The 57,671-nt window shown below is 37.3% G+C and carries 56 protein-coding genes and 1 riboswitch (1 of these 57 running past the window's edge); of the genes, 23 read left to right on the forward strand and 33 right to left on the reverse strand.

Features of this window, described 5'->3' with window-relative positions; all coding sequences use genetic code 11:
* Nucleotides 1–387 precede the first annotated feature (387 nt).
* On the forward strand, nucleotides 388–1,128 hold the full coding sequence (locus ABS917_RS13645; RefSeq protein ID WP_350479499.1) for an alpha/beta fold hydrolase: 741 nt from the start codon (nucleotides 388–390) through the stop codon (nucleotides 1,126–1,128).
* 37 nt (nucleotides 1,129–1,165) lie between these two features.
* On the opposite strand, the gene ABS917_RS13650 is transcribed toward ABS917_RS13645, so the two are convergent.
* Nucleotides 1,166–1,987 (reverse strand): TetR/AcrR family transcriptional regulator, encoded by an 822-nt coding sequence (locus ABS917_RS13650; RefSeq protein WP_350479500.1) that lies wholly within the window; start codon nucleotides 1,985–1,987, stop codon nucleotides 1,166–1,168.
* 93 nt (nucleotides 1,988–2,080) lie between these two features.
* Here ABS917_RS13650 and ABS917_RS13655 point away from each other — a divergent pair, with 93 nt between their 5' ends.
* The 6 genes from ABS917_RS13655 to ABS917_RS13680 all read left to right on the forward strand — a co-directional run bounded on the left by ABS917_RS13655 (nucleotide 2,081) and on the right by ABS917_RS13680 (nucleotide 10,612).
* Nucleotides 2,081–5,167 (forward strand): efflux RND transporter permease subunit, encoded by a 3,087-nt coding sequence (locus ABS917_RS13655; RefSeq protein WP_350479501.1) that lies wholly within the window; start codon nucleotides 2,081–2,083, stop codon nucleotides 5,165–5,167.
* 100 nt (nucleotides 5,168–5,267) lie between these two features.
* Nucleotides 5,268–6,446 (forward strand): M14 family zinc carboxypeptidase, encoded by a 1,179-nt coding sequence (locus tag ABS917_RS13660; protein ID WP_350479502.1) that lies wholly within the window; start codon nucleotides 5,268–5,270, stop codon nucleotides 6,444–6,446.
* A gap of 388 nt (nucleotides 6,447–6,834) precedes the next feature.
* On the forward strand, nucleotides 6,835–7,788 hold the full coding sequence (locus ABS917_RS13665; RefSeq protein ID WP_350479503.1) for a cation diffusion facilitator family transporter: 954 nt from the start codon (nucleotides 6,835–6,837) through the stop codon (nucleotides 7,786–7,788).
* A 42-nt stretch (nucleotides 7,789–7,830) separates the two neighbouring features.
* The gene (locus ABS917_RS13670; protein ID WP_079528762.1) at nucleotides 7,831–8,142 is read left to right on the forward strand and encodes an ArsR/SmtB family transcription factor; all 312 of its coding nucleotides are present in this window, start codon (nucleotides 7,831–7,833) and stop codon (nucleotides 8,140–8,142) included.
* Between the two features lie 409 nt (nucleotides 8,143–8,551).
* Entirely contained in the window at nucleotides 8,552–10,072 is a 1,521-nt protein-coding gene (locus tag ABS917_RS13675) for a succinyl-CoA:acetate CoA-transferase ScpC (RefSeq protein WP_350479504.1), read from the forward strand.
* Nucleotides 10,073–10,102: 30 nt separating this feature from the next.
* A complete protein-coding gene (locus tag ABS917_RS13680) occupies nucleotides 10,103–10,612 on the forward strand; it encodes a YfiT family bacillithiol transferase (RefSeq protein WP_350479505.1) in 510 nt (169 codons plus the stop codon).
* Nucleotides 10,613–10,670: 58 nt separating this feature from the next.
* Here the strand turns inward: ABS917_RS13680 and ABS917_RS13685 are convergent, their stop codons facing one another.
* Nucleotides 10,671–11,096, reverse strand: coding sequence for a GNAT family N-acetyltransferase (locus ABS917_RS13685; RefSeq protein WP_350479506.1), 426 nt, complete (start codon nucleotides 11,094–11,096; stop codon nucleotides 10,671–10,673).
* 30 nt (nucleotides 11,097–11,126) lie between these two features.
* The gene (gene aac(6') / locus ABS917_RS13690; protein WP_350479507.1) at nucleotides 11,127–11,561 is read right to left on the reverse strand and encodes an aminoglycoside 6'-N-acetyltransferase; all 435 of its coding nucleotides are present in this window, start codon (nucleotides 11,559–11,561) and stop codon (nucleotides 11,127–11,129) included.
* A 196-nt stretch (nucleotides 11,562–11,757) separates the two neighbouring features.
* Here aac(6') and ABS917_RS13695 point away from each other — a divergent pair, with 196 nt between their 5' ends.
* Nucleotides 11,758–12,129, forward strand: a complete 372-nt coding sequence (locus ABS917_RS13695) for a VOC family protein (protein ID WP_350479508.1) — start codon at nucleotides 11,758–11,760, stop codon at nucleotides 12,127–12,129.
* 132 nt (nucleotides 12,130–12,261) lie between these two features.
* Here the strand turns inward: ABS917_RS13695 and ABS917_RS13700 are convergent, their stop codons facing one another.
* Nucleotides 12,262–13,503 (reverse strand): erythromycin esterase family protein, encoded by a 1,242-nt coding sequence (locus ABS917_RS13700; RefSeq protein ID WP_350479509.1) that lies wholly within the window; start codon nucleotides 13,501–13,503, stop codon nucleotides 12,262–12,264.
* Nucleotides 13,504–13,847: 344 nt separating this feature from the next.
* On the opposite strand from ABS917_RS13700, the gene ABS917_RS13705 reads away from it, so the two are divergent.
* Nucleotides 13,848–14,411, forward strand: coding sequence for a glutathione peroxidase (locus tag ABS917_RS13705; RefSeq protein WP_350479510.1), 564 nt, complete (start codon nucleotides 13,848–13,850; stop codon nucleotides 14,409–14,411).
* A 47-nt stretch (nucleotides 14,412–14,458) separates the two neighbouring features.
* Here ABS917_RS13705 and ku read toward each other — a convergent pair whose 3' ends face one another.
* Complete coding sequence (gene ku, locus ABS917_RS13710) at nucleotides 14,459–15,283, reverse strand: non-homologous end joining protein Ku (RefSeq protein WP_350479511.1); 825 nt, start codon at nucleotides 15,281–15,283, stop codon at nucleotides 14,459–14,461.
* Nucleotides 15,284–15,386: 103 nt separating this feature from the next.
* On the opposite strand from ku, the gene ABS917_RS13715 reads away from it, so the two are divergent.
* A complete protein-coding gene (locus ABS917_RS13715) occupies nucleotides 15,387–17,228 on the forward strand; it encodes a DNA ligase D (protein WP_350479512.1) in 1,842 nt (613 codons plus the stop codon).
* 63 nt (nucleotides 17,229–17,291) lie between these two features.
* Here the strand turns inward: ABS917_RS13715 and ABS917_RS13720 are convergent, their stop codons facing one another.
* From ABS917_RS13720 to ABS917_RS13740, 5 genes are all read right to left on the reverse strand, one after another.
* The gene (locus ABS917_RS13720; protein ID WP_350479513.1) at nucleotides 17,292–17,447 is read right to left on the reverse strand and encodes a uroporphyrinogen-III decarboxylase; all 156 of its coding nucleotides are present in this window, start codon (nucleotides 17,445–17,447) and stop codon (nucleotides 17,292–17,294) included.
* A 116-nt stretch (nucleotides 17,448–17,563) separates the two neighbouring features.
* On the reverse strand, nucleotides 17,564–17,737 hold the full coding sequence (locus ABS917_RS13725) for a hypothetical protein (RefSeq protein ID WP_251688012.1): 174 nt from the start codon (nucleotides 17,735–17,737) through the stop codon (nucleotides 17,564–17,566).
* Nucleotides 17,738–17,952: 215 nt separating this feature from the next.
* A complete protein-coding gene (locus tag ABS917_RS13730) occupies nucleotides 17,953–18,846 on the reverse strand; it encodes an AraC family transcriptional regulator (RefSeq protein ID WP_350479514.1) in 894 nt (297 codons plus the stop codon).
* A gap of 449 nt (nucleotides 18,847–19,295) precedes the next feature.
* A complete protein-coding gene (locus ABS917_RS13735; RefSeq protein WP_350479515.1) occupies nucleotides 19,296–19,451 on the reverse strand; it encodes an aspartyl-phosphate phosphatase Spo0E family protein in 156 nt (51 codons plus the stop codon).
* A gap of 172 nt (nucleotides 19,452–19,623) precedes the next feature.
* Nucleotides 19,624–19,899, reverse strand: coding sequence for a hydrolase (locus ABS917_RS13740; RefSeq protein WP_350479516.1), 276 nt, complete (start codon nucleotides 19,897–19,899; stop codon nucleotides 19,624–19,626).
* Nucleotides 19,900–20,475: 576 nt separating this feature from the next.
* Between ABS917_RS13740 and ABS917_RS13745 the strand changes: the two genes are divergently transcribed.
* From ABS917_RS13745 to metA, 4 genes are all read left to right on the forward strand, one after another.
* Entirely contained in the window at nucleotides 20,476–20,901 is a 426-nt protein-coding gene (locus ABS917_RS13745; protein WP_350479517.1) for an acyl-CoA thioesterase, read from the forward strand.
* 121 nt (nucleotides 20,902–21,022) lie between these two features.
* Nucleotides 21,023–24,769: an AAA domain-containing protein gene (locus ABS917_RS13750; protein WP_350479518.1), complete on the forward strand. Its 3,747-nt coding sequence runs from the start codon at nucleotides 21,023–21,025 to the stop codon at nucleotides 24,767–24,769.
* 15 nt (nucleotides 24,770–24,784) lie between these two features.
* Nucleotides 24,785–25,537 (forward strand): nucleoside-diphosphate sugar epimerase, encoded by a 753-nt coding sequence (locus tag ABS917_RS13755; protein WP_350479519.1) that lies wholly within the window; start codon nucleotides 24,785–24,787, stop codon nucleotides 25,535–25,537.
* 63 nt (nucleotides 25,538–25,600) lie between these two features.
* Nucleotides 25,601–25,708: riboswitch (SAM riboswitch) on the forward strand.
* Nucleotides 25,709–25,864: 156 nt separating this feature from the next.
* Nucleotides 25,865–26,806 carry a homoserine O-acetyltransferase MetA gene (gene metA / locus ABS917_RS13760; protein ID WP_350479520.1) on the forward strand — a complete coding sequence of 314 codons (942 nt, stop codon included), beginning with the start codon at nucleotides 25,865–25,867 and terminating at the stop codon, nucleotides 26,804–26,806.
* Nucleotides 26,807–26,855: 49 nt separating this feature from the next.
* Here metA and ABS917_RS13765 read toward each other — a convergent pair whose 3' ends face one another.
* The 4 genes from ABS917_RS13765 to plsY form a co-directional block, all read right to left on the reverse strand.
* Nucleotides 26,856–27,626 carry an ABC transporter ATP-binding protein gene (locus ABS917_RS13765; RefSeq protein WP_350479521.1) on the reverse strand — a complete coding sequence of 257 codons (771 nt, stop codon included), beginning with the start codon at nucleotides 27,624–27,626 and terminating at the stop codon, nucleotides 26,856–26,858.
* 128 nt (nucleotides 27,627–27,754) lie between these two features.
* Nucleotides 27,755–28,381 (reverse strand): YczE/YyaS/YitT family protein, encoded by a 627-nt coding sequence (locus tag ABS917_RS13770; protein WP_350479618.1) that lies wholly within the window; start codon nucleotides 28,379–28,381, stop codon nucleotides 27,755–27,757.
* Between the two features lie 146 nt (nucleotides 28,382–28,527).
* Entirely contained in the window at nucleotides 28,528–28,818 is a 291-nt protein-coding gene (locus ABS917_RS13775; protein ID WP_350479522.1) for a HesB/YadR/YfhF family protein, read from the reverse strand.
* 110 nt (nucleotides 28,819–28,928) lie between these two features.
* Nucleotides 28,929–29,531 (reverse strand): glycerol-3-phosphate 1-O-acyltransferase PlsY, encoded by a 603-nt coding sequence (plsY, locus tag ABS917_RS13780; RefSeq protein WP_350479523.1) that lies wholly within the window; start codon nucleotides 29,529–29,531, stop codon nucleotides 28,929–28,931.
* Between the two features lie 304 nt (nucleotides 29,532–29,835).
* Here plsY and parE point away from each other — a divergent pair, with 304 nt between their 5' ends.
* Together parE and parC are read left to right on the forward strand one after the other, a co-directional pair.
* A complete protein-coding gene (gene parE, locus ABS917_RS13785; RefSeq protein ID WP_350479524.1) occupies nucleotides 29,836–31,809 on the forward strand; it encodes a DNA topoisomerase IV subunit B in 1,974 nt (657 codons plus the stop codon).
* A complete protein-coding gene (gene parC / locus ABS917_RS13790) occupies nucleotides 31,809–34,238 on the forward strand; it encodes a DNA topoisomerase IV subunit A (protein ID WP_350479525.1) in 2,430 nt (809 codons plus the stop codon). The genes parE and parC overlap by 1 nt, the downstream gene beginning before the upstream one ends.
* Before the next feature lie 222 nt (nucleotides 34,239–34,460).
* Here the strand turns inward: parC and ABS917_RS13795 are convergent, their stop codons facing one another.
* From ABS917_RS13795 to ABS917_RS13820, 6 genes are all read right to left on the reverse strand, one after another.
* Nucleotides 34,461–34,601 carry a hypothetical protein gene (locus tag ABS917_RS13795; protein WP_176142089.1) on the reverse strand — a complete coding sequence of 47 codons (141 nt, stop codon included), beginning with the start codon at nucleotides 34,599–34,601 and terminating at the stop codon, nucleotides 34,461–34,463.
* A gap of 113 nt (nucleotides 34,602–34,714) precedes the next feature.
* Complete coding sequence (locus tag ABS917_RS13800; RefSeq protein ID WP_350479526.1) at nucleotides 34,715–35,137, reverse strand: hypothetical protein; 423 nt, start codon at nucleotides 35,135–35,137, stop codon at nucleotides 34,715–34,717.
* 126 nt (nucleotides 35,138–35,263) lie between these two features.
* Nucleotides 35,264–36,808, reverse strand: a complete 1,545-nt coding sequence (locus tag ABS917_RS13805; protein WP_350479527.1) for a solute symporter family protein — start codon at nucleotides 36,806–36,808, stop codon at nucleotides 35,264–35,266.
* Nucleotides 36,805–37,131, reverse strand: a complete 327-nt coding sequence (locus ABS917_RS13810) for a DUF485 domain-containing protein (protein ID WP_350479528.1) — start codon at nucleotides 37,129–37,131, stop codon at nucleotides 36,805–36,807. Before ABS917_RS13810 ends, ABS917_RS13805 begins: the two co-directional genes overlap by 4 nt.
* Nucleotides 37,132–37,623: 492 nt before the next feature.
* On the reverse strand, nucleotides 37,624–39,174 hold the full coding sequence (locus ABS917_RS13815) for a solute symporter family protein (protein WP_350479529.1): 1,551 nt from the start codon (nucleotides 39,172–39,174) through the stop codon (nucleotides 37,624–37,626).
* Nucleotides 39,175–39,176: 2 nt separating this feature from the next.
* On the reverse strand, nucleotides 39,177–39,515 hold the full coding sequence (locus ABS917_RS13820; protein WP_079526722.1) for a DUF485 domain-containing protein: 339 nt from the start codon (nucleotides 39,513–39,515) through the stop codon (nucleotides 39,177–39,179).
* 544 nt (nucleotides 39,516–40,059) lie between these two features.
* On the opposite strand from ABS917_RS13820, the gene ABS917_RS13825 reads away from it, so the two are divergent.
* The 3 genes from ABS917_RS13825 to ABS917_RS13835 all read left to right on the forward strand — a co-directional run bounded on the left by ABS917_RS13825 (nucleotide 40,060) and on the right by ABS917_RS13835 (nucleotide 43,218).
* A complete protein-coding gene (locus ABS917_RS13825) occupies nucleotides 40,060–40,599 on the forward strand; it encodes a GNAT family N-acetyltransferase (protein ID WP_350479530.1) in 540 nt (179 codons plus the stop codon).
* Nucleotides 40,600–40,617: 18 nt separating this feature from the next.
* Nucleotides 40,618–42,135, forward strand: coding sequence for a transglutaminase domain-containing protein (locus tag ABS917_RS13830; protein ID WP_350479531.1), 1,518 nt, complete (start codon nucleotides 40,618–40,620; stop codon nucleotides 42,133–42,135).
* A 528-nt stretch (nucleotides 42,136–42,663) separates the two neighbouring features.
* Nucleotides 42,664–43,218 carry a TVP38/TMEM64 family protein gene (locus tag ABS917_RS13835; RefSeq protein ID WP_350479532.1) on the forward strand — a complete coding sequence of 185 codons (555 nt, stop codon included), beginning with the start codon at nucleotides 42,664–42,666 and terminating at the stop codon, nucleotides 43,216–43,218.
* A 274-nt stretch (nucleotides 43,219–43,492) separates the two neighbouring features.
* Here the strand turns inward: ABS917_RS13835 and spoIIP are convergent, their stop codons facing one another.
* The 9 genes from spoIIP to ABS917_RS13880 form a co-directional block, all read right to left on the reverse strand.
* Nucleotides 43,493–44,509: a stage II sporulation protein P gene (gene spoIIP / locus ABS917_RS13840; protein ID WP_350479533.1), complete on the reverse strand. Its 1,017-nt coding sequence runs from the start codon at nucleotides 44,507–44,509 to the stop codon at nucleotides 43,493–43,495.
* Nucleotides 44,510–44,631: 122 nt separating this feature from the next.
* Nucleotides 44,632–46,152, reverse strand: coding sequence for a multicopper oxidase family protein (locus tag ABS917_RS13845; protein ID WP_350479534.1), 1,521 nt, complete (start codon nucleotides 46,150–46,152; stop codon nucleotides 44,632–44,634).
* Between the two features lie 254 nt (nucleotides 46,153–46,406).
* Entirely contained in the window at nucleotides 46,407–46,718 is a 312-nt protein-coding gene (locus ABS917_RS13850) for a hypothetical protein (RefSeq protein WP_350479535.1), read from the reverse strand.
* A 378-nt stretch (nucleotides 46,719–47,096) separates the two neighbouring features.
* The gene (locus ABS917_RS13855; RefSeq protein ID WP_350479536.1) at nucleotides 47,097–47,831 is read right to left on the reverse strand and encodes an urease accessory protein UreH domain-containing protein; all 735 of its coding nucleotides are present in this window, start codon (nucleotides 47,829–47,831) and stop codon (nucleotides 47,097–47,099) included.
* Nucleotides 47,832–47,969: 138 nt separating this feature from the next.
* Nucleotides 47,970–48,506, reverse strand: a complete 537-nt coding sequence (locus tag ABS917_RS13860) for a CueP family metal-binding protein (protein WP_350479537.1) — start codon at nucleotides 48,504–48,506, stop codon at nucleotides 47,970–47,972.
* A 30-nt stretch (nucleotides 48,507–48,536) separates the two neighbouring features.
* On the reverse strand, nucleotides 48,537–49,217 hold the full coding sequence (locus ABS917_RS13865; RefSeq protein ID WP_350479538.1) for a response regulator transcription factor: 681 nt from the start codon (nucleotides 49,215–49,217) through the stop codon (nucleotides 48,537–48,539).
* Between the two features lie 15 nt (nucleotides 49,218–49,232).
* The gene (locus tag ABS917_RS13870; protein ID WP_350479539.1) at nucleotides 49,233–50,594 is read right to left on the reverse strand and encodes a sensor histidine kinase; all 1,362 of its coding nucleotides are present in this window, start codon (nucleotides 50,592–50,594) and stop codon (nucleotides 49,233–49,235) included.
* Nucleotides 50,595–51,075: 481 nt separating this feature from the next.
* Nucleotides 51,076–51,840 carry a VOC family protein gene (locus ABS917_RS13875; RefSeq protein ID WP_350479540.1) on the reverse strand — a complete coding sequence of 255 codons (765 nt, stop codon included), beginning with the start codon at nucleotides 51,838–51,840 and terminating at the stop codon, nucleotides 51,076–51,078.
* Nucleotides 51,841–52,235: 395 nt separating this feature from the next.
* A complete protein-coding gene (locus tag ABS917_RS13880; protein WP_350479619.1) occupies nucleotides 52,236–52,826 on the reverse strand; it encodes a YitT family protein in 591 nt (196 codons plus the stop codon).
* Between the two features lie 435 nt (nucleotides 52,827–53,261).
* On the opposite strand from ABS917_RS13880, the gene ABS917_RS13885 reads away from it, so the two are divergent.
* The gene (locus tag ABS917_RS13885) at nucleotides 53,262–53,654 is read left to right on the forward strand and encodes a hypothetical protein (RefSeq protein ID WP_350479541.1); all 393 of its coding nucleotides are present in this window, start codon (nucleotides 53,262–53,264) and stop codon (nucleotides 53,652–53,654) included.
* A 427-nt stretch (nucleotides 53,655–54,081) separates the two neighbouring features.
* Entirely contained in the window at nucleotides 54,082–54,591 is a 510-nt protein-coding gene (locus ABS917_RS13890) for an Ltp family lipoprotein (RefSeq protein WP_350479542.1), read from the forward strand.
* A gap of 40 nt (nucleotides 54,592–54,631) precedes the next feature.
* On the opposite strand, the gene ABS917_RS13895 is transcribed toward ABS917_RS13890, so the two are convergent.
* The gene (locus tag ABS917_RS13895; RefSeq protein ID WP_350479543.1) at nucleotides 54,632–55,276 is read right to left on the reverse strand and encodes an alpha/beta hydrolase; all 645 of its coding nucleotides are present in this window, start codon (nucleotides 55,274–55,276) and stop codon (nucleotides 54,632–54,634) included.
* A gap of 21 nt (nucleotides 55,277–55,297) precedes the next feature.
* Entirely contained in the window at nucleotides 55,298–56,098 is an 801-nt protein-coding gene (locus tag ABS917_RS13900) for a PP2C family serine/threonine-protein phosphatase (RefSeq protein ID WP_350479544.1), read from the reverse strand.
* 101 nt (nucleotides 56,099–56,199) lie between these two features.
* Here ABS917_RS13900 and ABS917_RS13905 point away from each other — a divergent pair, with 101 nt between their 5' ends.
* Together ABS917_RS13905 and ABS917_RS13910 are read left to right on the forward strand one after the other, a co-directional pair.
* Nucleotides 56,200–56,325 (forward strand): hypothetical protein, encoded by a 126-nt coding sequence (locus ABS917_RS13905; RefSeq protein ID WP_350479545.1) that lies wholly within the window; start codon nucleotides 56,200–56,202, stop codon nucleotides 56,323–56,325.
* Between the two features lie 40 nt (nucleotides 56,326–56,365).
* Nucleotides 56,366–56,620, forward strand: coding sequence for a hypothetical protein (locus ABS917_RS13910; protein ID WP_350479546.1), 255 nt, complete (start codon nucleotides 56,366–56,368; stop codon nucleotides 56,618–56,620).
* Between the two features lie 61 nt (nucleotides 56,621–56,681).
* On the opposite strand, the gene ABS917_RS13915 is transcribed toward ABS917_RS13910, so the two are convergent.
* Nucleotides 56,682–57,221, reverse strand: a complete 540-nt coding sequence (locus ABS917_RS13915; protein ID WP_350479547.1) for an ATP-dependent exonuclease — start codon at nucleotides 57,219–57,221, stop codon at nucleotides 56,682–56,684.
* 143 nt (nucleotides 57,222–57,364) lie between these two features.
* Nucleotides 57,365–57,671, reverse strand: the 3' portion of a protein-coding gene (locus ABS917_RS13920; protein ID WP_350479548.1) for an rRNA methyltransferase. The gene runs 68 nt beyond the window's last position; only the last 307 of its 375 coding nucleotides appear in the window; its start codon lies beyond the right edge, outside the window — the gene reads right to left on this strand; the stop codon is at nucleotides 57,365–57,367.

The following is a 57,671-nucleotide window of genomic DNA, read 5'->3' on the forward strand; positions in this document are numbered from 1 at the left end:
TCCTGTTTCATTAGTGAGTCCAATGCAACGCTATATATTTCTCCCAAATTTTCCTTTGGCTCTATGCCAGTATTACAAGCAGAAAGTAATCCCACTAGTAAAAAAAGCAAATAGTAATACTTTATCTTCAAATTTATCCATCCCCATTTAAATTCGACATTTTAATTGTTAAAAACAATCGCTAATGTGCTATATTTCGATAATAGATTATGAATTCCTTTAAATAACTTTTCCAAATCGAAGTTTGGGCACTTTTTAAAATATCCGTTACACTAAAACCCCCGTTATTGGGAACCTTTGTATCTTCAGTTTAAAATGGCTGTTTTTGTTTATTATTATAGAAATACGGAAAAGGATAAGAGATGAAATAAGGGGAGGACTGGTTAGATGTTAAATTATACTCGAAATGGTTCAGGAGAAGTTGTTGTATTAATACATGGATTTTTAGGGAGTACAGCAATATTTGAAAAAATTATGGAACCATTAACAAAACAATTTGACGTAATTGCAATCGATTTGCCCGGCCACGGTAAAAGTGAAATGCCGGAAGGGGAATATACAGTATATCGTTATGCCGAAGATATTATCGATGTATTAGTAACAGAAAAAGTTGAGAAGGCTTATTGGGTTGGGCATTCGATGGGTGGCTATATTACATTGGCCGCAATCGAGAAACAATATTCTAAGATCGAAAAGGCTGTCTTACTGTATTCCTCCGACTCATCGGACACACCAGAAGCAATCGATAAAAGAACGAAGCAGCAGGTAGAGATTCAGGAACATGGAACAGGTTCCTTTGTTGATGGAATTATTCATAATTTCCTGGCACCTGATGCAAAAACGGAAGATGTACTTTTTGCAAAAGAAGTTGCCTATGAAGCAAAAGAAGAAGGGCTCGTTGCAGCGCTTGGTGCAATGAAGTCACGTCCAAACCAACGTGATCTGGTAGATACGTTACCTTTACCAATCCTTGTAATCGAAGGGGAACAAGACAAAGCGGTTACACCGATTACTACATCGAATCCGAATGTGGAAAAAGTAAAAACAAATACAGGGCATCTCGGGATGATAGAAGATGCTCAAACCGTAGCAAGAAAAATTATTCGTTTCCTGAACAGCGATAACTAAAAAGAGAGGGATCCATATTTATTGGGTCCCTCTTTTTTTAACTGTACTGTTTTTTTAAATATAATGTAATCCAATTAAAGCATTCGTTTTTCTCTAAATTGGCGACAAGACCAATAATAATCGCATTTCTTGGATTTTCGCTTTTCAGTTCTGCTATTAATAGCTGGATGGAATCGATTTCTAAACTGTTTGTAGTCTGTTGTTGAAGAGACAGCAGATCCTCCGTAATATGATCAATTGAATAATTTTCGATCCGTTTGTAAAACTGGGAAGGATGTTGCAGCAGTGCGATTTTGCTTTTAGTCGCTAATAAAGTCGTCTTTTCAACGAGTGATTCAGCAAATTTCCCCGAATCAAAGGGCTGGCATGAACCGAAAATATACTGCATATACGATTGAACCATCCCGTTTATAATAACAACTAAATCATATTGTCTTCCTTCAATTTGGTCGCCAAATACTTCGAATAACAGCTTCTCCAAATTTTTATTGGATAGCTCTACATAATAATGAATTCTTTCAATTAATGCTTTATTGATTGCAGAAACATTTTCCTTCATCAAAATATCCGCAAATCCCGCATATTGTGATAATACTTTCATTGTCTGAACAAAGTAGATATGGAGCTTTTCTGAAGGGGTTTGTCCTTCACTGACTGCTTGGTCAACTTCACGTATTATATTGTTCATAAAATGTTCAATTATAGAAAAAACGAGCTCATCTTTCGATTTGAACGATAAATAAAATGCACCTTTGGAAATGCCGCAATGGTCGGTAATTTGCTGTACTGACGTAGCTTCGATCCCTTTTTCAGCAAATAAATGAAGTGCAGAATCAATTATCAATTGTTTTCTTGTCATAATAATTTAAAGCTCCTTTCAATTGACACGTGACCGACTAGTCATTATTATAGAATGGTGGTTACATATAGTCAAGAAAGGTAAGGTGGAACCGTGAAAGGCCTAGTTAATTTCGTATTAAAAAATAAGCTTGCCGTATGGTTACTAACAATCATTATCGTGTTTTCCGGTATTTATTCATCCACACGTATGAAAATGGAATCGATTCCAGACATTTCGATCCCGTTCTTAATCGTTATGGGGGTTTATCCTGGTGCAACACCAGAGCAAGTAATGGATGATCTTTCAATTCCTTATGAAAAGGCAGTTGAAAGTTTAGAAGATGTAAAGGCTGTATATTCTACATCTTCTTCAAATGTTTCACAAGTTCAAGTGGAATATGAATATGGCGTGGATATGGATGAAAAGAAACGTCAATTAGAAGCTGCTTTAGATAATATTGAGCTTCCAGAAGGTGCACAAGAGCCTTCAATTATGGCGATCAGCATGAACATGATGCCTGTCATTGCATTATCAGTAAGTAGTTCGGAAGAAGATATTGTTGAACTGACGTCAACAGTAGAGAAAACAATTCTGCCGAAACTAAACAAAATTGACGGTGTTGCATCTGCGACAGTTACAGGTCAACATCTTGAAGAAGTAGCCTTTACTTATGATGAAGAAAAAATGGCACAACTAGGTTTAACGGAAGACTCTGTTAAGCAAATGATTCAGGCTAGCGACCTTGCAGTCTCGTTAGGATTATACGAGTTTGAAGATGGCGAACAAGCTGTTGCAATTGACGGCAAGTTTAAAACAGAAGAACAGTTAAAAGAAATGCTGATTCCTGTTACACCTTCTGAAACAAACCCGGTTCCTTTCGTGAAACTGGGGGATATTGCTGAAATCGAAAAAGTAGGTAAAGTGCAATCCGTATCTCGAACTAATGGTAAAGATGCGATTGCCATTCAAATCGTAAAAGGTCAGGATGCGAATACGGTTACTGTTGCCAATGCAGTAAAAGATTTAATCGAAGAAGAGCAGAAAGCAATTTCAGGTCTTAAAATCGATATTTCTTTAGACCAAGGGAAACCAATTGAAGATTCTGTCTTTACTATGGTTGAAAAAGCGGTCTTTGGTGGTTTAATCGCAGTATTAATTATCCTATTATTCCTGCGAGACTTTAAATCAACAATCATTTCGATCATTTCAATTCCGGTGTCAGTATTCATGGCATTAATGGCATTGCACTGGTTGGATATCACGCTGAATATCATGACGCTTGGAGCGATTACAGTTGCAATCGGACGGGTAATTGACGACTCGATCGTAGTAGTAGAAAATATTTATCGTCGTATGCACTTGAGAGAAGAGAAATTACAAGGCCGTGCGTTAATTCGTGAAGCAACAATTGAAATGTTCAAGCCGATCATGTCTTCAACATTAGTAACAATTGCGGTGTTCGCACCACTTGTATTTGTAGGCGGTATGGTTGGGGAATTATTCGTACCATTCGCATTAACAATGTCATTTGCATTAATCGCATCATTAATCGTAGCGATTACAATTGTACCAGCACTTTCACACACATTATTCCGTAAGAAAATTTACGGTGAAAAGTCTGAAAGTCAGCATAAAGAAGTAGGTAAGCTTGCAGTAGCATACCGTAATTTCTTGGAGAAAACATTAAACCATAAATGGATTTCATCGATTATTGCGGTTGTTCTATTAGTCGGTTCACTAGCGTTAACACCATTAATCGGCTTTAGTTTCATGGGCTCTCAAGAAGAGAAAGTGATGTATTTAACATACACACCAGGTACTGGCGAATTGATGGATGAAACACTGGAAAACATTGAAGAAGTAGAGAAAGAATTAATGAAGCGTAAAGACATCGATATTTTACAATTATCGGTGAACACTGAACCTTCTACTGATGCTGCTGCAATGATGACTGGCGGCGGTGCAGGCGGTGGTTTAATCTATGCGATTTTCGATCCGGATATGGAAGATTTCCCGAAAGCTAAAAAAGAAGTAGAAGACTATATCTTTAACATTGGTCAATCAGGCGAGTGGAAAACTCAGAACTTCGCGATGGGTATGTCTTCAAATGAAGTGAGCTACACACTTTACAGTGAAGATTTAGATAAGCTAAACGAAGCTGTTGCTCAAGTAGAAGACGTTCTAGTTGATGTTAAAGGACTTGATGAAATTGAGTCTAATGCTTCTGCTCCATATGTAGAAAATGTAATCAAAGTAGATCAGGAAAATGTATTACAATACGGTCTGACTACTGCTCAAATTTTAATGGCTTTACAAACAAATTCAGCTAAAGAAGTGCTGACAACTGTCGAGAGTGACGGCGCTGATATTAATGTAGTTGTTCAGCGTGAAGCAAAATCTGCGGCAGCGGATATTGATGAATTATTGGAAACACCGATTCAAACGGCAACAGGTCAGACAATGACAATTGGTGACATTGTAGAGCTTGAAGAAGGTACGACTTTAAATTCACTATCTCGTCAAAAAGGCGAATACTTTGCGACAGTATCTGCAACGATTACGGATAAGGATATTTCAAAAGCAACATCTGCAGCAGATGAAAAAATTGCTGATTTAGACTTACCTAAAGGCGTTACAACTGGTGTAGGTGGTGTTGCGGCAGATATGGCTGAAACATTTACTCAACTAGGTGTTGCGATGATTGCAGCAATTGCAATTGTTTACTTTATCCTAGTAGTAACATTCGGTGAAGGTTTAGCTCCATTTGCGATTTTATTCTCATTACCATTTACTGTAATCGGTTCATGGATTGGATTATTCGCAACAGGTCTTACAATTTCGGTTTCAGTTATGATGGGATTACTGATGTTAATCGGTATCGTAGTCACAAACGCAATCGTACTTGTTGACCGTATTATCCGTATGGAACATGAGGGTATGAACATGCGTGAAGCAATACTGGAAGCCGGAGCAACTCGTTTACGTCCGATCTTAATGACGGCGATCGCAACAATTGGTGCAATGTTACCAATGGCATTCGGTGGAGCTGGCGGCGGTCTGATTTCTCAAGACCTGGCAGTAACAGTAATTGGTGGTTTATTATCATCAACATTATTAACATTAATCATCGTACCGATTGTTTATGAAGTATTATCAAAAATGCTGAAGAAAAATCGTAAGGATGTAAAAGACAATTAATACGAGCAGCCTGTAAGAAGTCATTTCTTGCAGGCTGTTTTTTAATGTAAAGTGATGGGTATAGAAGATAAGTTTTGATATACATAAAAGGAGGCATGAGATGAAGAAATTATTGTTGTTAAGTCTGATAGTTGCAGCGATTTTCAGTATCAATGCGAATTCTGCCGAAGCGGCTTCAGATACGATCGAACTTGGCAAATACCCTGTGCAAGTAGTTGCGAAGAAAAATACGGAACTGAAAGATGAACAGGGCATGGTCATAAAAACTGTAGTAAAAGGAGACAAGCTATTACTGCGGGCGATAAAAGGAAAGTCGGGTATTATCAAATATTCTTCCCAATCCGCTTTTATCCCTTTAACTGATGTTCATTATATCCAGCTGGTCGATGGTGCAAAAACAATCACATATGACGAAGTGGCAGCAAAGCTAAAGCTTGTTTCAGCAATGTATCCGTCACTGGCGAAATTGCAGGAAATCGGAAAATCGGTTGAGGGACGACCTTTATTTTCCTTAAAAGTTGGAACCGGGCAAAAAGAAATATTAATGGATGCGTCTTTTCACGGACGTGAACATATGACGACAAATGTTTTGGTGGAAATGATTGATACGTATGTTAAGGCTTATGTAAACGGAACGAAAATCGAAAAATACGATGTAAAGAAAATATTAAGTGAAGTGAGCATCATATTTGTGCCAATAGTGAATCCGGATGGGGTAACACTTGCACAAGGTGGCAAAGTAAAAACATCGATGACAAAACTGAAAGCGATGAACAATAACAGTACTAATTTCAATCGTTGGAAAGCAAACATGAACGGTGTCGATCTGAATCGTCAATTTAATGTGAATTGGCATTTAATTAAAATGACAAAGCCTTCATTCAAAGAATATAAAGGGAAAGCGCCAAATACAGAACCGGAAGCGCTCGCAATCAAACGACTGATCGATCGCGGAAATCATTTAGCGTATGTCTCTTATCATTCTTCCGGTCAGATTATTTATTGGAGCCAAACGAAAACAAAATTCAGCCGAACAAAAAAGTTTGTTAAAGGGATATCAAACATTACCGGTTATAAGTTGATGCCTGTAACCCCAAAAAATGAACCGATTGCAGCTTCTGAAGATTACTTTATAAAAGTAAAAGACCGCCCTGCAATGACGGTCGAAATCGCACCATTTGCAGGTGAAGCATCAGTTCCTTTAAAACGTTGGAATAATGTTTGGAAGCAAAATAAAACAGTCGGACTGTATGTAGCCAATGAAGCGCGAAATTGGTGAGAAAAATGGTGAACCGCAATTGCGGATTCCCAGTTTTAGTTTTCTTATTGAGTCGGTGCTTTTCATAACAGTGGAAGTGCTATAGGAAGTATTGTTCTATAGCCACAATGTCAAAAACAGTTATAGCATCGAACTATTTGGTTTTTAGCCATCGTCTTCTTTTTAGTTTGGGTACGATATCTGACTGAGAAAACGGAAATAGCTGAAAAAATTGAAGTCCAATAATTCATTCGATAAGTGTTCAGGGCGAAAGCTGAACACTTTTTTCTAATAATAAGAATCGTAGCTGTTATAAGCGGGCGTATGTAATTGACAATTTTCTGAAATCATAATATATTATTATATGAGTATGTGTTCATATATAAAAAGAAAAATGGGGGCGTTATAATTGGGAGAGCACCATCATCACCATCATTCACATAGTACGAACAAGAAAGTTCTTTTTATATCCTTTTTAATGATTACCGGTTTTATGGTTGTAGAAGCGATAGGCGGAGTGCTGACGAACAGTCTTGCGCTGCTGTCTGACGCAGGACATATGTTAAGCGACGCGGTTTCACTTGGAATTGCATTAATGGCCATTATTTTTGCGCAAAAAGTAGCCAATGCCAGTAAAACATTTGGCTACAAACGTATTGAAATATTAGCAGCCACACTGAATGGCCTGACATTAATCATCATCGCGCTGTTTATTTTTTACGAAGCAATTGGACGTTTTATGGATCCACCTGAAGTTGCTTCAACCGGAATGCTCATCATCAGCAGTATCGGATTGGCGGTAAATATTTTAGTGGCTTGGATTATGATGCGCGGTGCCGATACGAAGGATAATTTAAATATGAGAGGCGCGTATCTGCACGTGATCAGTGATATGATCGGTTCAATCGGTGCCATTGTTGCCGCTTTACTTATCCTGTTCTTTGAATGGGGATGGGCAGATCCATTGGCCAGTGTTTTTGTAGCTGCACTAGTGCTTCGAAGCGGATATCATTTAACGAAAGCTTCATTGCATATCTTAATGGAAGGCACACCACAGGATGTAACTGTCGATCAAATCATTCAGACGATTGAAAAATATGATGAAATAAAAGCGCTTCATGATCTGCACATCTGGACTATTACGAGCGGGTTAAATGCCTTGTCTTGCCACGTTGTTGTAAATGACGACTTAACGATAAAGGAAAGCGAGCAACTGTTAGATAAAGTCGAACATGACTTGCTTCATCAAAATATTCATCATGTAACGATTCAAGTAGAGACAAATACGCATCAGCATGATCATTCGGTTTATTGTACAGCAAAGCAAGATGTAAGCCATCAGCATCACCACCACCATCATTAATCAATTACGCCTAGCGTATAGGAGAAAAGAGTGTTTAATCGTATGACAATGGAAAAAAGAACCCAACATGAATTGGATGAAGAAACATTGTTTGTCGTTTCGCAAACGTTCAAGGCGTTAAGCGATCCAACACGAATCCGTATTTTAAACATGTTATGCTGTGAAGAACATTCGGTAAATGACATTGCGGAAAAGCTCGATTTAAATCAGTCGGCAGTTTCCCATCAATTACGTTTTTTGAAGAACTTGCGTTTAGTAAAGTTTAGGCGTGAAGGGACGACATTGTACTATACAAGCGCAGATGACCATGTTATCAACTTGCTGCATCAGGCAATTGATCATGCCCATCATTAAGTAAATAAAGTAACCAACAACACGTAAAAGTCTTATTTAAAGAACTTTTGCGTGTTTTTCATTGGATTACATATTTCAACTGGTAATGAAATATTACCGCGAGAATGGGAACTTCGAGCGTAATACAAAGTGTAAAAGGTGCAGAATCATTGTTTTGTCAATAGATTAATGTTGCGGAAAATTAGGTTTTTAAGTGAAAGATACCTCCCTAAATCTGTTTTTTTATTTACTATAGTTTTTTTCTATTAAAATTATAGGAAGTATCTAATGGACGAAAGACGAATCTCTCATTACAATGTAGATAAGGCGATTAAAAAATAAAGTGTAACGGATTTTTTAATTGGCTATATGGATTTACAGAAATTCATCGTAACATCGAACTAAAAATACTATTTTGGGGTGATTGTTAATGGGAAAAGATTTAAGTCAATTCATTAGAAATGAAGCGTTTTTAAACAAAGTTGTATCAGCGGAGGAAGCCGCGTCTTGGATTGAGGACGGCATGAATCTGGGTATGAGTGGTTTTACGCTTTTCGGAGAGCCAAAAGAATTTCCGCTTGCACTTTCTAAACGAGGAGAGCAGGAAAATTTCAAAGTAAACCTTTATACAGGTGCATCATTAGGGCCAACTGCTGACCAATCAATGGCAGAAGCAGGAATCCTCAACTTACGTGTGCCTTATCAAGGAAATGCGATTCTGCGCGGTAAAATCAATAACGGAGAAATTTTCTATATTGATCAGCATTTATCACATACAGCAGAAGAAGTTCGTAAAGGTTCACTTGGTAAAATTGACTATGCAATCATTGAAGCAGCAGCAATTACAGAAGATGGTCTAGTCATTCCAACAGGTTCAGTAGGGAACTCACCGATCTTTGTAGAAAAAGCTGAAAATGTCATTATCGAAATTAATACGACTGCCCCAAAAGCATATGAAGGGCTCCATGATATTTATGTACAGAAAGCACAAGGCGAGCGTAAAGAGATCCCTATTTATAATACTGGGGACCGAATTGGGGAAATCGGAATTAAAGTAGACCCTGCGAAAGTAAAAGGAATTGTTTTATCGGAGCAGCCGGATATTCCGTCACCATTATTCGAGCCAAACGAAGAAACACAGAAGATAGCCGATAATTTATTAGCATTCCTGGCAAATGAAGTTGAAGTCGGGAATTTACCGGAATCTTTAGCACCGCTTCAATCAGGCGTGGGCTCGGTAGCAAATGCCGTATTAAACGGAATGCAAAAATCTCAATTTAAAGATCTTGAAGTATTCTCGGAAGTACTGCAAGATGGTGTGTTTGACCTGATCGATGCGGGTATTGTTAAATTTGCTGCAGGTACGGCATTCTCACTATCTAAAAAGCGTGTGGATTCACTAGCGGAAGACTTAGCAAAGTACAAGGATAAAATCATGTTCCGCCCACAGGAAATTTCGAATAACCCGGAAGTAATTCGTCGCTTAGGCGTTATTTCTTTTAACACAGCGATTGAAGTAGACATTTACGGTAATGTCAATTCAACACATGTAAACGGCACGAAAATTATGAACGGTATCGGCGGTTCCGGGGACTTTGCCCGTAATGCGCGCATTACAATTTTCGTAACATCTTCATTAGCGAAAAACGGGGCTATTTCAACAATCGTTCCATTCGTTTCACATATCGACCATACAGAACACGATGTAGATGTAATCGTAACTGAGCAAGGCTATGCGGACCTTCGTGGACTTCCGCCAGTGAAGCGTGCTGAGAAATTGATTGAAATCGCACATCCGAAATATAAAGAACAGTTACGTGCTTATTTCGAAGAGGCAAAAGAAAAAGTAGGCGGCCAAACACCGCATATCCTCGAAAAAGCATTCTCATTCCATAACAATTTAAAAGAGAATGGGACAATGTTGTTTGAAGACGACAAAATTAAACACTAACTGATAAACAGACAAAGGTGGCGTTTTAACATGGATGTAAAGTTTCCTATTGGTCCATTGCAAGTACCTGAACAGGTGACACTTGCCGATGTAAAGGAATGGTTACAACAAACGGAATCATTTACGACACGTTTAAGAGAAGTTGTCGATTCATTAAATGAAGAGCAGTTAAACAAAACTTACCGCGAAGGTGCATGGACAGTTCGTCAGCTTGTTCATCATATTGCTGATTCACAACTGAACATGTATCAGCGACTGAAGCTGGCACTAACGGACGACAACCCTACAGTGCCTGGATTTAATCAAGAAGAGTGGGCAGTACTGCCAGACAATGACTTACCTGTAGAAAGCTCGATTAAAATGCTTGAAGGTATTAATGAGCGAATCGTTTCTTTAGGTCAACATTTAACTGAAGACCAGCTAAAGCGACAATTTACCCATGAAACAAACGGGCCGGTCACAATTGCTGCAAAAGTTGCAAAATTGGCATGGCATGAGGAGCATCATTTTGCTCATATTAAAATTGCCCTATCAAATTAATCTGATTTTTAACGAATTGGCTTACCCGATTAGGTAAGCCATTTTTTTATGAAACGTACTATTTTATCTCCTTATATAAAAAGACGAGTCGTTCAATTTCTTCAAAGCCATTATTTTTATAAAATTGTTCTGCCGGTATATTGCGGTTTGTGAGCAGTGTCATGGATTCTACGGATTTATCTTTCAGCTGGATTTCTAAATAATTCAGCATCGCTTTACCAATCCCCTTATTTTGCAATGACTGATCGACGCACATTTCATGGATGAAATATTCATCGCCACTATACCATTTCCGCTGCACGCCCATTATAAAGCCAAGCAGTTCGCCTTTTTCTATAGCGATCACGCCCAGAAAGTTTGGGGTATTATAGTAATCGGATAAATACTGGTTTGCACTTTCATTGTTCCAGTCGTCATTCCAAGGCTCGGCATTAAATACTTTTATAAATGCTGCTGTGCATGTTGCTAAATCAGTTGCTTCCATTCTTTTAAACTCCACAATCATTCACTTCCATTATAGTTTCTTTGTAAAGCATATAACGCGATTTGCCTCTGTAAAGCCTAGTTTAAGATGAACGTTTAAACTATCTACATTAGACAATTCACAGTCGCTTGCAAACTCTGTACATCCTTTTGCTTTAGCCCACTGTTCACAAGCTTGCACTAAAAGTTGTGCGAAATGCTGTCTACGGTAGGAATCTACGACATATAGGCCTTCCAAATAACCAACCGGGCTGGAATGTGTACCTTCCACATAATCAAAGCGAAGCTGACATTGTGCAAATCCAATCACTTTTTCATCATCAAATGCTAAGAAAACAGTACTGTTTGAATTAGTAATAACGTCCTCCATGTTCTGTACGAATTCATGTAAATCATTGCCTGGCCAAAGAAGTAAAGCAAGTTGAGCAGCTGCTGATGCTTGGTTCAGTGTCGCCTCGTTAATCATAATTTCCTCCTGTTATTTAAAGATAAGTATGTTTACTATTATAGAATAAAATGGAAGGGAATAGTGATTATATAACGAATAGTCAAAAGTTATTGTTCTGATGAAGGATCAGTTAATTCACTAATTGGAAGGGAAAAGGCATGTAGAAAGGGAATTCTTTTATACAGCTGATTAAAAATAAAGGAGAGATATTACTTTGAGTAATTCATTTATTGAACAAGTACATTATATTCGAATTCCTGTAAAGCATTTAGAATTGTCTGCACATTGGTATAGAGATGTATTAGGGTTTCAATTACTAAACAATACTCAGGAAAGAGCAATTTTAAAAATAAATGAAGGACCGTTCTTACTGATCTTAGTTCCTACTGCAGATGAAACATTTGCACATTTTACAATCGATAATAAACAAGAATTCAGCATAGGCTTTACCAGTCCTGAACTGTTAAAATTTCATCAACACTTAATGGATCATCAAGTTAAGGTAGAAGAGATAAAGGAAGATAATGGTCATGTCTTTTTTCACTTTTATGATCCAAATGGTAATAAACTTCAAGTTCACTGGTGATTTTTATAAACATATTACCTAAAAACATTACGCAATTAATATACAGGTAGAAGATAACCCTTGCTAAAATTTTCACTGCAGATTTGAGACTATACATAAAAAAGAAAGCCATACGATAAACGTAGGCTTAATTTATAATGGCTTTAATGAATTTGTCTGTTCAATGTAAATAAAGGCATCATATCTTGAACCGACGTTGGACGGAACATAATTCCCATAAGCTTCATATTCGGGGTGATAGACAACACCGATTGCACGATGGCCAATCCGGTCATTGAACAATTCCCGATTTTCATCAGTGAAAATCAATACTTTATCTTGCCCGCCAGCTGCATGGAGCTGTCCTTCCCATGTGTTGAGTTTGGAAGAGGGAACTGGGATTACTTGGAGAGGATCTCCCCAGCTGTCAGCAGCGATGACAGTTCCTTCATATGTTCCGAATCCGATGGCATAGGTATTGTTCTTTCCATACTGTTCACGGACAAGCTGGCCGACGTTGATCATTTGATCTTCTTTCATACTTGTAGCGGATGCATCCCCGATATGCGTATTATGTTCCCAAATAATGATTTTTGCATCTTCACCGTGGTATTTCAATAATTCGTTGATCGCTTCCACCATATGTGAATCTCGTGTATTCCAGGAGATGGCATCCTGCATCATTTCCCGGTAATATGTTTCCGCATTTTTGGCTACAAGCGCATTCATCATGACATTTAAATCTTCTTCTTGTTTATTCGAGAAATGTTCCTTATTATTTCGTAACGACCTCAGCAAATCCGTTACTTCACGGACACATTCATCCGTAAATTGAGCAGTTGATAGAGCATAGTGCTCAGGCATTCTGTTGTAAGGCTCAAAGCAGGAAAAAGCTTTCTTTGCATGTTCAAAATCGGCTTTATACTTAGGATTTTCGGATAAAAAGTGTATCACTTCATCCATCGATTCAAAGAGACTATATAAATCAATACCATAAAACCCGACCTTAGTGCTCAAAGTATTATTTTTATCCTTTAGCCACTCTACAAATTGTTCTACTTCTTCATTTGCCCACATCCATTGCGGCCACCGATTAAAAGATTCCTTTAAGATTGCAGCTGCATTTGCATTAACCTCTTCATAACCTTTAACGTAGCGGTTCACTGCCTGTGCAGACGGCCAGTCTCCTTCTACCGCGATAATATTAAATCCTTTTTGATTGATCAGCATTTTCGTTAACTCGGCACGGACTGTATAAAACTCCGAAGTACCATGCGAAGCTTCCCCGATCATCACAATTTTGGCATTTCCAATCGACTCGACAATTTTATTTAAACTTTGTTCATTACAGGGAAGTGCATGCTCTTTTATTGCAGCTACCAGTTTTCTTGGCAAGTTTATTCACTCCTTTCATACATCATTATCTTTCCCGCGCTATTTATATGAATACCCTGATGCGTGTAATTTACTCAAAAGCAAATATGAAAAACAATACAAATTACTTTTAAAATTATTATGTATAACCATTAAATAAGTGGTGATACTATTAGCGATGGTCGGTTAGCCATCGAATGATTTGGCGCATGATTCCTCGTGAATCTGATGCGCCTTTAATTTTGCCCATTTTTATTTAAAGGGAAAATCTCTATTTTTTAAATCTTTCGGGTTAGTAATTTTGTACTTATGCGAAATTTATAATATGATAGTTTTATACTAAACGCTGTAGGGAGATTGACTTAATGAGCATTTATAATTATTTAGTGAAAAAAATAAACGGTGAGATCCTTTCGATGGAAACTTATCGAAATCAAGTAATGCTGATTGTGAATACGGCAAGCAGTTGCGGTTTTACTTTCCAATATGAAGACATGCAAAAATTATATGAACGCTATGCAGAAAAAGGGTTCACAGTTCTTTCTTTTCCATGCAACCAATTTGGCGAACAGAATCCGGAAGACGGGGAAACGTCTGCAAGACAATGCAAGCTACAGTTCGGTGTTACATATCCAGTGTTTGATAAAATCGATGTGAATGGCAAGGAAACACATCCGCTTTTCAATTATTTAAAACACGAAGTTGATTGTCCGGAATTCGTTCGGGAGACAATGCAACAAAAACATTTATACAATAGAATTCAAACAAACTATCCGGATTACTTAATCGGGCGCAATATTCGATGGAATTTCACGAAGTTCCTAGTAGACGGCAGTGGCCGCGTCATCCAGCGTTTTGAACCGGATGATTCATTCCTTGATATCGAGAAGGCGATTGAAGAGTTATTGGTAACGGCAGATGTAAAATAATTCGAATACATTTTAAGCCCATTTCTTCGTTGGAAATGGGCTTTAAATTATGCATTTTTCTTTGTTCTTGTAGTGGTTGTTCTTTTTCTCGTTTTTGGTTTCTTTGTTTTATCAAGGGATGCTTGTAATGCGGACATTAAATCGGTCACATTATCAGGCAACGGTCGTTTTTCGTTTGCAACAACCGTACTTTCCGCTTTCTTTTCCTCAATCAGCTGCATAAGCGCTGTCCGATAATCATCCGTGTATTTAGTCGGATCGAACTCGGTTGTTAACTGTTCAACAAGCATAAGGGCCGTATCAAGTTCCTTTTGCACGACTGCTTCAACACTCGGTATATTCGGTACGTCCCCGACATTTCGTACTTCATCAGGGAAATGAATGATTTCCATTACTAATGTGTTTTTATAAACACGGACAATAGCCAATTGCTCTTTTGATCGAATCGTAATTTTAGCCACACCGATTTTACCGGATTCCTCCAACGTTTTTCGTAATAGGACATATGCTTTTCCACCAGTATTGTCAGGTGATAAATAATACGTCTTTTCAAAATAGATCGGGTCGATTTCTTCCAGCTTAACAAAATCTATAATCTCTACTGATTTATCTTCATTTTCTTTGCGCAAATTTTCCAGGTCCTCTTCATCCAAAACGACGAATTTGTTTTTCGTATACTCATAAGCCTTTACGATATCTTCATCTTTTACCTCTGCCTGACAACCTTCACACACCTTTTTGTAGCTGATCGGTGTATGACATTCCTTATGGAGCTGTCTAAGTTTAACATCTTTATTTTCAGTTGCCGCATGAAGTTTTACCGGAATATTTACTAAGCCAAAACTAATACTACCTTTCCAGACAGTATGCATGTTGTCACCTCATTTTTCCTTACTATGGGACTAAAAATTTTATTTATGTATCGTCTTCGAAAAAAAACAAAGGATAAATAGAAAAACGAAAGTTGGCCTTTATGTGAAACCAATGTTATTAACCGATGCACCGGAAATTCCGTTAGGTGATGATTGGTTATACGAAACTAAATATGACGGTTATCGTTCTGTTTTAATTTGGGAAAAAGGTATTCCATCACCAATACTGAAAAGTCGAAATGGCAATGTTTTAAATGAAAAATTTCCTGAAATTATTCGTTACTGTGAGAGTATTTATGACAAAATCAAAGCTTATTTACCGATTATCTTCGATGGGGAGGTCGTTTTCTTAATAAACAATTATCAGAGTAAATTTTCGTTTGTTCAAAAGCGGGGAAAAATGACAAACCTAAAAAATATTGAATCGAACGCAGATACATTCCCATGTCATTATATTGTGTTTGATTTACTGAAATTAAAAGGGAAAGATAAGGAAAATAGCCGGTTAACAACAAGAAAACAATTACTATATGACTTTTTTGAACGTCTCAATTTACCTGGAACGGTACAATATAGCGATTCAAGAAGACTCCAAATGATCGATGTATTTGAAGATCCGCATTTACTTAGGAAAAGAGTTAAGGCCCATAATGGGGAAGGGATCATTGCAAAAAAGCGCAACAGCAAATGGTTGGAAGATGCGAGAACGAAAAGCTGGCTGAAAATAAAAAACTGGAAGCACGTAAATGTCATTCTTACTAAATTTGATCAGTCAAACGGTTTCTTTAATGGTGCGATATATAAGGAAGACAGACTTTTGGAGATTGTGTCGTTTAAACATGGTTTATCTGAAAAAGAAAACAAAACATTAATAGCCTTTTTTAAAACAAATGGAACACTGGTGACGAAAAGTATAATTGAAATTCCTCCTTCAATTTGCGTATCCATCGCTTGTATTGATTTTGATGGCAGTAAATTGAGAGAACCGCGCTTTCATTCTTTCCAGCATCATCTGGAAGCTACAGATTGTAACTGGCAGCATATGCATAGACAATTAAACCCGATTCCGGAAAATGTAGCAGTTACAAGTCCGGATAAACCGGTTTTTCCTGCAAGCAATATTACGAAGGATGATTATTTGTATTATTTGCAGACGATTGCACCGATGATGCTGCCTTTTCTCCATGACCGGTTATTGACAGTCATCCGTTACCCGCATGGGGTACCAGGAGAAAGCTTTTACCAGAAAAACTATACCGAAAATTTGCCGGATTTTATTACGACGCACTTAGTAGACGATACCCATTTTATTTTATGTAACAATATTGAATCTCTTTTATGGTTGGGTAATCAGCTCGCTTTAGAATATCATATTCCGTTTCAGCCGGTCACATCCGAACAGCCGACAGAAATTGTATTTGATTTGGATCCACCATCCGTGGATGAGTTTGGATTGGCGGTAGATGCTGCACTAAAGTTCAAAACAATAATGGATTATTTTGAATTGACAAGCTTTGTCAAAACGTCAGGTGGGAAAGGTATGCAAATATATATCCCGTTGCCACTTCGCACATTCTCCTATGAAGAAACGGGTGTATTTACGGAGTTTATATGCCGATTCCTAGCACAGCAATATCCTGATTCCTTTACAATCGAGCGGATGAAGAAAAACAGAGGGAAAAGGCTGTATTTGGATTATGTCCAGCATAGGGAAGGGAAGACGATTGTTGCACCGTACTCAGCACGCGGCAATAATAAAGGATTGATCGCCACGCCGATATTATGGGAAGAAGTAACCGAAAAATTAACGCCCGATCTTTTCACAATACCCCATGTTATGAAACGTTTAAATGACATAGGAAATCCTTTTGGAGATTTCAGGGAAGTTGGAGAGCAACAGCCATTCCGAGCTGTTCTTGATCAAATAAAGGGGAAACAAGTTTAGTTGAAAATGCAGGCAGTCAACCTAGAAAAAGCCTTTCGCAAACTATGCGAAGGCTTTTACACGTTAAGAAGGATTGATCACTATTGGAGCGTCCTCATGATGGGCATGATGAGTCGGGGATAGCTCATAGGCAATCAAGGTGACATTTAATTTTTGTTCCAGTTGTTTAATCGCTTCGAGCTTATTCATATCCAGTTCCGCAAATTTCGTTTCTTCCACAAAATCACATCCTTTACAGTTTAGCTTTAGTATGAAAAGTTAATCTATATTTATCCATGCTGTATGTTATTGGTAAACCGGAGGAGACAAATAAAAAAGAGAGATAAAATTATCTCTCAAGAATTAATAGCATTATAGTTTAATGGATGAAGAATGTTAGTAAAAACGTCCTTTTTTACAATGAAATATGTTTTCTTATTATATGTAACGACTACTTGCCCCGGTTTCACAAATACTTTCGCTGTTTTTAAATTAGCATATGGCGCACCTAATAATTTTGAAATGTTCATGATCATTACCCCTTTTTAAGTTTCTATTTTCGTTATTCCCAAAATAATAATAGCTTGAAACTCTTTCGAATAGATTTTTGCTGTAAAAAGGTCTTAAGTAACAAATTCACTATATGAATATAGAATAAAAGACCTGAGCATCCACTCAAGTCCATAAAATGACCAGTTATTATAATATATGTTTCCTGGTTGCAAATTATTACTACTTCAAAACTTTAACTTTGCATCTTAACTACCGGAATATAAATATCACAAATTTTTCCTTCATCAAGCATACAACGGTCATCGTACAATTCAAAATCATTACAACCTGGTGCGTACTCGTAACCAGACTTAGGGAACCATTCATTAAAAATATAATTCCATGTCCCTTGAATAGCCCCTACAAAGTTTGATGCATCAGTAGGAGGTGTTGAAAAGACAGCATAAGTTGCGGGAGGTACTTCACTAACATGGTATTCACCAGCAATTTTAGCACCGTCTTTCGTTTCGACGCCGATTACATACTCAAATTCTCCAGTTGTCGGGTCTTCCGGGAAGCATACACCATATTCATCGTGCTTTTTAATAAAGTTCTCCGAATGAAGTCTTTCCATTCTTCCGCCACTCATATAGTCGTCCCAAAAAGCCGGGATTGCGGTAGAGTTCTCTCCGCCAGTTGAAGTCGTTTTAATGGCGTAACCCGCAAGTTTAATTGCAGGCAGTGTGACAAATTTAGGTTCCATAACAATTCCTCCAATAAAGTATTTGTACGTACAGGAAAGGCTTGGTGGAAACGGACGATCACAATGCGCATGCAAACGGTAAGTTCCTGGTGAACAGCCGTAATAACGCCGGAAAGCTTTACTGAATCCAGAGTGAGTCTCAAACCCATATTCCATTGAAATATCGAGAATCCGCTTGCCCGAAGAAAGTTCGTATGCGGCAAACGCAAGTCGGCGGTTCCGAACATAGTTCATCACCGAATATCCGGTACCCCATTGGAATACTCGGCTGAAATGCCAAGTTGAATAGCCCGCTTGTGCAGCCAGAATATCCGGACTAATATTGTCAGTAATATTCTCGTCAATAAACTCTAAAATCAGCTGTAAATTTTCTCTTGTGTCCATTTAAATTCCCCCAACCATAAAGCGATTCGTACAGTAAAATCAGTATACCAAAGCGCAGGAGGAAAACTGTTCCAAAATTGCTGTATTTTGAAACTAAATTAGAACATAAAGAAGCCTAATTATATTTGATTAAGGATTAGTTCAAATACTTCAATATTTACTTTATTTAAAAGAGAATTAAAGAAACTACACTCTGTTATGACACTGCGGAATGGAAAGAGTGTGAATGTGCGAAAATCCGAAAGATTAATCGCTTAATAGAAAGTCAGGGAAAGATGAAGCGTCATTAAATTCAATCTGCTATGACGAGCAGGACGTGATTAACATGTACAAGCACCATACAACCGATGGTGATTTTTATAACAAATTAGTGCCGAGTGTGCAGATGGTTAACGAGGAAAAGCTATATTACTTCCACACTTTGCTGAAAGAAGTACGTAATTAACTAATTATTTCTTTCCATATTCATTTAATAACTTATCAAGATTCTGACTTACTTGAATTGTATCAGGATGTGTTAGACCTTTTTTCATCCCAACGCTTATTAAATGAGATCTGAGTTTTTGTATTTTTTTCTTAATTTCCATTTTATCAGCAATAGACATTATATATTTCTCCTATTTAATTAATAAGACAAATATATAGAATATTCCATTTTAAGGAAAGATATAAAATATGGAAATGAAACACTAACCCTGGAGGTCAACATGCATCCCAAAAAATAGGGTAAAGTAGGAAAGGCCACTTTCTTAAAAGAAAGTGGCCCGGATTAATTACTTAGTCTGCTTCAATTCGTATTGCATCAATTTTTTGGCAGTCTACGATAAGTGTTGAACCGGGTTCTGTTTCTGGATCATTAAAGAATGCACAGCAATTGTTATGGTCAAATCTTTTAAATACGATATCTTCTAATATTTGACCTCCTGATAAGAAAACGTCAACTTCTGTACCTCTTCTTAAATCTCTTAATTGGTCACAGATACAACCATTACAACGGGTCTTATTATTCCAAGAACTGGATTCACGTCTGCATTTACTGCAATTACAACTCACTAGTAACACCCCTTTTCTTGTCTGGTTTTGTAAGGCTAGCATTACATTAATATAATATGATTTGAAAATGAAAAGAACTAGGTAATTAACTAGTGCTGATAACGTACTTTTGATAAAGAATTAGTAGGTAAAAGAACAATTATCGAAGAAAAAATATGTATGATCGTTTCAAAAAAAGAGGAGAAGATAGGCAAAAGAACATGAACAGATTTTTGGTGTAGCTAATAGATACAATTTTAAGTAGATGTGCAAAGTTTGAATGATAAGCAAAGATAAAACAATTAAAAAAATCTCCCACGAAACAAATTCAGAGGGAGGTTTTTTCTATACTATTACTTTATATTGTTTCTACCTGCTAAGCATGTTATTTGTTGAACCTCAGATGGACCCCAGTGGCACCCAAATTAATAAAGTTTAATAATGTATTTTTGGAGAGATAACTTTTTATTATATTTATAATATTATCGAATGCTTAAAATTTCCCGCAATGAACTTTACGTGTTTAAAAAGCCGGTTTATTAAAAACCCTTACAAATCAATGTTTTTAGCGCTATAATACCTCTAGAGGTGAAGGGAATGTATATTTCAGAAACAACAGTAGAAGTACGATATGCCGAGACAGATCAGATGGGTGTCGTTTATCATGCTAATTATTTGGTGTGGTGCGAAATCGGGCGTACGCAAATTTTGAAGGATTTAGGATTTAATTATGCGAAACTTGAAGAAGACGGGTATTTATCGCCTGTCATGGATTTCTCGATTCAATATAAAGCGGCGATGCGCTATGGTCAAACTGCTACAGTTCGCACGTGGATTGAAGAACATACGAAGCTGCGCACTACATACGGCTATGAAATTCTGCATGAAGACGGTACCGTTGCAGTGACGGCGAAGTCTCAACATATTTTAGTGAAAAAGGAAAATTTCCGTCCGGTCGCGTTGAAAAAGATTGACGCTGCATGGGATGCCAAATATGCTGAAGTTGCGAAAATTCAAAGTTAATCGACATGTCCTGTTAAATTGATAACAGGGCATTTTTTCTTTAACGAACTGACGAATATTGTTATAATCATATACGACCAAACGGAACTGTATATAAAAAATCTATGAGGGAGGTGTGTTCATGGCACCAAAAACAATCGCAAATATTCAAACCCGCTGTCATATTTTATTGACGAATACGGCACGTGAAGCGATGAAGGAGCATGTTCCAGATGAACACGCCTTTTTTAATTTACAGCAATATTTCATTGTCGCGATTGAGAAAGTTTCTCTCGATGCAGAGCAAACGCATTTGAGCATTTTTTTCGATAATGATAAAAACGTAAAGCTAAAAAACAAGTTTGAAGAGCGTGTCGTTATTATGGACTGTGTATTTGACAGGAAAAATGGTCTTGTAGCGAAAAGCTTTAGAACACGTGGCAAAGGGACACCAGTTGTCACAAATCGCCGCGCCACAATGAAAATCCACTTCGTTGCATCCCGTATTAGCGGCCATACATACCAGGAGCCGTTTCTAAAGGCCATTGAAGAACTGCCGATTGCACAGGAACGCTTTGATTATGTCAATAAGCGGATCAGCAGCTGGGAAGGCTATCTAAAAGTATTAAACAAGAACGCGGACATTGAAGATATTCATGCCCGTTTTTCAAGTGTCACGTTTGATGCCGATTTTTCTCATATGACAGTTCGCATTAACAATCTCGATAAAAAGCAGTGGAAACAGTTGGATGGGCTTAGTGCGCGTTTGCGCGGCTATATCCAGGAAATCGGGGATGTTGCTAAAATCCGCCGAAACGAAAATACCGTTGAAATTGCATTAAAACCATATTACAGCAATTTGGCACGGAGAAACGAGCTTCATTTCCAATCGGAGGACATCGAATTCTCCAATGCTGCGACGAAATCTCAGCTAAAACGCTTATTAAAAGGGTTTGAACGTTTAAAAGAAGGATTGGCAGCAAATGCGAATCTCGAAACGATTCTATTTGAAGATAAACCTGTAATCGCCGAGCGCAGAAAAACGATTCCTCTCGATTTTCATAACCGGCTGAACCCTTACCAGCAGCAGGCAGTCGAAGGGGCGATGAGTTCCGAAGATCTGTATGTCATTCAAGGTCCGCCGGGTACTGGTAAAACGACGGTAATATCGGAAATTTGCTATCAAAATGCGAAAGCGGGACTGAAAACCCTTGTCGCTTCACAATCGAACTTAGCGGTCGACAATGCATTAAGCCGGCTTTTATCGAACAAAGATATCCGGATTTTGCGCTACGGCCGTACAGAAAGCATTGAAGAAGAGGGGAAAAAGTTCATTGAGGAAAATGTTGCATCGTATTGGCAGGAGCAGACATTTGAAGCAATCGGCCATGAAATTTCGCTGCATGATAGAAAAGAACAGCTTTTAAATGATGAAATAGATGATGCCCAAAATGAAATTGCTGCGCACGAACAAAAACAAAAAGAACTCGAACTGCAAATTGAGCAAAAAGAAGCGGCAAAAGCAGAACTGCATGTTCTGGCCGAAAAGATCCTGGCATTAAAAAAAGAATTGACCGAATGCAAAAAAGAGCTTGAAGACAATGAACGCAAACTGGAAAAACTGCAGGCAACACAGAGCACAGTAGCTGAGACCGTTGCGAATTTTGAACAGCAGGTAAAAGACGGATTGACAGTCGGGCAGCTGACTGAACAAGCACAACAGTTAAAAGAAGCGAGAGAAAACTTCCAGAAGCAGCTTACGGAAAGTCACTATAAAGCTCAACTTGAACAATTCCAGCAACGTTTTGATGCTGTTAAAACGAAAATCGAGAAGGCCAACGAAACGTCCCAGTATGATTTGCTTGTAGATAAAATTGCGTCGTTAAAAAAAGTATACGAAATTGAAGCATTCATGAGTGAATATAATATTCGCCGGAACTATGCAATGGACCGTTTACTTACAGCGCTTGATCGAATTCAGCCGCAAATGGAGCAGTATAAGCCGATTAAAGATGTGAAGGAACGTCTGGAAAAGGCTTTGCACTACAGTGAAACGGCATTAGGTATCCATGTAACACCGGACAGGCTGGATATGGGCCATCATTATACGCTTGAAGAGATTCAGGAGTTCTTGACGAAGCTTAGTATCGCGTTTCGGGACCGTCGAGTTAATGCTCAAAACGGATCCCGCTCCATTCAGGGCATCCATTTGCGCATGCAATACATCGAGCAGCTGAACAATAAATATATGGACGCGATCCGGGAAACCGTGCTTATTTTCGAAAAGCTGAAAGAGGAAATCATTCTTCAGTTTAAAGAACAAAATGATGTGAAGGCACAGCATCTCCAGCAGCTGGAAGAAGAGGCAACTGCGGTAAAATCTCAAATGGATGCGATCAATGAAAAAAATGATCCATCGATTACACTGAACCATACAACGGAAGAGCTGGAAGAATTGCTCGCAACAAATGAACTCGATCAGATGAAAACCGAAACACAGCGCCAAAACCGTGAAAAAGTGGAGCTTCAACTGAACAAAAAGGCGGAGGAGCTTACAGTGTTAAATGAACAGATTGCCCTTGGTACTGAAACTGTTGAACAGTTAACAGTGCGCTTTAAAGGAATAAACAGCGAAGGCGTCCAGCTTGAAAAACGCCGGACAGAACTCGAACAGCTGACAAAACTAAACCCTGAGCAGGCGATCATTGAAGTAAACGAAAAGATCGGGCTTCTTACAGAAAAGATCGAGACGCTTGAAGTGAAAATCAGTTTGCTTCCTGTAACGGCAGAACTTCAAAACGAATGGCACGGTTTGCTGAAAAATGCCAATGCCCATGACTTGGACGAAATCCGCAAACTGTATGTGAAACATGCCAATGTGATCGGGACAACTTGTGTCGCATCAGCAAATAAAGAGTTTATGGAAAACTATCCGACATTTGATGTCGTTATTATTGATGAAGTTTCGAAAGCAACACCACCGGAATTGTTACTGCCGATGTTAAAGGGCGCAAAAATCATTTTAGTTGGGGACCATCACCAGTTGCCTCCGCTTGTAGGAGATGCGACATTCGAAGAGACATTGGAGCAAGTTGTGAAGGAAAGTACAACATTTGAACAAAAACGGGAGCTTGAAAAGTTATTGGAAGAATCATTGTTCGAGCGTCTATATAACAATTTGCCGTCGCAAAACAAAACAATGCTCGCAATTCAATATCGTATGCATAAAAATATTATGTCAACTATCACACCTTTTTACGAAAATGAATCCGAACAGCTGCAATGTGGATTAGAGGATTCGGATGCCGTACGCGATCATTTCCTTGAAACATCTAAAATTACACGAAACCACCATTTACTATGGCTTGATATACCAAACGCCAAGCCGTATTTTGAAGAGCGTATGAAGGAAGGCTCGAGTTTATTCAATTTAGCTGAACTGGAACAGATTAAAGAGCAGCTTCTTGAATTAAATGCTGCAACGGAACAAGCGAAAGCACAAGGGCTGATTCCACATGACGCATTAAAATCGGTGGGCGTTATTTCATTCTACGCGGAGCAGGTGAAGCGCATCAATCGTCTGATTGAACAGGAAATCAATGTACCTCATTTACACATCCGTACAGGGTCGGTCGATAAATTCCAAGGGATGGAGATGGATGTGATTATCGTCAGCATGGTGCGGAATCATGACAATGAACGCGGAGAAATAGGGTTTGCGAAAGATTACCGCCGTCTGAATGTTGCATTATCCCGCGCTCGGGAACTGCTTATTATGATCGGCAGTACCGAAATGTTTACAAAACGTCCAAAGAGCGCGAAAACACGGGATATGTATGCCCATGTATTAACGACAGCAAAAGAGCAGGACGGCTATTTTGCTGTGTAGAAACAGGGGGATTGAATGGATTTACAAAATACAGTTTTACAGCTGCAGAAAGAACTCGTCCAAAACCCGTCCATTGAAATCAAAAAGCAAATGCAATATGCCATTCCGATTCACACATTGGAAGTGAAATATCATCCGGTGATGCGCAATGCCATGGATATTTTAATGAAGATGATGCTCATTTCATTTGAGAAGGCGAAACTGAAAAATGTAGAGCTTTTAGCCGAAATTTTATTGGTGGAACCGTTATTTATCCATGATTTGACGAATAAAATGTTACGACTGGGTATGATTGTGAAGGAACAGGAATTTGCACTTACTGCTAAAGGGAAAGCACAGCTGGAATCGGGCATTTTTGAAGAAGAACTTGAAGAAACAAGTTATTTTATTCAATACAGCCCGATTCATGAACAGCCATTGGAGGGCGATCTGGAGGAATTTGCGGACTTGGAAGAGTTTCCGGAGCCTTTCCCGACAATCGAAACAGAAGAAATCGAAGCGATTGAAGAAACCGTGCTGATTGATTTCATTCAACAGCAACTTTCCGAACAACCCGTGGCGGAAGATGAAGTACCGCACTATATAACAAGTGTTGTTTCAACTGAATCGATCCAGATTAATGATATACCGGTCCTATGTTTTTTACTTTTTGATCAAAAGGAGAACAGGCATTTTGTACGGGTATACAATACATTGACACGTGTTTGGGATGAACAGCTGGAGAAAATTTTATTCAATATAGAAAAAGAACAGCTGCAGGAAGAGTGAAATAATATTTTTGGAATTATTGCAAAATTATAAAGTACATGATACACTAATGACAATTTAATAGTCTTATCAAGAGAAGCGGAGGGACTTGGCCCGATGATGCTTCAGCAACCTCTAGTACAACTAGAAAGGTGCTACTTCCAGCAAGGTGTTAACCTTGGCAGATAAGAACGGGTAAAAAAGCCCCTCTCAATTCTGTTTTGCTGGAATGAGAGGGGCTTTTTATATTGTTCCGGAACGGTTCGTTTCGCTCTTAAAACAATGCATTGCCTGAATACCACAGATTATTAAAAGATAGTTGAAAAAGCTTATGAGGGGGAAAGTGGAATGCCGATTAATATTCCGAAACATTTACCGGCGGGTGAACTGCTTAGAAAAGAGAAGATTTTCGTCATGGAGGAAGACCGTGCGAAAACACAGCAGATTCGACCGTTAAATATTTTAGTGTTTAATTTAATGCCTGAAAAAGAGAAAACCGAACTGCAATTACTGCGCTTACTCGGTAACACACCATTACAGGTAGATGTGACATTTTTAAACACGGCTACATACGAATCAAAAAATGTTTCCAAATCGCATTTAGATACGTTTTACCGGACGTTTGACCAAGTGAAGCACCGCCGTTTTGATGGACTCATTATTACGGGAGCGCCAGTAGAGAAAATGGATTTTGAAGATGTAGGCTACTGGAATGAAATTACGCATGTAATGGATTGGGCAAATGAACATGTGACTTCAATCATGTATATATGTTGGGGCGCTCAAGCTGCCCTGTATCACCATTTTGGCATCGGAAAATTCGAATTGCCGAAAAAGTGCTCCGGTGTTTATTCACATGTGATCACGGATTTAACAGTAGATTTAGTAAGGGGCTTCAGTGATGAGTATGTGGCACCTCATTCACGCCATACATCGGTTTCGATTGATGAAGTGAGGGCACACCCTGACTTGCGTTTACTAAGCTATTCGGATGATGCGGGCGTGTTTATCGTTCAATCGAAAAACAATAAGCATATAATGATTACAGGACATTTGGAGTATGATGCAACGACATTATCGGATGAGTACTTCCGCGATGTTGAGAAGGATCCGGACAATACGGAAATTCCGATTAACTATTTCCCGAACAACGACCCGCTGCAGGCACCGAAAAATGTTTGGCGTGCCCATTCTCATCTGTTGTTCTACAACTGGCTGAACTACTACGTTTACCAAGAAACACCGTATGAATGGCATTACGTCGATGAAAATATTGAATATCATATTTAATGTTTATAAATGAAACGAACCAGCAAGAGATGGACTCCTGCTGGTTCGTTTATTTAATTGCGACCCAGGCACGTTCGCGTTCGATCTGCAAACTGATTTCCCGCCCGAAGAAATCGCTTAATAATTCGTTAGTTAAAACAACTTCGCGTGTATTGGCTTCGACATTTTTTCCGTCTTTCATTAAAAGTACATGGCTAAAACAAGGAAGTATTTCTTCTACATGATGCGTAACATAAATAAGGGTAGGGCCGTTTTCTGCTTCTGCAATCTGTTCAATCGTTTGCAGCAAGTTTTCCCGTTCGATCAAGTCCAGACCGCCACACGGCTCATCCAATATCAAAATTTCCGAATCCGCCATAATGGCCCTTGCTATTTGAACACGCTGCCGTTCACCTTGTGACAAATGCTCGAATGATTTATTCGCTAAATGGTCGCAGTGAAAATGCTTCATAATCGAAACAGCATGTTCTATTTCTTCTTCCGTCACATCATTGAACAGGCGAAGGGCACCGAATTTTCCACTGAGCACGATTTCAATCGCATTATCCTGCCAGTTGAAATTATCGATCATCGCATTGCTGACCCAGCCGATCCGAGTCCGCAGTTTTGGTATATATGTCTTCCCATATGTTTCACCCAGTACTTGGACGTTTCCTTCATTTGGCCAAATATAGCCGTTAATTACTTTCAGCAAAGTCGTTTTACCGGAGCCGTTCAGCCCTAAAATGGCCCAATGCTGTCCCTTTTGTACATGCCAGCTTAAATCGTTTAAAATCTTTTTGTCATTGCGATATAAATGGATATTTTCAATATGTATCATTTAAAAACACCTCCACATACTACTATGCACTTTTTTCCAATCTTACGAAAGTATTTTTTGAAAATTGTAACAATTTAATTAGGCGTAAAAAAAGAAAGCAAACGCATGATGCTTGCTCTCCTCATTATTTATATAACAACACTTTCGACACCTGCTGCGCGGTGGAACAGCTTTCCGTTCCATTTGAGCGCCCATTGTACGACAGGCCCTAAGCCGAACGCCATAAATACAGTACCGACTCCGACTGGTCCACCCAATACAAAACCTAAAACAGCAACTGTTACTTCCATTGTCGTACGTGCGCGGTTGACACTCCAGCCAAGACGATGCACGAACAGCAGCATCAACGTATCACGGGGCCCTACACCGAGGTTTGCGACCATATACATCCCGCAGCCGAAGCCGAGCAGGACAACGCCAACAACAAACGCCAATGTTTGTTCTAACAGTGTATTCGCATCCGGTAATACTAACAAAAATATATCAATGAAAATCCCTGTCAGGAACATGTCCAAATAAGTTCCGACTTTCGGCAATCTTTTCGTGAAAAACGTATCAACAGCCAGAATGAGCAAGCCTAAAATAATAGACCACATACCGACCGTTAAGCCCAAGTTTTTTTGTAGTCCGATATGAAGAACATCCCATGACCCAACGCCAAGTATTTGTCCTTTAATCGTCAATGCGACGCCTAATGATAAAACAATGATGCCTGCAATAAAAAATACGCAGCGCCAATAAAATTCCTGTTTCACTTTCACATGTAATCCCTCATCAATCCTTGATATAATCCTTACTCATTATAACGATTGAATCGGCAAAAATGGATTTACAATAAATTCGAAACATTTGAACTTTTTGAGCGGCAAATTGTTCGTATAAGGAAGCGGAGATACGGCTTTTATTTTTCATACGAATAAGTTAATTCATCGGACGAATCGGCGACATCTACAACTAAATGATGTCCATTAAAAAACCATTCATCGGTTTTTTCGATGTAGAAATGAATATTATCCACAACCGTTTCGGTGCCTATTTCATGCGGCTGCTCCCGTGTCATGCCTAACGAAAACCCTTCATGAAAAGGTGAAGAACCTCCATACCGTGCATAAAAGCGAATAAAATCGCCTTTTTCTACTTCCATCTCTTGTTTAAACCAATTAAGTGCTTTTTCTGATAGTTTGATTTCCATATATTTCACCTCTACTGCCATTATGCAGTAAATAAAAAAAACTTACAAAGCTCGCGTTCTGAATTTCAGGCACAAAAAAAGACTGAAGGGAAACCCTTTCAGTCAATAGTTTAAAATCCTTTAATTTTCGGTTCAGTACCGGCTTTAATCCGCTTAATATTTTCACGGTGACGGTAAAAAATGAAGCCTGCCAGAACGACAACTAATATGAATAATGCATATTCACCTGTTATCATCCAATGACCAATTACATAAATAACCGCTGCAGCGGACACAATCATAGATGACAAGCTGACCATTTTAGTTAACTTTAAGGCGATGACAAAAACAATGATTAAAATTAAAAATAACGGTAAATTATAGCCTAATATAACACCGCCGCTTGTAGCAACCGCTTTTCCTCCACGGAAACTAGCGAAAATCGGGAACATATGGCCCGCAGCCGCAATTACACCCAAGATTAAGGGATGGACAGTGCTGTCTGCGAAAAACGGCAATAATGGTAGCAATACCGCAGCCGTTCCTTTTAATATATCAATAAGCAATACGGCGATGCCCGGTTTTTTGCCTAATACTCTAAATGTATTGGTCGTTCCTAAATTGCCGCTGCCTTGTTGTCGAATATCCGTTTTGTGAAAAATTTTGCCAATCCATAATGCTGATGGAATGGAACCGATTAAATAAGCACAAATAATAATTAACGCGTTGATCAAGTGTTGTGCTCCTTTCGAATTCAGAATTACTACTTGGTACTAATAGTATGTATTGAATATTTTACAATGTTTTTTAATAGAAGGAAAGAGGTATTATTTTTTCGTCCATCGCAAAAAAACAGGGAAAAAGTTACATTTTATTGTTTGCTGCTGAAGGATATGCTTTTAAACGTTCGTTTTTGATGATACAATTAATCTTTGCAAAGCCTAAAACAGTACCTTTAAACATTGACAGCATGCATATTTGAGCGTACGATTAGGTAGTAAATAGAACGTTTGTTTGTATTTTTGGAGGGGATTACATTTGGTAAAAAACCAAACCGGTATTTCGTATAATGAAGATGCCATTCAAGTATTAGAAGGTTTAGAAGCCGTACGCAAAAGACCAGGGATGTATATTGGTTCTACAGATAGTCGAGGTCTTCACCACTTAGTGTATGAAATTGTTGACAATGCAGTGGATGAAGCGCTTGCTGGATTTGGACATCATATCATCGTGAAGATTCATGAAGATAACAGTATTAGCGTGCGTGACCATGGACGTGGTATGCCAACAGGTATGCATAAAATGGGCAAACCAACCCCTGAAATTATTTTCACCGTCCTTCATGCAGGCGGAAAGTTTGGACAAGGCGGCTATAAAACGAGTGGTGGTTTACATGGTGTTGGTTCATCAGTTGTAAACGCCTTATCAACATTTTTGGAAGTAACAATTTATCGTGATGGCCAAATTTACCGCCAACGCTTTGAACAAGGCGGGAAACCGGCTACATCACTTGATATGATCGGAAAAACGAAGGAAACAGGAACACTCGTACATTTCCTGCCAGATCCATCGATTTTTTCTGTCGTTAAATATAATTATGATACATTGGCAGAACGATTACGTGAATCTGCGTTTTTACTGAAAGGATTAAAAATTGAACTAATCGATGCCCGGGGTGAAGGACAGCATGAAATTTTCTATTATGAAAGCGGTATTGAAGCATTCGTTACATACTTAAACGAAGAAAAAGATGTATTACATCCGGTTAAATATGTAGAAGGCATTATTCAGGAAATTGAAGTGGAGTTCGCGCTGCAATTTAATGACGGCTATTCCGAAACGATTTTGTCGTTCGTTAACAATGTCCGTACACGTGATGGCGGTACACATGAAACAGGTGCCAAAACAGCTCTGACACGTGTATTTAATGAATACGCCCGCAAAATCGGGTTGCTGAAAGAAAAAGATAAAAACCTGGAAGGCACCGATATTCGTGAAGGCCTGACAGCAATTGTTTCCGTACGTATTCCTGAAAATCTGCTGCAGTTTGAAGGACAGACAAAAGGGAAGCTTGGTACATCTGAAGCACGCTCTGCCGTTGATACCGTTGTTTCGGAGAAATTAATGTATGTACTTGAAGAAAACGCCGAGCTGTCGGCTTCTTTAGTACGTAAAGCAATTCGCGCCCAACAAGTGCGTGAAGCTGCACGTAAAGCACGTGATGATGCCCGTAACGGAAAAAAGAAGAAATCGAGTACGCTTCTGTCTGGTAAGCTGACACCTGCACAATCAAAAAATGCTTCCAGAAATGAATTATACCTAGTAGAGGGTGATTCGGCGGGCGGTTCGGCGAAGCAAGGTCGTGACCGTACATTCCAGGCGATTTTGCCATTGCGCGGTAAAGTAATCAATACCGAAAAGGCAAAGCTGCAGGATATTATGAAAAATGAAGAAATCGCAACGATTATTCATACGATCGGTGCCGGTGTCGGAGCTGATTTCTCGGTGGAAGATGCCGCTTACGATAAAGTTGTCATCATGACCGATGCCGATACAGACGGTGCCCATATTCAAGTGTTATTGCTGACATTCTTCTACCGTTATATGCGTCCGCTCATTGAAGCAGGGAAAGTGTATATCGCGTTACCGCCTCTTTATAAAGTATCGAAAGGGTCAGGCAAAAAGCAGGAGCTTATGTATGCCTGGACAGAACAGGAGCTGAGTGCCGCAACGAAAAAAATCGGCAAGGGCTATATTATTCAGCGCTATAAAGGTTTAGGTGAGATGAATGCCGACCAGCTTTGGGATACAACGATGAATCCGGAAACACGTACATTAATCCGTGTGAAAATTGAAGATGGTGCACGTGCAGAACGTCGTATTACAACACTGATGGGCGATAAAGTTGAGCCCCGCCGTAAATGGATCGAATCAAATGTCAACTTCGGCATGGAAGAGGATGCAAGCATTTTAGAAAATGAATTCATCCAGCATGAGGAGGTTAACGAATAATGAGTTTTGTAGAAAAATTTCAAGATCTGCCATTAGAAGAAGTTATGGGTGACCGTTTTGGTCGCTATTCCAAATATATTATTCAAGACCGTGCATTACCGGATACGCGTGACGGGTTAAAACCTGTACAGCGTCGTATATTATATGCGATGTTCCATGAAGGTAATACTTTTGACAAACCGTTTCGTAAATCGGCAAAAACGGTCGGAAACGTAATTGGTAACTATCATCCGCACGGAGATACTTCGGTGTATGATGCGATGGTCCGTATGAGCCAGGACTGGAAAAGCCGTCATATGCTGGTCGAAATGCATGGTAACAACGGTTCTGTCGATGGTGACCCGCCAGCCGCAATGCGTTACACAGAAGCGCGTCTTTCGGCAATTGCTGCAGAACTATTACGTGATATTAATAAAAATACAGTCGAATTCGTACCAAATTTTGATGATCAGGATATGGAGCCGACAGTATTGCCATCTCGTTTCCCGAATCTGTTAGTCAATGGCGCAACAGGGATTTCGGCTGGTTATGCTACGGATATTCCGCCACATAATCTGCAGGAAGCACTTGATGCGGTTTTAATGCGTCTGGACAACAAAAACTGTACAGTCGATGAATTGATGACTGTCATTAAAGGTCCCGATTTTCCTACGGGCGGAATTATTCAAGGTGTTGATGGCATTAAAAAAGCGTACGAAACAGGAAAAGGGAAAATTATTGTCCGCTCACGAACAGAGATTGAACAGTTAAAAGGCAACAAAGAGCAGATTATCATTACCGAGATTCCATTTGAAGTAAATAAGGCCAACATGATCCGTAAAATGGACGAGTTGCGCGTAAATGACCGCCGTTTAGACGGTATATCAGAGATTCGCGATGAATCGGACCGTAACGGTTTACGAATTGTTGTAGAGCTGAAAAAAGATGTGCCTGCACAGGGGATTTTAAATTTCCTATTAAAATCTACGGATTTGCAAGTTTCATATAACTTCAATATGATTGCGATTCATAACCGACGTCCGATGATGATGACATTGCCGCTCATGCTGGATGCGTACATTGATCACCAGAAGGAAATTGTGCGACGCAGATCCCAATATGACTTAACACGTGCAGAAGATCGCTTACATATCGTTGAAGGTCTTATGAAGGCATTATCCATTTTGGATGAAGTGATTGAAACAATCCGTGCTTCGAAAGATAAACGCGATGCGAAAAATAACATTATCGAGAAATTCGGCTTTTCGGAAGAACAGGCAGAAGCTATTGTCAGCCTTCAATTATACCGTTTAACGAATACCGATATTACACAACTGCAAAAAGAACAAGATGAATTACATGAACTTGTTGTGAAACTGAAAGCCATTTTAGAGGACGAAAAGAAATTGATTCGGGTCATTAAGTCTGAATTGAACGACATTAAAAAACGCTTTACAGTTCCTCGTCTTTCTACAATCGAAGCAGAAATCGAAGAAATTAAAGTAACACGCGATGTATTGGTGCCAAGTGAAGAAGTTGTCGTAACCGTGACAAAAGACGGCTATGTAAAGCGGACAAGCCTACGTTCACACAGTGCATCAAACGGCAAGGATTTTGCGATGAAGGATTCCGATTACTTGCTGTATGAAGCCAACTTGAACACGCAGCATCACTTACTTCTGTTTACGAGCAAAGGGCACTACATTTACCAGCCGGTACATGAATTGCCGGATATCCGCTGGAAAGATCTTGGACAACATATTTCAAGTATTGTGCCGATTGACTCAAACGAAGAAATTATCGAAGTCATCGGTATTAAAACGTTCGAGCAACCGGATACGTATGTATTTACCGCTACAAAAGAAGGGCAAATTAAGCGTTCGGCACTAGCCGATTATATCGTCACTCGTTATTCGAAACCGATTAAGACGATGAATTTAAAAGGTGAAGACGAGATGATTTTTGCACGTCTTGTTACGGATAAGGAAGAAGTATTGCTTTCTACAAACACGAGCTACACAATTCGTTTCCCTATGGAAGATCTTCCGGTAACAGGGGTAAAAACAGCAGGAGTCAAAGGGATTATTGTAAAAGAGGGCGAATATCTTGCGGCGGTTGCCTTATTAAATCCGGATCAGGAACAAGAACTCGTTATCGCAACCCAGCGCGGTGCTGTTAAACGAATGTTGTTATCAGAACTTGAACTTGGCAACCGTGCAAAACGCGGTGTCGTTATTTTAAAAGAGTTAAAATCGAACCCGCACCGTATTTTCACAATTTTAGTAGTTAACTTCAGAAATACGTTTACAATCGAGACCGAAAAAGGCATACAGGAAAAGATTTCAGTGACATCCTTAACGAGAGCGGACCGTTATTCAAACGGTTCACTGCGGATTGATACAGAAGCTGATGGGACAATCTGCCGCGCCTATGTTGAAAAGACAGAGTAGGGATTCATGTATATTAGACGGAATCCAAACATATGATAAAAGTAATTCATTGACATGAAAGGCATACTTTCATACAATGAAGTTAGTAAGATTCATGCGTGATGGATCTACAGTAGTACAGAGCGGTTGGGTGGCCCCCAATCGCTTTTTTATTTACCCTTTTTATGATGAAAATTAAAAACACCACCTAGATGGCTAGTCTAAGTGGTGAAAATAAATTTTTTACAGCATCATCCGGAAAAAACGATAAATGGTATCGACAATACGAAAAATGTCTGTCGCATAACGAAAAATGGCGAGTTTTTCCTTACGCTTTTTTTCCGAAACAGCCTTAGCCTTTTCTTTGCGTGATGGATAAGACACAGTAGTACACCTCCTTTACAAAAGGAGTCAGCTGGATGCTGCTTTTCTATTGTACCATGAAATATTAAGGAGAATATTCCTGTTTTTAATAGAGAAAAAGCATAGTAAAAGCGTCAATTTCCGGCAAGAAATTCTCCGGATTTTGACGCTTTTTTATTCGTGAGCATTTTTACAAAGGGCCATTTTTGTTCAGGCGGTAAAAGGATATTATTTTGTTTGACGGCACCGATCTTAAATCCCGTATAATCTTCCTCGATGACAAACTGGTAAATATCCTGCTGTTCATCGTTCGTTCCTGTCAACTGGACGACATGCTGACCATTTCGGGCGGTAAAGTACTCCCAATACGACAATTCATAATGGCCATCAAATATTTCAGCAATAAGCACATCTTCGTTAAAAGGCCACTGCTGCGCTTTTATATAATCGATATAAGGGGAGTTCGTTTCAATTTCTTTCCCGTTCAGTACAAAGCCGACAATACAGCCCATGATTACGACACAAATGAGCACACGTAAATGTTGTCCAAGCGTCATCGCTTCACTCCTCAGGATAGAATAGGGGAGATTTACAAAAATAGTGGAGTTATAAAAAATCAGCCTCTAACACTGTTAGAAGCTGATTCGTCTTTCCTCAACTCGTCAAAGTAAGGAAGGTTATTATTAGTGAGAAGCGTCTTGTACAGAAATACCAGTTTGCGCTTTTACTTCAACTTCACGGTATTTCAGATCATTTCTTTCTTTAGAAATTAATGTACCGATAAATCCGCCTAAGAAACCAAGAGGTACAGAAATTAATGCAGGGTTCGTTAACATAATTAACGGTTCACCAACAAAGATTGCTTTACCTTCAACCGGATTCCATACGTTTGGAGATACGGCAACTAAAATCAATGCAGAGATTAAACCTGTTAACATCGCTGTAACAGCACCTGATGTGTTGAAGCGTTTCCAGTAAATTGTGTAGATGATTACCGGTAGGTTCGCTGATGCCGCGATACAGAATGCTAACGATACTAAGAATGCTACGTTTAATGTTTGAGCACCTAAAGCTAATAGAATCGAAACAACAGAGATGATGATTGAACCGATACGAGCTGCTTTAACCGCTTCTTGTTCAGTAACTTTACCTTTTTTAATAATCTGTCCGTAAATATCATGAGATAGGGCAGATGCACCAGAAAGTACTAAACCTGCTACTACCGCCAAGATTGTCGCGAATGCTACCGCACACACGAATGAGAACAGAATGTCGCCACCAAGTGCTTGTGCTAATAGTGGGGCAGCCATGTTACCAGCCGGGTTCGCTGCTACGATTGCGTCTTTACCAACGAATGCTGCTGCACCGAAACCTAAGAAAATCGTTAATACATAGAATAAACCAACAATCCAAGTAGCCCAGATTACTGAAGAACGAGCTGTTTGTGCGTCTTTTACTGTGAAGAAACGCATTAGGATATGTGGAAGACCCGCTGTACCAAGTACTAACGCCAGCAGCATTGAGATTGTATCAATACCATTTGTATAGCGTAAACCTGGATTTAAGTAAGCTGCACCATGTTCAGTTTCAGTTGTCATTTGCGTAAACATTTGTGCAATCGAGAAGTCGAATTTTGCTAATACTAAGAATGAGATTATAACAGTACCTAACATTAATAGACATGCTTTGATGATCTGTACCCAAGATGTTGCTGTCATACCACCGAATAATACGTAAACTGTCATCATGACACCAACTAAAAGTACCGCCATCCAGTATTCAATACCTAACAGTAATTGAATAAGGGCACCTGCACCTACAAGCTGGGCAATCATGTAGAACAATACAATAGTAATTGTAGATAAAGCTGCTGTACCACGAACTTTTGCTTTATCGAAACGAGCAGTAATCATGTCGGCTAATGTGAATCGGCCAAGGTTACGTAATGGCTCTGCTACGATATATAAAACTACTAAATAGGCTACTAGGTAACCGATCGAGAAGAAGAAGCCATCGAATCCGAATAATGCAATCGAACCCGCGATACCTAAGAATGATGCTGCTGATAAGTAGTCACCGGCAATTGCCAGACCATTTTGCCATCCCGTTAATCCGCCGCCAGCTGTGTAGAAATCCGACGCACTGGATGTACGTTTAGATGCCCACCAAGTAATGACTAAAGTTAAACCTACGATTGCTACGAAGAAGAATATCGCTGTAAAACTCATTTGCTTCTACCTCCTTCATATTCCGCAATAATCGCTTTCGCTTCTGCGTCATATTTATTAGCACGGGCTACATAGAAGTGAGCTAATCCCCAAGTCATAATGAACAAACCTGCTGAATAAATCCATACCCACGTGATATCACCAATCGCTTTTTGATGTAAGATTTCTGTAAACGAAGTTAAGATTGGTAATAACATATAAAGTACTAAAAAGATTGCGGTAATCGACCATAAAAATGAATTCTTTTTTCTCGCCAGTTGCCTGAAAGATTGCTGTGATGCAATTCTCTCATAATCAATAATTGGCTTTTGATTATTCCCCATAAACATTCCCCCATTTGTGATAATTATTACTGCTTAATGTACGTAAAATTCTGCTTTTAGGATTTTACATTTTCATTCTATTTTAGCTGTAACAAAATTGCAACACTTTTTAAATAAATTATGGGGAAAAATTTTTTGCAAAAATAAGTTTAATAGAGAAAAAATAATACATTAAGGGGAGAATATTAAATTGTTATATTTTGGATAATCGATAGAAAGGTAGTTGTTACATGGGTTTTGAGGGTGCTAAACATTTAAGAATTACAAAAAATCTGAAAACTGAGTATAAGAAAATATTATTCATTTCTATAAGTAAAAGTAATATTTAAAAAATGATTTGTTTTACAAAAATATAAATTCAGTATATTCAAAAAGTTATATTCATGAAATAAATGGTATAAAAAACAAAAAAACTGCTCAAAAATAGCATATATTTCGGAGACAGTTTTCATTATTTTAAATCTAATGTTCTAATTTATTTTCTTATAATAATTAATGGGAAACGTCTTGTACAGAAATACCTGTATGTGCTTTAACGCGGATCTCTTTATAAACACGTTCCGCCTCTGCTTGTTCCACTTTGTGGGCTGTTAATATAGAGCCTAGGTAACCCGCAAAGAAGCTTAAAGGAATCGTAATGATGGCAGGAACCGCTAAGTTCACGATTGGTTCGCCAACGAAAATCGCATTTCCTGTAGGACTCCAAATGTTTGGACCAAGCGCACCTAATACTAGACAAGAGACTAAACCAGTTACCATTGCAGCAACCGCGCCGTTTGAATTGAATTTCTTCCAATAGATTGTATAGAGGATAACCGGTAAGTTTGCCGATGCACCGATACAAAATGCAAACGAGACTAAGAAGGAAACATTTAAGCTTTGCGCAAATAATGCCAAAAGGATAGAAACAATCGCAATGGAAATAGAACCGATTCTTGCAGCTAATACTTGTTGCTTTTCCGTTAATTTTCCGTCTTTCAGAATCTCACCATAAATATCATGCGAAATTGCTGATGCACCTGTTAATACTAAACCGGAAACAACTGCTAATATAGTAGCAAATGCAACGGCACAAATGAATGATAGCAGAATATTGCCACCTAAAAACTCTGCCAACAATGGAGCAGCAGTGTTACCTGCAGCATTTTCTGCGATGATTTTATCAAACCCGACAAAATGCATTGCACCAAATCCTAAGAAGATTGTCAGCGAGAAGAAGATCGCTGTGATCCATGTTGTCCATGAAATCGATGCACGTGCTGTTTTCGCATTTTTTACTGTAAAGAATCGCATTAAAATATGCGGTAAACCAGATGTACCGAGCACTAACGCAAGCATCATCGAAACCGAATCGATTGTTGATGTGTACTTCATACCAGGCACTAAATATTCGTCTCCGTAATTTGTGCTGACCGTATCAAACATTTTCACTAAATTGAAATCAAACTTCGAGAATACTAAAAACGCCAATAATGTCGTACCGAACAACAATAGACCTGCTTTAATAATCTGTACCCAGCTCGTTGCCGTCATTCCGCCGAACAGTACATATGTCGTCATCATGACACCTACTATTAAAACAGCCATCCAATACTCGATACCGAATAAAAGTTTAATTAATGCACCGGCACCAACTAATTGGGCGATCATATACAAAATGACGATAATAATCGTCCCTGTAGCCGCTACACCGCGAATCCGTTTTTCATTAAAACGCGCTGTCAGCATATCCGCCAATGTATAGCGTCCTAAATTCCGCATCGGTTCTGCTATTATATATAGAAGAACTAAATTTGCTACGACATATCCGACGGAGAAGAAGAAGCCGTCAAAGCCTGTTAATGCAATCGCTCCGGAAACGCCTAGAAACGCGGCTGCAGATAAGTAGTCACCGGCAATGGCAAATCCGTTTTGCCAACCTTTTAAACCACCGCCAGCTGTGTAGAAATCACTTGCTGAAGAAGTTCTCCTAGCAGCGATATATGTAACGATCAGTGTTAATCCCACGATACCAATAAAGAAGCCTGCTGAAACGAGATTCATCGTTATGCACCCGCCTTTTCATATTCTTGTAAAACTGCAGCTGCAGCTTTATCGAATTTAGATGCCATTTTTACATAGAGTGTACATAAAATAATAGTCATAATGAATAGGGCAAGCGAGTATACCCATACCCAAGTAATGCTGCCGACAGCCTTCTGTTGTAACACAGGTGTGAATGCCAGCACCGGTAGTAAGATGTAAAATGTCAAAAATGTTATAGTTATTCCGAATAAAAATGTGTTTTTCTTCTTAACAAACTGATTGAATGTTTCCATGCGATCGATTTTATCATAGTTAATGCCATCGCATTTCGCTGAGATTTTGTCCCCTAATTGACTCAACGGAATTCCCCCTTATGAAAAATTATTCTGTTTTAAACGGCATATTACTATTTGAATCCGTTAATAGTACTCATTGTAAGAGGGGATAGAATATAATGCAATAATATTTTTTCTGAAAAGTTGGAATGTTTAAAATTGGAATGAAGTAGAATTATCAAGTTCTAAGGAGATAAAATTGAAGGCGAAGTGTTTGAAATGTGCAGAGGATTATTATTTGCGAAAAGGGAAGTAATGAAAAACATATTTTAGTTAGAAATTAAATTACATAAAGTACAATATTATATTTCGATACTTAAAATATATGTGATTTAAGCCAATTTCAACTAATTCAGCATATTGTACTATAACACGAAAGGTGTAGTAAAAATCTGATATACTAACAATGAAAAAATTTTTATTATACTTGTGAAATTTCATTCGTATAGAAGAAATCTAGTTATTTACAAAAAACGAAAGAAAAATAATAATATTTTGACCTTGTATTAGAAAAAACCCGAGATATTATAAAGGACGAATCAAAAAAGTATTAAATTGGAGGAGTACTATGTTGAATTTGAATACGAAGCGGTTAACTTTTGAACGGTATACGGAAAAGGATCTTCCATATGTGGCAGACCTCGTTTTGGATCCTTTCATGATGAAATATATTGGTAACGGACAAATAAAAGATAAACATTATGCGATTCATTTAATCGAACGGATGATTGAACAGTATCAAAACTTTGGGGATTACGGGTTACATAAACTGATTCATCGTCAAACGGGAGATTTTATCGGACATGCGGGGCTTGTTGCACAAGTCATTGACGATACATTTGAAATCGAGCTCGGATACTGGATTAAACGCGCTTACTGGGGACAAGGCTATGGGTTTGAAGCGGCACAGGCTCTGGCAGCATATGCAGATGAAGAAATATGGTTGCACCGGTATATTTCAGCGATTCAAGTAGGAAATGAAGGATCTAAAAGAATTGCATTAAAAAACGGGATGCAGTTGGAGAAAATCATAGAAATGGACGGGAAAATGGTTGAAATATATGTTAAGCTCAATTCATTTGAAGAAGACGAAACGGAAGCGTTATAAGAGGAGTATCGACATATTGTGAAAACGTATTTTGAAAGCTATGAACTGTATAAAAGGCAAGGGAATTCAATCAAAACAACCACAATTACAGCTAAACAGTTGCTGCCGGCGCTTATTGCCCATATGGAGCGTATGGACAGGCAGTTTACGCTGCATATTAACGGCCAGCTGCCTATGCCGATCGATTCTTTAATTAAGGAAGCTTTTGATCAGTGCCATCTGGAACAGCCGTTTTATACCCAGCATTGTGAAAAACGAAGCTACAAAAATCGCCAATTAACGAAGAATCGGATTAAAGTGGAATTTACGCTGCGTTACCGTATGGCGCGTCAGGAAGAAAAGTGGATAGTTGATGAAATTCAAGCGATTTTAAAGAAGCGAATTCATCCAGTCATGTCGACGTTGCAAAAGATTCTCATTGTTCATGACTATATTGCAAGAACGTATAGCTATGAACGTCATACAGAAGGTTCGCCGTTTGCTGTGTACACGTTTATGAATGAAAAACACGGTGTGTGTATGGCGTACGCGCTTCTTTTTGAAAAGATGATGGAAGTCCTGGAGATTCCTTGTTATTATGTGATCGGAAAAGCGGCGGGTGAGGGAACAGAGGGACATGCATGGAATATGGTGAAGATTGATGATCATTGGTATCATGTGGATGTGACTTGGAATGATATCGGTTCGATTCCGGGTAAAGAAGTTCGCTATCGCTATTTTTTAGTTGCGGATGAGAAAATGCGACATGATCATGAATGGAATGAAGATCATTATCCAATCTGTTCGAGTGAAAAATTTGAAGCATTTCATCGTTTATATGATGGCTGTCTCGTCAATACTAGTTTATATTACTCTCATCCAGGAAATAGTCATTTGTATGAAACGAACTTTTCGGATTATCCATTTCAGGCTAAACAGAAATTTCCTGTAAAAATTCAATTTTGTTTCTATATAAATGGACTGGTGTATTTCAGGAATGATTCTCATAATGGCTATTTATATCAATTAGATCTAGATGCCGAGGAATTGACACAGCTAAGCGCGGAAAAAGTTATACGAATCTATGAAACTGAAACGACATTAGAAGTTTTGTATGCAGATCAAACAACTCGTAGCATTCAGAAATCAATTTCTGAGGATATAGTAAGTCAAGATTCACTAATAGTTGAAACTGCCGAAAATCGCTTGGAAGTCCTGTTAGATACATTTGGAGATGGTTGGGTAGCTTCAGTTGAACTACAAGCAGATCGTCAGCCAATTGTATTTAAAAGCACGGATGGAATCGAATTGAATGTAGATGATCATTATAAACAATTAACGGTAGATTTATATATTAATAGAGGTTTACATATTCAAATGACGAGTAACCGAAAAAACGTGGAATTCAAACAGCCGGCACAATTGAAGATGCCAATTGCGTTGATACCGGGCTTAGAACAGCAATTAAGTAAACAAAACGCGTTGGAGTATTTTGCTGATGAACAGTTTATTTATATACAGCTGTATAAAAGCGTAACGATCCAACTGAAAAAGTAAGGAGATGGCCATAATATAACGGGTCCGGTAATGTTATGGCCATTTCAATAAAAAACGCATTTTGTCTCACTATTATAAGTATACTTTTGAAACGAGACGTAACTTCCTATAATATATATTATGACCGTGTCCCTAATTAACGTTCCAATAAAAGGATTACTGTGACATATAAATGAAATTTTGTTTTTATTTCTTCAGCTTAACTGTCAAAAATAAATCCCACTCAGACTATATTCCTTAAATTGATATCGGAGTTTTAAATAACACATACACTGGCTTCATAAGTACGCTAGTCGCCCATCTTATAGTAACTTTTCAAATATTTTTTACATTGACCCCTGGTATGTCTCAAATAAGCCCTATAATTGATTCTAAATTTTCTGAGGGTGCATTCTCCTTCACCTTGCCCTTGCATTTAATTATTTTTTTATTTTGGCAACACATAGATTTGTCGGTTATATTAATGGTACAGGTTATAATATTAATTATTCAATAGAACAATAGCAAAAATAATTTTAAGGAATGATTATGGATCAATTTATTTTAGACATTATACAAAATGAAAGACCTTATGGTTGGCTTTATCAATTTTTAATTATGGCACTTGTTTCAATGATTCCCTTTGCACCAATTCCTGTACTGGCGGCATTCATTGCAAGTAATAATTCGTTTTTCCCTGGTCTTGGGATTAACTTGCTTGGGACAACATTAGGATCCGTCCTATTATTTCTCTTAAGTAGAAACTTATTACGCCATGTCGCTCATAAATATTTAGTAAAGAGACAGTATTTAAAGAAATACCTTGCATTAATTGAAAAAAACGGTTTTTTAGCTGTACTACTTGGTCGTATCATTCCAGTTTTACCTTCAGCGGGTATTAATTTAATTGCAGGTATATCGAATGTAAATTTAGGTTCCTTTTTAGCTGCAACATTTTTAGGCAAGTTTCCAACGATATTAGCCTTTTCAATTGCAGGTCATCAGATAGCAGCTGGTAAATGGTATACTGTATTTATTATTTTGCTTTATGTGCTCGTACTATTTTTAATCGGGAAAAAGCTGAAGCGAAAGTGGCGTCAATAACCTACCGACACAAATAATGGATAACCCCCCTCCTTAAATAAAATGATTAAGGAGGGGGGTTCCTATCCCTTACTAAGGAAAACACCTGTTATTACAACACAGCTTATTATCATTAATTTACTTATCTGTATGATTCATTCCATTGAGACAATTGCATTTGCAGTTCGGAGGTCAAAAGTCCTTCTAACAAAAGTAATTTTGCTAAAATATTCCATTCCTAATCATTAACCCACTGGGTATGGTATCTCTATAAGAAATTTAAGGACTCATTATTTCACCGAGATTCCGAATTTTCTTCCCAATAATAATCACTTAACACTTCAGCAAGAGCTTCCGTTGATCGATGAAGTTCTTCTACCGTATTATCTACTCCCCCAATTTCTATAATTAATGAGTTAGGGGAAATATCTTGATTATAAATTCCATTTCCCTGACTGCTACTTTTTTTAAGTATACCTTTTGACAAAGCAGGGTATCTATTCTCTAATAGAGTATGTAGATTATTTGCAAACTGAAGATTTTTTTCATATTCCGCATGACCAGTTCCCACTACAAAAAGTAGGCTTGCATATTTTGTTCTATTTATTTCAGTAGTTGTATTCTCTTTTCGTAATGAATCACGGTGAATATCTATAAAGTATTCAAGGTCTTTATTTTCATTTTGTGATAGTTGCACTAGCTCCCTAGAAACATTGTAAGAGCTGGTGTAAGCTAATTTCCTGGAATTCAAAAGATGTACAATATCTACTGTCTCAACTTTCGTTCCTACTCCCCTTTGATCCATTGCTCGTCCAAGCATTTTTCCAACCAATGTTATGTTTGCTACTGAATGATAAGCTTCTTCTGGTCTGCTTGTATCTTTTAGATAGGGCAAAAAGGATTCCCTACTATGAGAATGATAAATATAAACAACTTCTTTCCCAAAAGTAGAGTGGAAAGCCGAAATTTCCTTAGGTGATTTCATATTTCCAAAAATCCCCTTAATATTTTTTAATCGAAGAGTTCTGTCTTTTAATACTGTTTCCATAGGTGGTTTTAAGTCATCTCTATCCGTGTTTTCGAAAATCTTATCCTCTTCTGAATTAAAATTAATAGTGGGATTTTTTTTATTAAAAGCACTATTTATAACTTCGTTTTCCTCATTATTTTTATTATTAAGTTTGTAGGTCATTGCCAACCAAATAGTAGCTATTGCCCAGATAATAAAAAGGAGGACCGCAATATAAAGAAATAATATTGTTTTATTCTTTCCCTTTCTTTTATTCTTATCTTCTGTTAATTTAGGAGACATTTAGACCCTTCCCTTGCTATATTTAATAATTAAATTAAGTATTTAAAAAACCCTCAAGTAAATCCCAACTATTACTTGAGGGTGTTCTTTAATTATCTTATATTTCACTAGCAGTCTAGAAACTAGATTACTTCTACTTGTCCCATCATTCCGTTTTCTTCATGTTCGAGAATATGGCAGTGGAACATGTATATACCTTTATTATTAAATTTCACGGCTAATTTAACTGTTTGACCAGCTTCAATTGAAATTGTGTCCTTCCATCCCTGCAAGTTTACAGGTGGCTCATTTCCATCAATTGAAACAACTTTAAATTGAGTACCATGAATATGAAACGGATGAATCATGCCACCCATCGCATCTGGTTTATTGTAAATTTCCCAAATTTCTGTTTCACCTTGCTTCTGCGAAAAATCAATTCGGTTCATATCAAATTGTTTACCATTAATATAAACCATTCTCCCCATCCCGAAAAGTTCCAGTTTTTTCGTAACAGATAAATTTCTTTCTTCATCTGTCACTGCGAAATCATTTAAACTTGTTGAAATTTCTAGCGGATTCGTTTTTTGCTCATCAATAATAAATGGTAAAAGTATTGCATCATCTTCATTCAAAAGTGCAATATCACTTTCAGAATCGTATTTTGAAAAATCCACAATAATTTCCGCTCGCTCACCAGGTGTTAATGTAATTTCACTCATCTCAATAGGGTTATTTAAAAAGCCACCATCACTTGCTATTTGTTGGAATTTATCTCCTGTATTTAATTTAAATGTATAATTTCGTGCATTCGCTCCGTTTAATAAACGAAGTCTCGCTTTTTCTTTTCCTATTGTCAGTTTTGGATTTATCGTACCATTAACTAATAAAGTATCACCGATTGTACCATCATCATTTCGTACTGCTTGATAATCAAACTGTTTTTCGACAGTGAACTCTCTATCTTGAAATACTAATGGAAAATCGTTTACTCCATATTCTTTTGGTAAGTTTAGATTTTTAGAATTATTATCTTCAACATAGATTAGTCCTGCTAGACCTTTATATACTTGTTCCGCTGTAGAACCTTCTGGATGAGGATGGAACCAAAGTGTTGATGCACCTTGACTAACAGTAAACTTCACGTCTTCCATTGCTCCTGGTTCTAAAAGCTGATGTGGACCACCATCGCCTTCACCTGATATATCTACACCATGCCAATGAAATGTTGTTGGTTCAGTTAATTCGTTTCTTGTTCTAAATATTACCGTTTCTCCTTCATTAACACGAATAACCGGACCTAAAAATGACCCATTGTATCCAAATGTTTGAGATTGAACTCCCTTAAAAATTTCTGTTGTACCTTGTTGAGCTTTAATAGTAACAACTCCATCTTTCGGTTCAATTAATTGTGGGATGGCTAACTCATTTTCCCCGGTCGAATTATTTAGTGCAACAAGGTTTGTATGACTTGCATGACTGTTTTCCATATCCATGCCTTCCAGTTCCTCATCGGTCATGTTCGAATGGTCCATACCCTCCATGTTTGTCATGTTTGAATGATCCATTGCTTCATGCTCACCAGATTCAGAACTATCTGCACTACAGCCTGCAGTAATAACACTACTTATTAGTAAAGTAGTAACTAAAAAATTAAACTTCATGATATCTCCTCCTTGTGTTTCATTGCAATTACTGTAACAAATAAATATGGAGGAAATATGGAGATTAACGGCCATTGCCAAGAAAGTGCAGAAATTTTCCGTGAATATTCGAAAATGTATAGAAAAATAACTCAATAATTAATTAATACGCCCCTTTAGAGGAGATTACCAAATCATTCATATATTTGGTATTAAGCCTAAAACTTTTTAAAATATCCCTACATAATTGAGTTATGCCATATTGCTAAACAGATTTATCTTAAGAATAGTAACAAACTATACATAATAGTTATTATTAGACCTATTAACAATGCTAAAAAACCAAGTGCCATTAGGTCTTCATTTTTTTCCATATTTCTATATTCTTTATATGTTAATTCTCCCATAGCAAATCTTAAACCATTATGATTAATATTTACTGAATAGGATTTCCCCTCAGTATCTTCAAAAATTGCTTTTGTAATCAATGCTCTTCCATCTCCAAAGCTTTCAAGATTCTGAGGTTCAATAATACTATCGTCAGAAAGTCCTAACTTCATCATTTTGTACATTGATTGGTTTTTCATTTCTTCACATATTCTATAAGCCTGCAGTTCAACAAAATTACTAGAAATACACACTTACCTCAACTCACTTTTATTTAGATTTGAATAAATAATTACATATTTTTTTATTATATTCACTTACCTTTAATTTTTGCTACTAAACTGGATATAAAAAAATAATAATTGTCTAAGAATTCGAATTCTTAGGCAATTTTTTATTTACTATTTTTAGTTATTATTAATCTTTAAAAGCTGTGCATTAATTGCACAAATAATCGTACTCATGACATACCTGCTGCACCTATTGCAGGTGTTATAATAATACCAACTATTTAGAAAACCCGCTGTAAGTGGAATCCCAATAATGTTATAGCCTGCAGCTCAACCTAATCATCTGTTTTATATTCCCCAATATGTGATGGTGTCAAGGATGCCAATGAAAATCAGTACAATTCCAGCAATCCTTTGTATGACTCTTCCTGCCTTCATACTTTTTTTCAAGATTAGACCCTTCACATCAAAATACCATATTAGACCTAAAATCATGATAAGGGGAATCGATGTTGCGAATCCAAATATTGCAGGAAGCACTAATCCATAAGATGTAGATGCTACTGTAGGCATTAGCCAAACGAAAAAGAGGACAAACATTGTAGGACAAAATGCAATTGCAAAACTTGCACCTAAAAGGAATGACCCTACCTTTCCCCTTTTTAAACTTTCTGGAATATAAAAATTAAAGCGACTTAAAAATTGAAACTTTAAAAATCCTAATAGTACAAATCCAGTAATAATTAATAAGGGACCAATTATTTTACGGAATAATGGAAAGTACTCCGTCACTTTTATTTCAAATGATTGACCAAAAAACCATGCAAATAATCCGATGACGCTATAAACCATCACTTTTCCAATAATGAAAGACGTAATTACTCCCCAACTGTTGTTTATTTGAATCGTTCGATTTCCGTAAATGGTTATTGCGCTAATATTTCCGGTGAGTTGACAGGGTGCTACCGCGCCAATTAAACCTAGAAGAAGAGCTATAAAAATTGGAGAATGATTATATGAATGTAAAAAAGCAGAAATCGGGTTACTGACTATTTGACTTATTTGAGACAAAAAATTATACATTTTATTGTCACCTTCTCTAGTTATTTATAGAAAGCTAATTTATCTCAACTTGACCTTTATCTGTAGGGTGAAAATATATTCCTCCCTCATTTACATACATTTTCCTACCATACCTGCTGTATCTCATAAAACATATCTCTAAATCAATTTCATTGTTGTGATACAAGTACCGTCATTTTCAAATGTAGAAAATTCAGATTCAACTGCTTTTCCTTGATGTTCAATTTTTACTTGGAAAGTTTGTTCACGTGGCAGCCATAAATCAATAAATCCATTCTCTTCTGTTCTTAATATGTCATCAACTAGGACATTACCTTTTGCATCCTCTATGTATACATCAAACTCTTCACTTACCATTTCACCCTGACACCCCGTTAAACTATGATTTTCGCAAGGATGTGTTTCGTTTATGTAAGGGGCAATCGAAACAAAAAATTCATCTTTAGGAAGGTCATATACTTGCTCAGTTCCATCGTTTTCTTTTACTAATAAATGTTTAGATGTTATAGAAGCGGACTCGGCTTCAACATTTCGGGCACTATAGTCTTGAACTAATTCCTTAATTTCTCTACTTTCATTTTTTATAGAACTGTTTTCCTCATTCATATTTTCTTCACTACAAGCTGTTATAAGAACAACTGAAAAAATAGTACTAATAAGCATTTTTAATTTCATTTTACTTTACACCTCTTGGTTTTAATTAGACTAACTCCATTTATAACCGATTCCCCAGACAGTTTTTAGAAATTTATTAGTAGGAAAACCTTCTTTTTTCAACTTTTCTCTTAAATTGCGAATATGGGAATCAACTGTTCGAATATCCGTTTCTGTTTCATAATCCCAAGCCGCATTGAGCAATTCTTCCCGAACATAAACTTTTGAAGGTCTAGTCATCAGCGCCTTCACAATAAAAAATTCTTTCGATGTAAGTTGAACAGTCGAATTTTCGTAATACAAGGAATATTTCTCCGTGTCTAAATAGAATTCGTTATAAACAACATTATCACGATTACTCTCATCAACTTTTGGAACTCTTCGTAATATCGCGTGAACCCTGGCAACCAATTCACTTTCATCAAATGGCTTTGTGAGATAATCATCAGCGCCGATATTTAATCCCTTTACTAAGTTCAGTTTATCTGATCTTGCGGTAAGCATAATTATAGGGACTTGTGAGAATTCACGTATCTTTTTACAAACTTCCCATCCATCCATTTCAGGCATCATTACATCTAAAATAACCAAATTTACTTTTTCATTTCTAAGTGTTTCTAAAGCATTTTTCCCATTTATTTCTTTTAGACATTTAAATCCGTGTGGAACCAGAAATAATTCAACCAGATTTAACATTCTTTGTTCATCATCTACTAAAAGAACCGTTTGCATTTATTCTTTCTCCTTTTATATCGTGATTTTAAACGTACTCCCCTGTCCTATTTTGCTTTTGACCTCGATGGTTCCTCCATGTGCATCAACTAACTCTTTCACAACAGCGAGACCGATTCCTGAGCCTCCATACGCACGTGATCTTGATTTTTCAACTCGATATAATTTTTCAAATATAAATTCTATTTCGTTTGATGGAATCCCAATACCAGTATCAATAACAGTAATAACCGTTTTTCCGTCCTTTTCATATGCTTTTAAACAGACCTCTGAATTTTCATTGGAGTATTTTAAAGCATTATCTAATAAATTTAGTAGTATTTGTTCTAATCTAAGAGCGTCAGCATAGATGTGTAAATTGCTTTCACTAACAAGTTTAAGTTTGATTTTTTTTATATCAAATGAAGGGGCTACGAACTTATAAATATTCTCCAGAAATGGTTTGGCCAAAAAATGTTCTTTGGAAATGGTGAAGGAATTTTCATCCATTCGTGCCAAATCTAATAAGTTTTTCATTAATTCTTTCATTCGATTTGATTCTTCACCAATAATTTCCAAATAATATTTACGATCCTTATTACTCAAATCTTCTCTTTTTGCAACTTTCGAGTATCCAATCAAATATGTTAGTGGTGTATTTAATTCATGAGCAATAGAAGCAAGGAACTCATTTCTCTCATTCTTTAATCGTTTTAAATCCTTTGCTAACTTGTGAATGGAATTCGATAAGTCACCTAGTTCATCACTCCCTAAATTCGGTAAATTCACCTCAAAAACACCTTTACTTAATTTCTCGGTTGCTTCTTTCATTCGGATTAACGGTCGAGTTAGAATTTTAGATAGTAACGCATATATAATAAATAAAACGATTAATCCTATAATTCCAGATATAACAAAATGCAAGTTCATGTCATCAACCATTTGATTGATTGATTTTGTACTTTGAAACATTAATACAACGCCTGATCGATTTTGATCCACTACGTATGGATGTACGCTAACTATGTAAGGTAGACTTCTCCAATCCGAAACTACTATGTAATCTTTTTCACCATTAAAATCGTCTACAGATAGTTGATACTCTTCTTGTAACATATAGGAGTTACCGGAACTGCCAATGATACTACCTGTACTATCTATTATCATCACTTCACGCTTTTCATTTTTTTCCATCAACACAATATGTTTTATCGTTGTATCTGAATAATTTTCAATAAGAACATCGCGATGATTTGCACCATTTGCCAATAATAACGAGAACTCTTCTTCCACCCTATTACTAATCATATTTTGATGAAGGTAATACATCAAAAGCGATTCCATTATTAGCACCACTATGAAAAAACAAACCGCCAATTTTGTAGAAATTTTATTCACTTTTATTTTGCTCTCCTTACATAAAACGTCTTAAAACATAAATAGATTGTTAGCTACTTTAACTTTCCTTCTAAAATCCTGTGAATCCTCAAAAAAGGCATCAATAACGCAATAATAAAACCGTATTCACTATTTTATTTAGTAAAACTAATGTTAGTATAACTAATAAATATGGAGAAATTATGCAGAAAATTAATTTATAATTGTTTTGAGTTGATGCGAAATAAAGTTCAATTAAAAAAAGTTTGCTCAATCTTTATTTAGCAATATAGCCAAAACCGCCATTTTGAAAAAAGATGATCAAAATGGCGGTTTTTTTAGTTTAGTATGAGACTTTTATAAAAAAAGTTCGATTATTTCCTCAGAGTGTTGTTCCACAATAGCGTCCGATTGTGGAATATCGTTTTTTAAATTTTGGATTCTCATAAAACATTCATAAAGTATGTTTGGAATTTTCGCCTATACCGGAAGGACATAAATCTCAAAAATTCAGTATTCTTAGGTTTTCTATTAGTAACGGGGTTAATACTTTACCCTTAGAATTAAGTAACACGCGTGTTTCTATAGTCTCACTAATATAAAAATGTATTGACTGACCATCTTTAAGTGGAATATTAAGTTGATCGGTATCTTCATTAATGCAGTAGAACACATTTTTTAACCATTCAAAGTCTCGTCTTGTAAATGGGCCGAAAAATTGGACTGACTTTATTCCATCGATACCATTAGCTTTGCTATTTGGTACCATTCGATTACGCATTTTCTTTTCAATTTGTGGCGAATCGACTTGCTGAAAACCTAATTGAAAAGGTACTTCGTCAAAATATGGGAGATATGCATTTTGCCATTTAGCAGAAAAATTAATTAGTTTAAAGAAAAAAGGAAACCTTATTCTTTCAGGATTTGATATGCCAAAACTTTTCAATAACTCACTAGTTTTTTCAATATTATTTGTTTTGAAAAATAGTCCAATGACACCTCTATGACCAGAATTATACTTATCAACCCAGTCTTTGATCCAGCCACCGCCATCTTTCGATTTAATATAGATAAACTCGAAATATTCATCTCCTATCCATAAATTTGAGGCTTTGAAACCTTTATTTCCTTTACCTTTTGAGGGTGTATAAGGTAAGCCTAACCGATTAACTTGCTCAATAAATTGAATATTTTTTTGATATTTCTCATCAACATTTACCACAATATGATCGATAGAAAATGGGTTTATTTTAGAAACTTGTGCCATATAGTTCCTCCTTTTATAATCAACGTTGAATATATTGTTAAAAATAAAGCCGATCTAATCGAATGTAGCTTTTCAGTGTAGCTGTTTGTTCTTTTGATGATTCTACCCGAGTTTTTTGTACCATATTCCTGCCTGCCTTACTAAAAACCCTTCCTACAAGATTTGGAATATCATAACACGCACATAAAAGCCCTACAATATGAAAATTGTATGGCAAACAATATTTGATAACGCAAACAGAAATCCTTACTGCCCTTTCCGGACAACTATTTCGAACTACCAACCCCCACTCCTTAGGTATCCAGAAAGTCCTGGTTCCCTCCAAAAGGCACGATCATAGATAGCAACTACTTTGGCCTGTCCTGCCATCCATGCTCTTTTCCTCGCTTTATACATCATTTGAAAGCGACAACATGTCCTTTTCTACTTGTAATAATACTCGTGGTGATACCAATAGAAAGTATAGTCATAACGGAGAGATAAAACGTCTCTGAAGATAATAATAAACCACCAATAATTATTATGATGGAATCAATAAACAAAATATAAATCCCTACATTTATCCCCGTCTTCTCACATAAAAACTGTGCAATAAAATCCGTGCCTCCCGTACTCGTCTGAAAATTTAACATCAATCCATTCCCAATTCCAACAAGCATGCCACCTAGTAATGAACTGTATATAGCTTCTAATTCAATTAGTTTACTTAATGGTGATAGAAAATCGATAAAAAAGGCATACAGAAGCAGACCATGTAAGCTGTTATAGAAATAATTTCTATAAAAAAACCAAGCAAAAATAAAAATAGGAATACTAACTACAATAACTATTAATCCTGTATTAAAACCCCATAAGTAATTTGCTATTAATCCAATTCCTACTGTTCCTCCATCTAATATTTCATGTGGCACTATAAACAGATTTATACCCAATGATATAAAAATGCTTCCGGTAATTAGCGCCAAACCTTTTTTAAAAAAGTACAGGGAATCACCTCTTATTTATACTTTTCAGAACATCTATTAGTACAATTCAAGTAATGGAAATACTTAAAAATATATGTTCATTACTTAGTTTAAAGAAGAACCCCCAAAAGTTTTTTAATACTTGCTATTATTGTTTTGAAATTCCTTCTAGCATAAGGTTAACCTTCAATACATAACAGTTTCTTCACCAAAAGGATGTCTGAAAGTTATAACTCCTTTAAACATCCTTTTGATATTTCTATCTCGTAACTCAACACCTATTTCTAACACAAAAGGTATTGATTTGAGACATTACCTTTTATATTTTTATCAATAATTTTGCAAATATGAGTTAAACCCTCATTATGACAAAACTTAGCCGGTATTTGAGTGTATAGGGTATAGATAGGTTTATTAATTTGTTACAATAAACAATTGAACTGGAGGTAATGCATTATGACCAAATGGACCATAGTACTTATAACGGCAGGAATGCTGCTTGTTGGGTGCAGCGATGATGCTGCAGAAAAAAATAGTAAGGCGGAGGAAGAAACTCCTGGAGAGTTTCTCCAGGAAGAAGAAAAACCAAATGAAGCCGATCAGCTTAAAGACGATATCAGTGAGGAAGAGGCTGCAAAATTACCGGAATACAATATTATCCGTAAGCAAATTGGAGAGGGTTCTTACAAAATTGTGATCCTTGCTAATAACGAAGAAACTCGTATTCTCCATTTTTTAAATGCACAGGATGAACTACAATACAAAGCTGTGTTTGTAAAAGAGACCAATCGTTTAAAAATTATAAACACCAAAGGAGACGGCAATGTATTTAATCAAGTCATTGAATAAGCGCAATTTATCTAATGTCTCCATAGGTAGTTCGAAAATGAATGAACCGTGAATCCCTTTCTTTGAATAAAACTCGCTTCAATAATGGCGAGTTTTTTGTCATATTTTAGACTTATTTATTATACTGACATTATATTGCTTCCCCAGCCTCCTGCTGCTGTACTTCTAACAAATGTCATCCGATAGACATTGATGAACCAATTCTCATGGCATCTTTACCTCATATATAAAAATAATTTTCATTAAAAGTGCATAAGATTACTCTCATTTAAGCAACCTTTGCCTCCTTAAAAATAAAGTTAATCAAAAAAATAGATACTTTCCGGAAATCCAATAAAAATTTGTTATATATATATAAATTACCAGTATTATTATCCTACAATAACTAGTAATATATATTTATAATCAAAAAGGAGGATTTACCGCGTTGAAGAAAGTATTTAAACTTGGTTGTGGCGGATTTTTAGCCCTTATTATATTAGTAGTAATCATCGCAGTGTTCAGTGACGGAGAAACATCTGAAGTGGATTCAGATACAAAAGTTGAAGCGACGACTGAACCGAAAGAAAAAGCGGCAGATACAAAAGAAGCTGTAAAAGAAGAGCCAAAAGAGGAAGCAAAAGAAGACAATGTACCGCGCGAATATAAATCTGCATTGAAAAAGGCAGAAATGTATGCGGAAACAATGCAAATGTCTAAAGCCGGTATTTACGACCAGTTAATTTCAGAATATGGAGAAGGTTTCCCTAAAGAAGCCGCGCAATATGCAATCGATAATCTGGAATTTGACTGGAAAGCGAATGCTTTAGAAAAAGCAAAATCATACGCTGAAACAATGGCAATGTCTGACTCTGCCATTTATGATCAATTGATTTCCGAATACGGAGAAAAATTTACGGCTGAAGAAGCTCAGTACGCAATTGATAACTTAGAATAAATTGAAAGCCTTCCATAGTATAGGTGGAAGGCTTTTTTCATTAAAATTCAGCGATTTCTTTAATGACCGTTTTCAAAAGATCAATTGAACTGACAGGATCGCTCTTATACTGCAAACTGTGATCCGCTCCTGCCAGAAGTCTTGTCACCAGATTTGGATTATTGGTGAATCGACGATATCTTTCCGCGTTATAATGCGTGTCATCATCTCCAATAAAACATAAACTATCGTTACGGCTGTGTAACATCGATTCAAAAACATCATCTCGATTAAGAAGCGGCGTTAACCATACAGCTTTTGCATGATGAAAGATCTCCATATCTAACAGTGACGCCATAGCAATCGTTCCTAGAGACTTTCCGACAAGATAATAGCCTTCATAAGAATTCTTATCTAAAACTTTATTTATGACTGCACCTACATCATATTTAATCGCTTCAACGAGCTCATCCATACAGAAAGGATCGTAAAACTTATCATTATACGTATAATTCACCTGCAGCACATCAACCGATTTCTGTAAAAACACACCCGTCGAATAATGAAGAAGTGGTGCTTGCGCGGTATATCCGGCTCCTGGAAGCAAAATCGCCAGTTTTGGGGCATGCTTATCGCTACTTAAAATTGTATAATGAATATCCTTTTCTTTATAACCTGTGACAGAACCTGTTTTTACTTTAAACATATACAAAACCCCTTTTATTGATTATTTATTACTCGGTTCAGTTGCATTTTCATCGACAACAACAGTCCATGAAACAATCGTTGTACTGTCCCGTACGCCCTTTTCTTCAATTTCTTTTAATAGCTGCCATACAGAATCGTGCTGAGACTGGGAATGGTCAAATACCTTCATGATATCCTTGGGGTTATCAAATGTAGTATGGGGACATTCCGTTAGTCCGTCTGTTGTCATAAAAAGCTGATTCATCCCTTTTCGCAATTCTCTGCGTCCCGTACTGTAACACGGGACATCCAATTCAAACGTATTTACATTCCCGATCCATTCGTAGAAATTTCTTTGATTTAACTGATATTGCTGCATTTCAGCCAGTTCAGGATGAAATAAATGAAGAATACAGTCCCCAACAGAAAACCACCAAATATATTTATCTTTCCTTAACACGATCAGACATGCCGTTTCCCCTTGTATTTCACGGCAACGGGCTAAAAAGAGCGGATTTTGAAAAATATTTACAATATGATGATCCAATTCCTTAAAAGCAACGGAAAGTGGCTTATTAAAAATTGAAGTCAGGTTATGCTCTTCATTCGAAATAGTCTCCACGACAAGTTCGGCACTTTCCGCACTGTTATGAGCATCCAAAATCATAACAAATTCCCAATCTTGTTCTTCATTCACCCAAACGATACACCCATCCTCGTTTTTATATTGCCCTGCTGATGAATTGCCGCCAAACCTTCCAATCGTAAGGTTCTTAAATTGCTGTATATGGGGTAAATCAACAAAATGCGTTTCGCTCCTTATCCAACTGAATTTGAACATTACTACTAACCTCCTATTCTCTTTATAGATTCCCATAGTATAGCACCTACAATATAAAATTTGTAAAATATGGTATAAATTTAGGTGAAGGAGGTATGAAAATGAAGAAAATCTCTTTATTCGCAACTTTATTCATTTCCAGTTTTACGCTTTTAGCTGCATGTGATGAAAAAACTGCAGTTGATTACACGACTTTAACCGCGCAAGCAGAAGATTTCGAAACGTAATCGATATTCCCTCACCTTACATGAAGATGACTTAACGATAATGGGTACTATGGGTATTAATGTAGAAGATGACCGAAAAAGTGCTATTGATGAAGTTATGCTCTCTTATTTTGAATCTACAGAAGAAGAACTTACGGCATTTTTCCAAAAAGAATTTTCAGATGCAAAAGTGGAAGTACAAGGCAATCAATACTTGATTACAGCGGATCATGGCCTCTCTCTGGAATTCACAAAGTTTAAGGATCATATCATTGTGGATGCTGAAGGTATGGAATATATTCGAAAGGCTAAGTAGTCACCTGCTATAAAGAAAAAGCTTAGCCCATTTCCGAGCTAAGCTTTTTGATTTTATCTAACTATTTCTTTTCATACTCATCAAATTTTATATTTTTCTTACTCGTCATGAGGTAAATATAACTCGTTGCCATCGTTTTATCTTCCTGAACGATCAATTCATTCCCCGATTTATCGATAAATTTATAATTACCTAATGCATTCGGTACATATTCTAATGCAACACGGTCAATCGCATCCCATTGCATTTTCTGAGAGCCGATTAGCTGGCGTTTATACACTTCCTGTTCATTAATCGCTGTGTACGTACTAGTGGAACCGTATAACGTCACCAACCCTCCTATAATGAGCAGTAAACTAAGCACATACGTCGCAATTTGACGTTTCCAGCAAAGCAATGCAAAGGCCGCTGCTAATACAACAAACCCCGCCATAATAATTTTTACATTCGTTCGAAACGAATAAATATAAAAATTCGAGCGATCGGTCAAAAATAAATCCGGAACAGTCATAGGTACAAATATAGCGAACAGCGGTGAAATAATGATACAGGTAACCGCCATTACACCGAAAATCAGTCGCGGTGAATAATTTTTAAACATGGCCGTTCTCATCCCCTCTAAAAATACCTTTATACTTTATAATTTAAAGTATAACAGACAGATTTTCAATAATTTGGAAAAAATAAAATTAAAACGTAATAAAAAAGCAACCGGTTTCCCGATTGCTTTCATCCTTTTCTTTATTAAACTTCTACACGGTAACGCCAATTTGCGTGTTTAACATCCTCATAATTGATATACGCAACACTTGCTTCAATGACATCGTTTAAGTTGAGGCTATGATCTTTTGCAAAATCCTTCAAGCTGTCCAGTAATTCTTTGTCGCATGTTGTACGAAATTCGATGCGATCTTTAGGCCGGTTTTTTTTATCGTAAATGATTGTACCGGATTCAATTAAATTACTATAACCATTTTCCAATAAATAACCGATATGTGTGTCATATTTTTCGGCAAGCTGCTTTAAACTGTTGATAATTGCCGCGCTCATT

The sequence above is a fragment of the Solibacillus sp. genome (genome assembly GCF_040273735.1).
Taxonomy (GTDB): Bacteria; Bacillota; Bacilli; order Bacillales_A; family Planococcaceae; genus Solibacillus.

Coding starts and splice junctions, on each gene's coding strand:
- ABS917_RS13900 (WP_350479544.1), bottom strand. CDS start 56,098: ATGTTCAAATTCAGTTGGATAAGGAGCGAAACGCATTTTGTTGATTTA.
- metA (WP_350479520.1), top strand. CDS start 25,865: ATGCCGATTAATATTCCGAAACATTTACCGGCGGGTGAACTGCTTAGA.
- ABS917_RS13885 (WP_350479541.1), top strand. CDS start 53,262: ATGACCAAATGGACCATAGTACTTATAACGGCAGGAATGCTGCTTGTT.
- ABS917_RS13725 (WP_251688012.1), bottom strand. CDS start 17,737: ATGAACATTTCAAAATTATTAGGTGCGCCATATGCTAATTTAAAAACA.
- ABS917_RS13810 (WP_350479528.1), bottom strand. CDS start 37,131: ATGGGGAATAATCAAAAGCCAATTATTGATTATGAGAGAATTGCATCA.
- ABS917_RS13910 (WP_350479546.1), top strand. CDS start 56,366: ATGGGTACTATGGGTATTAATGTAGAAGATGACCGAAAAAGTGCTATT.
- ABS917_RS13745 (WP_350479517.1), top strand. CDS start 20,476: ATGTATATTTCAGAAACAACAGTAGAAGTACGATATGCCGAGACAGAT.
- ABS917_RS13670 (WP_079528762.1), top strand. CDS start 7,831: ATGACAATGGAAAAAAGAACCCAACATGAATTGGATGAAGAAACATTG.
- ABS917_RS13775 (WP_350479522.1), bottom strand. CDS start 28,818: ATGGAAATCAAACTATCAGAAAAAGCACTTAATTGGTTTAAACAAGAG.
- ku (WP_350479511.1), bottom strand. CDS start 15,283: ATGCATACTGTCTGGAAAGGTAGTATTAGTTTTGGCTTAGTAAATATT.
- ABS917_RS13845 (WP_350479534.1), bottom strand. CDS start 46,152: ATGAAGTTTAATTTTTTAGTTACTACTTTACTAATAAGTAGTGTTATT.
- ABS917_RS13680 (WP_350479505.1), top strand. CDS start 10,103: ATGGATGTAAAGTTTCCTATTGGTCCATTGCAAGTACCTGAACAGGTG.
- ABS917_RS13765 (WP_350479521.1), bottom strand. CDS start 27,626: ATGATACATATTGAAAATATCCATTTATATCGCAATGACAAAAAGATT.
- ABS917_RS13855 (WP_350479536.1), bottom strand. CDS start 47,831: ATGTATAATTTTTTGTCTCAAATAAGTCAAATAGTCAGTAACCCGATT.
- ABS917_RS13860 (WP_350479537.1), bottom strand. CDS start 48,506: ATGAAATTAAAAATGCTTATTAGTACTATTTTTTCAGTTGTTCTTATA.
- ABS917_RS13705 (WP_350479510.1), top strand. CDS start 13,848: ATGAGCATTTATAATTATTTAGTGAAAAAAATAAACGGTGAGATCCTT.
- ABS917_RS13660 (WP_350479502.1), top strand. CDS start 5,268: ATGAAGAAATTATTGTTGTTAAGTCTGATAGTTGCAGCGATTTTCAGT.
- spoIIP (WP_350479533.1), bottom strand. CDS start 44,509: ATGTCTCCTAAATTAACAGAAGATAAGAATAAAAGAAAGGGAAAGAAT.
- ABS917_RS13805 (WP_350479527.1), bottom strand. CDS start 36,808: ATGAGTTTTACAGCGATATTCTTCTTCGTAGCAATCGTAGGTTTAACT.
- ABS917_RS13730 (WP_350479514.1), bottom strand. CDS start 18,846: ATGGACACAAGAGAAAATTTACAGCTGATTTTAGAGTTTATTGACGAG.
- parC (WP_350479525.1), top strand. CDS start 31,809: ATGAGTTTTGTAGAAAAATTTCAAGATCTGCCATTAGAAGAAGTTATG.
- ABS917_RS13675 (WP_350479504.1), top strand. CDS start 8,552: ATGGGAAAAGATTTAAGTCAATTCATTAGAAATGAAGCGTTTTTAAAC.
- ABS917_RS13835 (WP_350479532.1), top strand. CDS start 42,664: ATGGATCAATTTATTTTAGACATTATACAAAATGAAAGACCTTATGGT.
- ABS917_RS13645 (WP_350479499.1), top strand. CDS start 388: ATGTTAAATTATACTCGAAATGGTTCAGGAGAAGTTGTTGTATTAATA.
- ABS917_RS13915 (WP_350479547.1), bottom strand. CDS start 57,221: ATGTTTAAAAATTATTCACCGCGACTGATTTTCGGTGTAATGGCGGTT.
- ABS917_RS13800 (WP_350479526.1), bottom strand. CDS start 35,137: ATGACGCTTGGACAACATTTACGTGTGCTCATTTGTGTCGTAATCATG.
- ABS917_RS13750 (WP_350479518.1), top strand. CDS start 21,023: ATGGCACCAAAAACAATCGCAAATATTCAAACCCGCTGTCATATTTTA.
- ABS917_RS13825 (WP_350479530.1), top strand. CDS start 40,060: ATGTTGAATTTGAATACGAAGCGGTTAACTTTTGAACGGTATACGGAA.
- ABS917_RS13755 (WP_350479519.1), top strand. CDS start 24,785: ATGGATTTACAAAATACAGTTTTACAGCTGCAGAAAGAACTCGTCCAA.
- ABS917_RS13875 (WP_350479540.1), bottom strand. CDS start 51,840: ATGGCACAAGTTTCTAAAATAAACCCATTTTCTATCGATCATATTGTG.
- ABS917_RS13895 (WP_350479543.1), bottom strand. CDS start 55,276: ATGTTTAAAGTAAAAACAGGTTCTGTCACAGGTTATAAAGAAAAGGAT.
- ABS917_RS13865 (WP_350479538.1), bottom strand. CDS start 49,217: ATGCAAACGGTTCTTTTAGTAGATGATGAACAAAGAATGTTAAATCTG.
- ABS917_RS13685 (WP_350479506.1), bottom strand. CDS start 11,096: ATGGAAGCAACTGATTTAGCAACATGCACAGCAGCATTTATAAAAGTA.
- ABS917_RS13735 (WP_350479515.1), bottom strand. CDS start 19,451: ATGTCTATTGCTGATAAAATGGAAATTAAGAAAAAAATACAAAAACTC.
- ABS917_RS13650 (WP_350479500.1), bottom strand. CDS start 1,987: ATGACAAGAAAACAATTGATAATTGATTCTGCACTTCATTTATTTGCT.
- ABS917_RS13905 (WP_350479545.1), top strand. CDS start 56,200: ATGAAGAAAATCTCTTTATTCGCAACTTTATTCATTTCCAGTTTTACG.
- ABS917_RS13815 (WP_350479529.1), bottom strand. CDS start 39,174: ATGAATCTCGTTTCAGCAGGCTTCTTTATTGGTATCGTGGGATTAACA.
- ABS917_RS13850 (WP_350479535.1), bottom strand. CDS start 46,718: ATGAAAAACCAATCAATGTACAAAATGATGAAGTTAGGACTTTCTGAC.